Origin of the sequence: Moraxella sp. 179-F 1C4 NHS, from assembly GCF_045370505.1 — a bacterium.
Lineage (GTDB): Bacteria > Pseudomonadota > Gammaproteobacteria > Pseudomonadales > Moraxellaceae > Faucicola > Faucicola tetraodonis.
Map to the genome: position 1 here is coordinate 1 of NZ_JBIQEC010000002.1, position 57,671 is coordinate 57,671.

Below are 57,671 nucleotides of genomic sequence, written 5' to 3' on the forward strand. Positions count from 1 at the left end.
TGGCGACTTGATGATATCGATAAGCTATTCTTCTACTTTATGTGGATTTGTGGTAGTTTTTAATTTCTTTTACTATAAATGACAACTTTTGCACTTTCACCCACTGCCGTAGCAATGCAACAACCAGCTGCAGAGCCGTATGTTAAAGATCCTGTGTTACTCAAAAAAGCCGCCAAAGCCAGTTTTATTGGTAACTTTGTCGAGTGGTTTGATTACGCATCGTATGGCTATTTTGCCACTGTCATCGCTAGCGTATTTTTTGCTAAAACCGATCCAACCGTCGCATTGATGTCAACTTATGCAATTTTTGCGTTATCTTTTATTGTCCGTCCGTTTGGAGGTATTTTTTGGGGACATATTGGCGATAAATACGGTCGAAAAGCGGCTTTATCTTGGTCGATTTTGATTATGTCGGGTGCTACCTTCTTAATCGGATTGTTGCCAAGCTATGCCACCGTTGGTATCTTAGCGCCTGTGTTGTTGTTATTGTTACGCATGATTCAAGGTTTTTCAGCCTCAGGAGAGTATGCAGGGGCATCAGCATTTATGGCAGAGTATGCGCCGCCCGACAAAAAAGGGTTTTATACCAGTATCGTACCTGCCAGTACATCGGCAGGTCTATTACTGGGCTCACTGATTGCGGCAGCTATGACCGCCTTTATGGATGCTGACTTTGTACAAACTTGGGGCTGGCGTATTCCGTTTTTATTGGCTGCACCACTGGGTCTAGTGGGTCGATATATGCGCTTGAATCTTGAAAAAACCCCGGCTTTTAAGGCTTTTGAAGAAAGCACCATTGAAAAACCGGTGCCAATCAAAAATTTGTTTGCCAACCATAAAAAAACCTTGTGCATTGCGTTTATGTTATGTAGTTTGAATGCGGTGGCTTTTTACTTAATCCTAAGCTATATGCCGACTTATTTATCGACCCAAATGCACATCAATGAAACGCAGTCGCTGCTAGCTGCCTCTATTTCATTAGTCGCTTATATCGGTATGATTTTCACCATGGGTAAACTGTCAGACAAATACGGTCGGAAAACCATGCTGATCATCGCATCTGTGTTGTTTATCGCGTTGACAGTGCCGTTGTTTCATATGCTAAGCCTGGGTGGGTTTTTAACCATTGTGTTGATTCAACTGGTGTTCTCGCTGTTATTATCCGTCAATGACGGTACACTACCGGCATTTTTAAGTGAGATTTTCCCAGTCGAGGTGCGTTATTCAGGTTTTGCTTTCACCTTTAACTCAGCCAATGCCCTACTTGGTGGCACAACCCCCTTGATGGCAACTTGGTTAATGAGTAAAACAGGCAGTCAAATCGCGCCAGCTTGGTTATTGGTGATAGCAAGCGTAATTGCGCTGGCAGCAACGGTGATGTATAAAAAATCCGATAGTGTGTCTATTTTAGAAAAACGTTAGAAAAATAATCGATTAACCACGGTTATCAATAACCCCATCAAGTTTATTTAAGTTTTTTCCCAAAGTGGTTTTAGCCAACCTTGTTTGCTAGAATCACTTTTTTTATCCCCCATTTTTTAGGAATTGCCAGTGACTCGTAAACCCGCTTTCGCTACCAACCAATCCCCTAACACGCGCAATCATGCGACGATGGGTGGCTTGCAAGTCATTGTGGCGGCTATCTGTTGGGGCACGCTGGGTATCTTTACCACCTATCTACATCAACTGGGTTTTGATAGTGTGCAAATTGCCATTTTAAGAGTGGTGACCGCTGCTATGATGCTACTGATATTATTGCCATCGTTGTGGACGTCTATTAGGCGGTTATCGGTCGGCGAGATATTACAGTTGAGTTTGCAATCGTTGATTGGTGTGTTAGGCATGACGGTTTGCTATTTTATCGCGGTCAATTTTGTGGGGGCGGGCATTGCGGTATCGCTACTATATACGGCGCCGATTTTTAGTTTGGTACTGGCATTTTTTTTATTAAAAGAACCGATAACAAAAAAATCATTTACCTTAGCTTGCATCGCGGTATTGGGCGTGGCACTGACAACGCTCAGTGAGAACTTTACATTGAGTTGGGGGATTGTGTTTGGTCTATTGTCTGGGGTGTGCTATTCACTGTATGGCATTTTAGGCAAAAAAGCCTTACACAAACACTATCCGCCGACCTTGGTGTTTTTTAGCTCAGTGGTGATTAGTGCCATGGCTTTATTATTTCTACCGATGACCTATCAAACCTATGCCAAAGCATTCAGCATGCCTGTCATCACTTGGTTGTGGGTGATGGGGCTCAGCCTAGTGGGTACCGTGATTCCGTTTTTCTTGTATATGTCAGCCTTACATAAACTCCCTGCGACCAAAGCCTCGGTATTCACCGTGTTTGAGCCGTTTACCGCGATTGTATTGTCGATCGTATTACTGCACCAATCGCTTAATGGCATGCAGTACTCAGGGATGATATTAATCCTTTTAGCCACCCTCCTAAACTCTATTAAACTGCCCTTGCAGCGGCATCGGCAACTGACAGAAGTCGATACTCAAGTCTAATAACAGCCCAAACCGTGTAAACATCCCTGATTTGGGCTTCAGCATGTTGGTATCAATGTTATATCCATATTGGTATCAAAGCTCACTGCACCAATGTGGCACAGCCCTTGCATTCTATAAAACCATATATTTTTCATATAGTTAGATAGATATGGCTTGGCACTCAGTCCTTACTTTAGCTTTTGACGCCCAACATGCGGGTGAGCATGCGCGCACCAATTTGGTACAACGCCACCACCAAGGCGCCTTGCGGGTACAAAAAGCCTTGTATCCTGAAAGCGGTGAACAGCAAGGTATTTGTCATGTCATCATGCTGTATCCGCCTGCTGGCATCGCCTTAGGCGATAAACTCGATATTGACATTGGCGTAAAACATCACGCCCACGCTGTGATTACCACGCCCGGGGCAAATAAATGGTACGGCAATTTACCAAGTTACACCGCTAACAAGCAAACCGATGATAGCCCATCAGCCAAAAAAAACCAAGAAACCAAAAAAAACCAAGAAACCAAAAAAAACCAAGAAACCAAAAAAAACCAAGAAACTCAAGAAAATTCAAATGGTTATGCTGCGCAAAATGTCACGGTTTATCTGCAAGATGACAGCCGTTTTGAATGGCTACCGCAAGAAAACTGTTTTTATAACGCAAGTTTTGCCCATGCTACCAATCAGTTTTTTATCAGCCCAGCTGCCAGTATTATCGCTTGGGAAATTAACCTGTTAGGGCGAGAGCATCATGGCGAGCGCTATAGTGCAGGCGAGATGCGGTTATCAAACCTATTTTGGCGCGTGGATGAGCAGCCCAAATTGCTGCTTGCTGATACCTTACATCACTGTGCCGAACGCGATTGGTTTGGCTCACCCGTGGGTCTAAATAATCACAGTGTCTTTGCCAGCTTATGGGTTGTGCCAAGTGTTGATGCGCAAAAACAGCTGATTGACTGGGTCAAGCAATTACGATTATTTATCGACCACCACCATTTGCCTGTCTCTTGCACCCAAACAGGGGAGGTGATGATTATTCGCTATTTAGGGGATGACGTTCGCCAATGTTTTGACAGTTTTGGTGCAGTTCGTGGTGAAATTCGCACTTTAATGTGGCAACAAGTCAGTCATTTGCCCCGAATTTGGGCAACTTAGTGGCAGTGAAGGTCTAATTTTTAACACTAAAAAATAATTGGAGTAACCCATGCATTTAACCCCCGCCGAAAAAGATAAATTACTTATTTTTACCGCAGGATTGGTTGCCGAACGCCGCAAACAACGTGGCTTAAAACTTAACTATCCAGAAGCAATAGCCTATATCAGTATGTTGGTACTCGAAGGGGCAAGAGAGGGCAAAACAGTGGCACAGTTGATGGGCGAAGGCACCACGTGGCTTAGGGTTGAGGATGTGATGGATGGCATCGCTGAGATGATTGACGATGTGCAAGTGGAAGCAACCTTTCCAGATGGTACCAAACTGGTGACCATTCACCAACCGATTGTGTAATTTAAACAGTATAAGGGGTAAACCATGAAAGTTGGCGAATATAAGCTAAAAGACCAAGCCATTATCCTGAATGAAGGGCGCGCCGTCCAAACTATTTTGGTCAAAAACACCGGCGACAGACCGATTCAAATCGGCTCTCACTACCATTTTGCCGAAGCCAATGACGCACTGGCGTTTGACCGTGACAAGGCGCTCGGGTTTCGCTTAAATATCTTATCGGGTACGGCAGTGCGCTTTGAGCCCGGGCAAGCGCGGACAGTTGAACTGGTCGAGTTTGGTGGCAACAAGGCGATTTTTGGGTTTGCTGGGCGGGTGATGGGGCAAGCCACCGCATCTGTGGATACCGCAAGTTTGCCAAAATCACAAAAATCCGTACCTCGCCAAATGTATGCCGAGCATTTTGGCTTAACCGTGGGGGATAAACTGCGTCTTGCTGATACCGAGCTGTGGCTCGAAGTGGAAAAAGACTTTACCAGCTATGGTGAAGAGGTCAAATTTGGTGGTGGCAAAGTGATTCGTGATGGCATGGGGCAAGGGCAGCGCCCATTTGCTGAGGTGGCTGATACCGTGATTACCAACGCGCTTATTTTGGATTATACCGGGATTTATAAAGCCGATGTGGCAATAAAAGACAGCCGAATTTGGGCGATTGGCAAGGCGGGCAACCCCGATGTTCAATCCAATGTCACCATCGCCATTGGCGCAAGCACCGAGATTATTGCAGGTGAAGGCAAAATTTTGACCGCGGGCGGGATTGACACCCATATTCACTTTATCGCGCCACAGCAAGCGGAGGTTGCCTTGATGTCTGGGGTAACCACCATGATTGGCGGTGGTTCAGGGCCTGCCCAAGGCACGCTTGCCACCACATGCACCAACGGCAAATACCATATCGAAACCATGCTCAAAGCCCTTGATGATATGCCCATGAACATTGGGCTACTAGGCAAAGGCAATGTCAGCTTGCCGCAGCCGATTGTCGAGCAAATCGAAGCAGGCGTGGTCGGGCTAAAACTGCATGAAGACTGGGGCACCACGCCGCAAGCGATTGATAACTGCTTGAGCGTTGCCGAAGAGTATGATGTGCAAGTGGCGATTCATACCGATACGCTCAACGAAAGTGGCTATCTAGAAAGCACGCTAAACGCCTTTAAAGATCGCTGTATTCACACCTTTCACACCGAAGGCGCAGGCGGCGGGCACGCCCCTGATATTTTGCGGGCGATTGGCGAGCCGCATGTGTTGCCGTCTTCGACCAACCCCACACGTCCGTTTACTATCAACACCATTGATGAGCATCTCGACATGCTGATGGTGTGTCACCATTTGAGCCCTGCGATTGCCGAAGATATTGCCTTTGCTGAGAGCCGTATCCGCCAAGAAACCATCGCCGCTGAAGATATTTTGCACGATTTGGGGGCAATCTCGATGATGAGTAGCGACTCGCAAGCGATGGGACGGGTGGGCGAGGTGATTATCCGCACTTGGCAAACGGCGGATAAAATGAAACGCCAACGCGGATTTTTAGCACCCGATACAGTGAGCCAAAATGCGTTTAACATTCAGCTTCATGACATCGACCCAGTGACCGAAGATACAGTGACAGAAAATGACAATTTTCGCATCAAACGCTATATCGCCAAATATACCATTAATCCTGCCATTACCCACGGTATTGCCGAGGAAGTCGGTTCGGTGGAAGTCGGTAAATGGGCGGATTTGGTGCTATGGTCGCCCAAATTCTTTGGGGTCAAACCTGACACGATTTTAAAAGGTGGTAGCATCGCCGCTTACCCGATGGGCGATATCAATGCCTCCATCCCAACCCCGCAGCCGGTGCATTATCGTCCGATGTTCGCAAGCCTTGGCAAAGCCATCCACCAAACCAGTATCACCTTTGTATCCAAAATCGCCTTTGACAACAATATCCAACACAAGCTCGGCTTGCAAAAAGTGATTCGCCCTGTGCAGGGTATTCGTAACATTCGCAAAAAAGATATGCGGTTAAATAGCTATTGCCCTGAGATGTCGATCAACCCAGAAACCTATGAAGTGCGGGCGGATGGTCAGCTTCTCACTTGTGAGCCGTCGGCCGTACTACCAATGGCACAGCGGTATTTCTTATTTTAAATGGGATTTTAGCTATGAATGCCAATGTGATGGCTAGAACCGAACAATCTCATCTACTCTGTGATGAATGTGACAGTGAGTTTTTTAACAATGTATCGCCAATGAAAAATCTTTGCCCAAACTAATCGCATTTACTGTATGGGCTTAACAACTGTGAACATCAATTTAAAGAGGGTCGCTGTCAAAAATGCGGTTGTCATGGGCAAACTTCTAAGTAGGTAGAAAATTTAATAAAGGATAATAATGAAAATTTATAATCAGCGGGTGCAACTGTTAACTCACCAACAGCAAGCCGATTTGGTCAACCAACAAGCAAACGGGCAGTTTTTGCAGCTCGATTTTGACACACGCCAGCGGTCACGCTTTCGAGCAACCCTGCAAAATGGTGAAGCGGTCGGTATCGACCTGCCACGCACAGGTACGCTCAAAGATGGTGATGTGGTACAAAACGAGTCAGGCGACATCATACAAATTTTTGCCAAACCGCAAACCCTCACCAAAGTCACCGCCGACAATCCTTTTGAACTGATGCGCGGGGCGTACCATTTGGGCAATCGTCATGTACCACTGATGCTCGTTGAGCAGGGTCAAGCGCAGCATGCCTTATACTTTGAGCCCGATTATGTGCTTGCCGATATGCTGGTGAAATTAGGCTTGACGGTGAGCGAAGTGGCGCACGCTTTTGAACCCGAAACAGGGGCGTATGGGCATGGCGGGCATTCACATGGGCATGATAATCGGTTAAGCCATGCCGACACGCAAAGCACAATCGTCGGCGATTTAACCAAAGCCACGTTTTTTTTATGAAAACGATGACAACAACATCGCACCTCACACAGACGACACCGCCACAACAATTGCTTAAGCTGATGATGCTGGCGTCGAGCAATTTGCCGATTGGTAGTTATACCTATTCCCAAGGCGTGGAGTCTGCCATTGAGCAAGGCTTTATTCATGATGAAGCCAGTAGTTTGGCGTTTTTGCAGGCGTATCAACAAGAGGTCTTACTCAATTTTGAATTGCCGCTGATGGCAAGTATGATGCACTTGTCAGCGCAAACAACTCACGATAGCTTGGTGGATAGTTTAGCCAATTTTTATGGGGCAAGCCGTGATAGCCATGAGTTTTTATTAGAGAGTCAACAATTGGCACAGGCATTTTGTGCCTGGCTCGATGGTGTGCTCGACCTTGCGATGCCACAAGATTGGATAGCGCAAGGCTATTTACCCTTATTCGCTCGCTTGGCATACTTTTGGCAACTGCCGATAGCCGATAGCCTGACGACCTATGCGTTTGCTCAAATGGAAAATCTGACCTTGGCGATTGTCAAAACCTTACCGCTGGGACAAATGGCAGGTCAACGAATTATTTGGCAATTGGGGCAAGCGATGGATGAACCGATTGCCAAGCTTTGTCAAACGCAAGCCAGCAAAGTCAAAACGGCATTGACAGCCATTCAGCATCCGCAAACGGTTATGGCTAAGCTAAAAGACATTGCGCCACAATTTTTACAGGCACAGCAGCATGCCCAAACATTACTGATTTTAATCAACCACTTGCAACTATCAGCGTCTGTACCGTCGTTGGCAGAATTATCCTGTCATCATGAACAACAATATAGTCGTCTGTTTCGTTCCTAAAACCCCTGTCTTTAATATCATTCACAAGGAAACTCCATGACTGGCTTTACCCAAAAAACCCCAACCCAAGAGCCTCGCTTATCCCCGTTACGCCTTGGCATTGGCGGGCCTGTTGGCTCTGGCAAAACCGCTTTGACCTTGAGTCTGTGTCGCCGTCTCAAAGATGTGTACAACATGGCGGTGATTACCAACGATATTTATACCAAAGAAGATTCGGAGTTTTTGACCCGCCACGATGCCATGCCCGCTGAGCGGATTATTGGCGTGGAAACGGGCGGCTGTCCGCACACAGCGATTCGTGAAGATGCGTCGATTAATCTTAATGCCGTAGCTACCTTGCAAAATCGCTTTGACGGTCTTGAGCTGATTATCATTGAGTCGGGCGGTGATAACTTGGCGGCGACCTTTAGCCCAGAGTTGTCGGATTTGACCATTTATGTGATTGATGTGAGTGCAGGCGACAAAATCCCCCGCAAAGGTGGACCCGGGATTACCAAATCAGATTTACTGATTATCAATAAAACCGACCTTGCGCCACTCGTGGGCGCGGATTTGTCGATTATGGACAAAGACGCCAAAAAAATGCGCGGCGATAAGCCGTTTGTGTTTAGCAACATGAAAACTCAAGACGGTTTGGATGACATTATCAAATTTATCCAACAACAAGGCATGCTAAGAGCGCTAGAGATTCCGTCACAGCCTGTCCAACATTTGCCAAGCTCAAGCGAAAATATGTAAAAAATGCGATAAAATCAAGGAGACATAATGAAAACTTTAACCCAAAAAACGACCCAAAAAACGGCGTTGGCAACTGCGCTTTTTAGTCTTTCAAGTGTGGCAGTGGCGCATGTCGGTCATGGTTTACCCCATCATGCAAGTGCAAGTTCGGTAGATTTAATGGCTGCCGTCACCGCAGGACTTATGCACCCAATTTCAGGTCTTGACCACGTGGTGCTTGCAGTTGGCATGGGCATGGTGTTTGCGCGTCACAAAAAACTGGGTCTAGGCTTATTGGTGACAAGCTTACTGTCAGGCTTTGCTTTGGTGCAACTATCTCATGTGGCGATTGGCTCATCGATTATTGAAGGTGCGATTTTGCTATCGGTGGTGTTGACAGCGATCGCAGTTTTGGCGCAGCGCACCAAGATAGCACAAGCGAATCAAAAAAGCTTTTCGCTCATGATGGCGATCAGCTTATTTGGTTTGACACTATTTCATGGTATGGCGCATGCCGTGGAGATGCCAGTCAGTAGCGTGAGTCAAGGGTTTGGCTTAGGCATGATAACCGCGATGTCCGCCTTGTTTGCTGTGGGTGCAGGGGTGATGAATTGGGTAAAAGCACAAGCCCATGCGCATCCCAAGCTGTCTTGGCTACCTTCAATCATGGCGGCATTGGGCATGGCACTGGTCTTGGCTAACTAGCGATTAAATAGGGATTAACAACATTTTTGATAAAAAGTGCAAGCTGTCTGGCTTGCACTTTTTTTATGCAACAAATTGGGTACTGTCATAAAGACATTGGCGATAAAGCGTTATTTAGCGACAATTAATGCTAGGTCAATGCCATAGGAATGCTAGAGCAATGCCATAGGAACGCTAGATGAATGGTAATAGTGCAAAAAACCATTCCAGTTCATCAGATTGGTGAAATCGCTAAGGTCGCCAAAGTTTGCCCATTTTTTACCTAGTAGCAGCATTCATCCAATAGGCGATTGTTTGAGATAAATTTTTTTAATCTTATCAACTTAAAATTTTGATTTAATTGATAAAATTTTCAAAAATAGCTTTTAATATGCAGATTGGCACACTAATTGAATTGTCATTATAGTCAGTTAAGACAACCAGCAACCGATAGCCAAAGCCTATCCGTTACGCTCTACCTTAAAACGGCAATCCATCTATTTTAGGAGTGACACATGTTAGACAAAAAAACCACCGAGCTAACCACGACTGAGCGTCAATTAAGCCGTCGTGCATTTGGCAGATCCTTGGTTGCCCTAGCGGTAACGGGCAGTATGATGTTGACAGGTTGTTCAAAACCGCAATCATCAAGTGATGCCAAACCAGCCAGTGGCACGTCAACCACTGCTGCCACCGGTAGTGCACCTGCCCCTAGCAATGGTGATACCATCAAAGTGGGTATCTTGCATTCACTCTCAGGCACCATGGCAATTTCTGAAACATCGCTCAAAGACACCGCATTGATGGCGATTGATGAAATCAATGCCAAAGGTGGGGTGATGGGCAAAAAACTTGAGCCTGTGGTTGTCGACCCTGCCTCAGACTGGCCATTGTTCGCCGAAAAAACGCGCCAACTGCTGACACAAGACAAAGTCGCGGTTATCTTTGGTTGCTGGACATCGGTTTCTCGTAAATCCGTGTTGCCTGTGGTTGAAGAATTAAACGGCTTATTATTCTACCCTGTGCAGTATGAAGGACAAGAGCAGTCCAAAAATATCTTTTATACTGGCGCCGCGCCAAACCAACAAGCCATTCCTGCGGTTGAATACTTGATGTCACCAGAAGGCGGCGGTGCCAAACGCTTTGTGCTATTGGGTACTGACTATGTGTACCCCCGTACCACCAATAAGATTTTACGGGCGTTCTTAAAGTCTAAAGGCGTGGCAGATAGCGACATTATGGAAGAATATACCCCATTTGGCTTTAACAACTACCAAACCATCGTGGGTAATATCAAAAAATTCTCAGCAGGTAAAAAGACCGCAGTTATCTCCACCATCAATGGTGACTCGAACGTCCCCTTCTACCGTGAGCTTGGTAACCAAGGCATCAAAGCGGCGGATATTCCTGTGATGGCGTTCTCTGTGGGCGAAGAAGAACTTCGCGGTATCGACACCACCCCATTAGTTGGACACTTGGCAGCATGGAACTACTTTGAATCGGTCAAAAACCCTGTAAACATCAAGTTTGTGAATGCTTACAAAAAATACGCCATTGACCACAAACTGCCAAATGCCGATAAAGTAGTGACCAATGACCCAATGGAAGCCACCTATGTGGGTATCAATATGTGGAAACAAGCGGTTGAAAAAGCGGGCTCCACCGACGTGGATAAAGTCCGTGCTGCCATGGCAGGTCAAAGCTTTGCCGCGCCATCAGGCTACACGCTAACCATGGATGCCGAAAATCACCACTTACACAAACCTGTGATGATTGGGCAAATCCGTGCCGATGGTCAGTTTGACGTGGTTTACAAAACCAAAGATGCCATTAAAGCTGAACCTTGGAGTCCTTATATCCCCAAATAAGTATTCCGAAATAAGTATGACGAAATAAGCCTTTCCAATAAGCTTGAATGAAGTTAACACTCGATGTTGTGACAGCCATACCGCGCATCAATACCCCAGCTGGTATGGCTTATTTTTTTGCCAAAATTTTACGATTTCACCTTTTATTGATTTAAACATTGATTGATTTAAACATGGATCCGTCACCCCACCAAACAGATGGACTAATCATAAAGACTAATCATACAAACTAAGGAGCGACCATCATGCTCAATGGTAATCATTCTCTCGGGCAGTTTTTGCAAAAAAGTAAAAAAATTGTGCTCGGCATGTCGCTAGCGACCACGATGGGCATTGCGTTGCCAAGCGTGAGTAATGCACAGGCAAGTACCGCTTCGGCAACTACGATAACCAGTACAGTAACCACAGCAGCCCCAACTACCGCAGCCACAAGCACGGCAGCCAGCGCAGGCGATGATATTCAAAAATTCGTAGCCGCCGATTTTGCGGGGCGTCAAGCCATGCTCAACAACTGGACAGGCACCAGTCAATCCTATGACAAACTGGTCGAGCTGATTAACAAAGACGAGCTGTACCGTGATGATGCCGGCAATGTCTATACTTTAGAAAATACCGACCAACTCTACCGCTATCCTGCGCATACTTTGGTAAGTAATTGGCCAAGCGACCTAAACCAAGTCACACTCAATAACGCGCTGCGTTCGGCGTTGACCTTAGGGCAAACCAAAGCCAAACTCAAATCCGACGATGCCAGCGAGCGCCTTAAAGCGGTGGATATCCTAGCCGACAATATCGCCACGCTCGATAAAAAAACCGTTGCCGATATTTATGCCAATGAAAAAGACAGTACGGTAAAAGCAGCATTGGCGCAACTGCAAGCGCGTATGGATTTGCAATCGGGCGATGAGATGAACCAGATTGCGGCATTAAAAACCTTGGCGTCCAGTAACAGCCCCGATGTGTTAGCCGATATCGAAGGGATAGCAAAACAAACCAGCCATTCACCCGAGCTCAAACAAGCCTTACAAACAACCCAAGACAAAGTCAAATCGCGTATCAAAGCCAGTGAGTGGACAGGACACGTGTTTTCTGGCTTCAGCACCGCGAGTATTTTGTTGTTGGCGGCGTTGGGACTTGCCATTACTTACGGTCTATTGGGTGTCATTAACATGGCGCATGGTGAGCTCATTATGATTGGTGCCTATACCACCTATGTGGTGCAAAGTTTTTTTAAGAGCCATTTGGCAGGCTATGTCGATTGGTACATGCTTGCGGCGATTCCGCTGGCGTTTTTGGTGAGCGCAGTCATTGGCATGATTATCGAGCGGGTGGTGATACGTCCGCTATATGGCAGACAGCTAGAAACCTTGCTTGCCACGTTTGGGGTGAGTTTGATTCTGATGCAGTTAGTTCGCATGATTTTTGGGGCACAAAACGTCGAAGTCTCCAATATTTCATGGCTAAGCGGTGCTGTCGCCTTGACCCCAAGCTTGATGCTGCCATACAACCGTATTGCCATTATCGGTTTTACTATTATCGTATTATTATTACTGGTGTTTTTACTCAAATACACCCGTTTTGGTCTATTTGTACGTGCCGTGACCCAAAACCGGCAAATGGCGCGCGCGGTGGGTATCCGCTCGGCGCGTGTCGATATGATGGCGTTTGGGCTTGGCTCTGGCTTGGCAGGTTTGGCAGGCTGTGCTTTGGCGCAAGTGGGCAACGTCGGTCCTGATTTGGGGCAAAACTACATCATCGATGCTTTCTTGGTGGTGGTGGTCGGCGGTGTCGGTCAAATTTGGGGGGCAGTACTGGCAGCCTTGGGTCTAGGCGTGAGTGGCACCGTGCTTGAGATTGGCATGGGTGCGGTGATTGCCAAAATCATTTTGTTGGTGCTGGTGGTGCTATTTATCCAAAAACGCCCACAAGGTCTGTTTGCCCTGAAAGGTCGCTTTGTCGAGTAATCATTGGAGAGTGAAAGAATGCGTATTTTACAATTATTTGCAGATAAACCAGTGAGTCGCTTGGCAATTATGGGCTGTTTTGCGGTGTTGATGGTATTGCCTTGGTTGCACTTGCTACCTGCCGATTCGGCGCTGCATTTATCCGCTTATTGGGTCACGTTGATTGGCAAAATCATGTGTCTGGCGATGGTTGCTTTGGCACTGGATTTGGTATGGGGCTATGCGGGGATTTTGAGCCTTGGGCATGGCTTGTACTTTGCCCTTGGTGGATATGCGATGGGTATGTATTTGATGCGTCAAGCATCAGGCAACAGCTTGCCGGAGTTTATGCGGTTTTTGAGCTGGGATAAAATGCCTTGGTTTTGGGCAGGCACGGACAACTTTGCTTGGGCGGCGATATTGGTGGTGTTGGTGCCGGCATTGGTGGCTTTTATATTTGGGTTTTTTGCCTTTCGCTCAAAAATCAAAGACGTGTATTTCTCGATTATCACCCAAGCCATGGTGTTTGCCGCATCACTCTTATTTTTCCGTAACGAAACTGGGTTTGGCGGTAACAACGGTTTTACCGGGTTTAAAACCATCTTGGGCATGGACATCGCTGCTCCCATGACGCGCACCTTGCTATGTTTTGCCACAGCATTGGTGCTGATGCTTGCCTACCTTGGCCTACGTTATTTGATGCACAAGCCGTATGGCCGCGTACTGGGCGCCGTACGTGATAGCGAAAACCGTTTGCAATACCTGGGCTACCGTACCCTATGGTACAAGCTATCTGCGTGGGTGTTATCGGCGATTATCGCAGGGATTGCTGGCGCGTTGTATGTGCCACAAGTGGGCATTATCAATCCCAGTGAGATGAACCCTGTCAACTCGATTGAAATGGCGGTCTGGGTCGCCACAGGTGGACGCGGCACACTGATTGGGGCGATATTGGGCGCAGGTGTGGTCAATGCGGTGAAAACTTACTTTACCGTGGCATATCCCGAAGCTTGGCTATTGATTTTGGGCGGGTTGTTTGTGGTCGTCACCTTGTTTTTACCCAAAGGCATTATTGGTCTATTGGACAAAATCACGCATGGCAAAAAAACGGTCGAGCCAAGCGTAAAAAATATGGAAACAAACCAAGAAACAAACATAGAAGCAAAAAAAGAATCTTAGGCGGAAGGGGCTTTAGGGTCGGCAGCGGCGTTAGGCTGACCGCCTGCAACCCAGTAGTTATTTTGATTATACCCGATGACTAATACCCCATAAATACCCCATTAATAACACATCAAAGAGTCTGTTATGAATACAAACGATAATAATATTAATGACTTTGCTGAGAGCAACTACGGAAGGCTAAAGTCACAAGAAGCGGATTTTAGCAAAGGTATTGCCCTATATATGGAAGATGTCAGTGTGTGGTTTGATAAATTTCGCGCCTTAAACAACTTATCTTTGTACATCAAAGAAGGCGAGCTGCGTTGTATTATCGGACCTAACGGTGCGGGTAAAACCACGCTGATGGACGTGATTACCGGTAAAACTCGCCCCACGGAAGGGTCAGTGTATTTTGGACAAACCCACAATCTTGCCAGCATGACCACCGAGCAAATTGCCGAAGCTGGCATTGGGCGAAAATTTCAAAAACCCACGGTGTTTGAAAATTTTACCGTCATGGAAAACCTACTGCTTGCCGCACCCAAAGACAAGCGAGTCAAAAAAAGCCTGTTTAGCAAGCTTAACCCGGATGCCCAAAATGCCCTTGACCAGACTTTAGCGACGATTCGCTTGGGTGAGTTTGTCAATAAACCTGCAGGATTGTTGTCGCACGGGCAAAAACAATGGCTGGAGATTGGGATGCTATTGATGCAGCGTCCTAAGCTGATTTTGCTCGATGAGCCAGTGGCAGGCATGACCGATGCCGAAACTGAACGCACCGCCGAGCTATGTTTGGAGCTCAAAAAAGACCATACCTTGGTGGTGGTTGAACATGACATGAGCTTTATTGACACCATCAGTGAGCAAGTGACGGTATTGGCGCAAGGCGCAATTTTGGCAGAAGGCACGCTTGCTGAAGTACAAGCCAACGACGATGTCATCGAAAAATATCTAGGGCGATAGGGGATAGCGATGTTAGAAGTAAACACAATCAATCAATATTATGGCGGCAGTCATATTCTGCGCGATGTCAGTTTGACCGCGCCTGTGGGTGAGTGTTCTGTGGTACTCGGTCGCAATGGCGTGGGTAAAACCACACTGTTAAAGTGTCTGATGGGGGTTTTACCGATTAAATCGGGTCAAATTTTGCTCGATGGCAAAGACATCAGCAAATTGTCGCCTGAAAACCGCGTGCGCGCAGGCATGGCGTATGTGCCACAAGGGCGAGATATTTTTTCAACCTTAACCGTAGAAGAAAATATCTTGATTGGCATGGCAAAGTTTAAAGGCAGCAAAGCCAAAAAAGTCCCGAGCCATTTGTATGAGATTTTTCCTGTGCTCGATGAAATGAGCCAACGTCGGGGCGGTGACTTGTCAGGCGGTCAACAACAACAACTAGCGATAGCCAGAGCGCTGGCATCTGAGCCACGGGTGCTGATTTTGGACGAGCCGACCGAAGGAATTCAGCCATCGATTATCAAAGATATCGGGCGGGTGATTCGTCGCTTGGCTGACCAAGGCGATATGGCGATTATTTTGGTCGAGCAGTTTTATGACTTTGCCGAAGAACTTGCCGATAACTATACGGTTATGGCACGGGGGCAAGTCATTGCCCAAGGCATGGGCGGTGATATGCCAGAAAAAGGCATCAGGGAGCTAGTGGCGATTTAGTAAATAGCCAACGATACGTGAGTTAGCTTTTAGCCAGATGACAGTCATCTGGCTAAAAATTTGCTGATAAAAATTGATTGATTAAAGAGTGTGATTACGCTGCATTAACCTTCACATGACTTTGGACTAATCATTTTTGAATTAGTCACTTTCGATTAATCACTTTGGACTAGTCATGGCTTCAGGTTTGACCCATTCATCAAATTGGGCGTCAGTCAATAAACCGAGTTCAACGGCAACTTGTTTTAAGGTTTTATTTTCTTTATAAGCAGTTTTGGCAATTTTTGCTGCATTTTCATAGCCAACATGTCGATTGAGCGCGGTGACTAACATCAATGAGTTGTGTAGGAAATAATCAATTTTTTCTGTCACAGGCTCGATACCTACCGCGCAATGATCATTGAAGCTATCACAGGTATCGGCAAGTAAGCGAATCGATTGCAGCAGGTTGTAGCCAATGACTGGCATAAACACATTGAGTTCAAAATTACCCGACGCCCCCGCCATATTGATGGTGACATCGTTACCCATCACTTGCGCGACGACCATCGTCATGGCTTCAGACTGGGTCGGATTGACTTTACCTGGCATGATGGATGAGCCTGGCTCATTTTCAGGGATTTTAAGCTCACCAATCCCACATCTAGGACCTGAAGCCAACCAGCGCACATCATTGGCAATTTTATTGAGGCTCGCTGCCAAGGTTTTTAGGGCACCTGAGGCAAAAACTTCAGCGTCTCTGGCCGCTAACGCTTCAAATTTATTGGGCGCGGTGACAAAAGGCACACCGGTTAATGCAGCTAGGGTTTGCGCGACCTGCTCGGCATAGTCAGGATGCGCATTGAGTCCTGTACCGACTGCCGTACCGCCTAAAGGCAGTTCATACAGACCTTGTAGCGCGGCATCCAGACGAATGAGCGCATGATCTAACTGACTGACATAGCCGCTAAACTCTTGTCCTAGCGTCAAAGGGGTGGCATCTTGCAGATGGGTGCGTCCGATTTTTACAATGCCAGCAAACTGCTCAGATTTGCTTGCTAAGGTGTCACGCAGTTTTTGCACCGCCGGGATAAGCAGATAGACAATCTGACGCGCCGCCGCTACCCGAATCGCGGTGGGAAAGCTGTCATTGGTAGACTGGGCATGGTTGACATCGTCATTGGGATGAATTGGCTGATAACGACCTTTGCCTTGACCGGCAAGTTCATTGGCGCGGTTGGCAATCACTTCATTCATATTCATGTTTGACTGGGTGCCAGAGCCTGTCTGCCAAACCACCAAAGGAAATTGGTCACGCAGTGCCCCGTTGATGATTTCATCGGCGGCCTGCACGATAAGGTCACGTTTGTCATCACTAATACGCCCTAATTTGGCATTGGTGATGGCGGCGGCTTTTTTGACCAGTGCCATGGCTTCAATCAGCGGCTGTGGCAAGGTTTCGCCACCGATTTTAAAGTTATTGCGGCTACGCTCGGTTTGCGCGCCCCAGTAGGCATCTATAGGGACGTTGACAGCGCCCATGCTGTCTTTTTCGCTGCGAAATTGCTGGGTATCGGTTTGGTTGTCGGTTGTCATTATTGTTCTCTTTTTTAGTGAATTTTTTGATTTTCTCATTATCAAAGTGGCTGGTTATCGCCACTTATGCACCAAAGCACAGGGTAAAGTTTAACAGAGTTATCGACCATAAAAGTTTGACAATATGTGTCGTTTGTTATCTTTGTTAAAGTAAGCGGTAAAATGACGGGTGACAACGAAAGATAGTTAACATTTTATTGCGATATGTTGTTGAGCAATCGTTTACTATGAACGAAATTTTGCCAGCGTCAGTAGATTTTTGGCCTTTCGATACGCTTTGTTTTGCTATCTAACACTGTATAAAACTTACCTAGCAGGTCAGTAATAAAAAAATAATTAAAATAGCCATCGTTATCATTATCATCATTAAGCAATTATCATTAAGTAAATTTGACGGTATGAAAAAATCACAACAACTTCCAGATTTTAGTTCGGTCGGCACGCTATGGCGACCGTTTTTGTTTTTCTTGTTGCCTTTACTGCTGACCAACATCTTGCAATCGCTGTCAGGGACCATTAATACCATTTTTGTTGGGCAGATGCTAGGGGTACAGGCGATTGCCGCTGTATCGGTGTTTGCCCCAGTGCTGTTTTTTTTGATGGCATTTATCATCGGTATTGCTTCAGGTTCATCAATTTTGGTAGGGCAGGCTTGGGGTGCCAAAGAATTGGATTTGGTCAAACGAATTACCGGCAATAGCTTTGCAATTATTTTGATATTAGGGGTAATGATTGCGATTGCAGGTAGCTTGCTCAGTCAATTAATTATTGTGCAGATGGGCGTCCCTGCTGAGATTCAAGGCTTGGCAAACCGTTATGCCAAATTGATGTTGGCAGGAAGTCCGCTACTGTTTTTATTTATCGCTTATACTTCGTTATTGCGCGGGGTTGGCGATTCGGTGACGCCCCTGTTTGCCGTGGGTATTTCTATTGTGATTGGGATTGTGGTGACGCCTGCGCTCATTCAAGGTTGGTTTGGGTTACCCAAGCTAGATATCCAAGCCCCTGCGATTGCGACTTTATTGTCACAGTTGTTGGTATTGCTGTTTTTGTTTTTTTATACCCGTGCCAAAAATCACCCCTTACAAATTGATACTCAATTACTCAAATATATACGCATCCAACCCGACATCGCGCGTAAAGTGGTTCGGTTGGGTTTACCTACCGCGTTTCAGATGGTCACGGGCGCAATATCTGGCTTGGTGATTATTGGGCTGGTCAATGGCTTCGGTACCAATGCCACCGCAGCTTATGGCGCAGTCAACCAAGTGTTGAGCTATGTGCAATTTCCTGCCATGTCGATTGCGATAGCGGCATCAATTTATGCCTCGCAAGCGATTGGCGCAGGTAAAGCGAGTGCCTTAAACTGCGTCACTCGCACTGCCATGGTGACCAATCTTATTATTACTGGGGGGTTGATTGTTTTGGCATATCTTTTTTCCCGTTATTTGATGGCGATGTTTATCACGGTGGAAGGCGTGATTGTGCTGGCGCAGCAGTTATTGCACATTGTGTTATGGAGTTTGCTTTTCTTTAGCAGTGGCATGATTTTTAGTGGCATGATGCGTGCGACGGGCATGGTGTGGCAGCCCATGTTTATCAGTATCGGCACTATCTTATTGGTAGAGATTCCCAGTGCGATTTTACTCAGTCGTCATTTTGGACTGCAGGGCATTTGGTGGGCGTATGTGGCGAACTTTATAGTGATGAGCGTGTTACAAGGCTTGTACTACCAATTTGTTTGGAAGAAAAAAGCGGTCGAGCGATTGGTGTAAGTAGTATTTATTTCAATCTGGCAAAAGTAAGCCATCTAGATACCGACACCGACTATTGTCCAAAACCGCATACGCTAAGCTTAGATAATGATATAACGAGATTTTGCTGTATCATTATCTTGCGGCTGCAGCACTTGACATCCCAACCCCAACCGACCATCATGCCTATCTGACTTACCAGCTTGACGTCATCAAATGCGAGCATCGGTATTATTTGCTTGATTTAACCGCTTGATAAAGCCTTATATTTATTAACGGATTGCCGCAGTCAAGCCAAATTTGATAACTACCAAAAGTGATGGCTAAATGTGTTGACTACCTAATTCGTTAGCTAAGAGGCGCTTTTTTTCCAACCGGGTAAATGATAATTAAACGCCAGCGCGGCAATACGCAGCCCTGTGGTGGTGACGGTACTGATGAACATAATCACCCAAGCGGCAAGCGAGCTGTAAACCGCCAAAATCGCATACACCCAGCCGCCAACCAACGCACACATAGCATACGGACGATGGTCAAAAAACGCGGTGGGCATCTCACCACAGGCAATATCACGCATCACCCCGCCAAATACCCCAGTGATAATCCCCATAATGACTGATACCGCCATCGGCATACCGCTTGCCAGTGAGGCTTGTACCCCAGAGGCGACGAACAAGCCCAACCCTAACGCATCTGCCAATTGAATCGCTGCAGGTGTGATACGAAACGGGCGGCGGCTATTGACTAGCATTACCACAATACAAAGCGCAAACACCAGCCATAACATCAGCTCTTGGGACACCCAAAAAAACGGCCGCCGCTCTAGCAAAATATCACGCAGCGTACCACCCCCATACGCCGATAAGAATCCCAGCACCGCTACCCCAAACATATCCATACGTTTGCGCACGCCTGCCAAGATACCTGACAAGGCAAAAGCAATGGTGCCGATAACTTCTACGGCGATTCTGAGTGATTCACCCCAAGGTGCCAAATCAGTTAGCTGCATAGCATAAAAACCAAACAATCATAAAAAATCACATGATAGCATACCCACCAAAATTACCGCCTACCAAAAACCCAAGGTATTTGCATTATCTATGGCAAGGCAATTGAACTATGGCAATTCAATTGCATACGACAGGTCGATATAGATGGGAGCGCATTATGTCAAGAGCGGTATATGCCAGAAACGGTATAACCAAAAGCACGGTATAACCAAAAACGCGGTATAAATCGACAGGCGAGGACACAGTGAAGAACCTGCTAGATGGTTTGACGTATGGTTTATTTTTAACTGTGTGACAGTTGCTATTGCCAATAGCTCATCGGTGAGTCTTCAAGTTCATTCAGAATTTTTCTCAGCCCATCTGACCAATGTTGGCGGATGCTAGCAAAGTATTCATCGTTTTCATCAATGCGATACCCTTGTGGCATCTGTAGGCTGTCATTGTGATAGACCAACACATCAATGGGCATACCGACGGATAGGTTGGAGCGGATGGTTGAATCAAAAGAAATCAGAATGGCTCGCATCGCTGATTTGAGTGATGCGTCATAATTCATGGAGCGGTCTAAAATAGGTTTGCCGTATTTACTTTCCCCTAACTGGAAAAAAGGCGTATCGGTTGTTGCTCTGATGCAGTTGCCTTCAGGGTAGATAAAATAAATTTCCGGGGATTGTCCTTTGATTTGTCCACCCAAAATAAAACTGCTTCTAAACTTGGTATCGGTTTCTTGTGCGATGGTTTGGGCATGGATGGTGGTTTCTCGCAGGCACTCACCCACCAATTGCGCGGCATCATACAGGGTAGGGACGGTATGCAGATTACGCTCTTGCGCAAGTTTGATGGCGTTATCTAATTTGGTAAATACCGCTTGTGACGTCGCCAAGTTGCCGGCGGTTTGTAGCACCAAAAACCGCTCGCCTTCAATGCCGTATTGATACATTTTGCGAAACATCGATACTTGGTCGACGCCCGCGTTGGTGCGAGTATCACTGGCGAAAATCATCCCGTCTTTGAGTCGGATACCCACACAATAGGTCATGGTTGTTCCTTTTTAGCAAATACTGGTTTAGCAAATATTGGTGAATTAATAGTGGCAAATTACTGCTGCGCTGCAAACTGCGCGTTAAGCTGCGGTATGTACTGGGGGCTTGTAGATACCATGACTTGACTATACAGTCGCTCGTCACCGCCCCCTGTTCTCACCCCGCGCACTGGCGCCGCATCGGCATAGTCACGCCCAAAGGCGATGTAGACATGGGAGTTGGGGGTAAAATGTTGGTTAGAGATATCAAAGGTGTACCAATTACCCGCAAGCCAGACCTCTGCCCATGCATGGCTTGCCATATGCGCTTGGGTCGCTTCATAAATATAACCCGATACATAGCGCGCTGCAATGCCTTTATCCCGTAGCAGCGCCAAAAATACATGGGTATGGTCTTGGCACACCCCAGCCGCCATCGCAAACGCTTGCTCTGCTGTGGTGCCGACATGGGTCACGCTTTTGGTATAGGGCATTTTATTGAGCAAGTCTTTTGCCAATGATTTGAGGATAGCTAACTGCGCATCAATGTCCTCACTTTGCAAAAACTGCTCAAGCGCGTCATGGGCAAAGTCACGCATGGCTTCGGAGCATTGGGTCAGCTTGGTGGGTACGGCAAAAATCTGATACGGCACTTGCTGATTGTCAGGGATAAATAGGGTATCAGCGTTAATTTCTACTTCACCAAAGGCTTGAATTTGCAAGTTGTTGTGCGGTTCGTGACGGCTTAGGGTGAGCCATTGGTTGCCAAAGCCGTCCGTTTGCATTTGTGCGACTTTAGGCAGCATCACTTGCCAGTTATGGATAGTTTGGTGGGGTAGTGTCATCGGCGTCATGCGGATGTATTGCACACTGCGTAAGGCAAGTTGTTCATAAAAATAATTGGTTTGGTGGCTGATTATAAGTCTCATTGTACTCTCACTAACTGCTTATTTTTGTCAAAATGATGGTAGTCATCTAATAGATTTGGCTTATACACCTTGCTGTAAAATATTTGAAAACGCGCCCGATAGTGACTGAAAATCTTTGGGTTGATTAGACTTTAACAGTTGATTGACCAATCGATCCAGCTCACGCCAGCGGGTGTTTTCTGGCAAGGTATTAACAACTTCTTTAAGTTTTTGCACGCACTCACGGCAATCTTTTTTCATCAATATATGACAGTCCAGCGATTCAAAACATTGTCCGAGTTGCCAAAATGTGACCACAATCGGGTTTTCTTGTTGCATCGACGCATTGCAGGCATAGAGCTGTAGGCTAGCAGCGCGGTACGCTCCCGTATTGGCTAACCGTTTGATGAGGTTATAAAGTTCAGCCGTATCTTTGCCAATAACGCCTTTGACATCTTGGACATTTTGCTCGATAAAGCCAATGGTTTCTGGCACCTTGTTGTTGGCAAGATAGTCATATAGGGCATCAGCATCGGCTGAAATCGGCAAGCCAAGATTGTGCACGATTGCATCGACATCTGTTTGGCTGCACTGGTCATTTGACAGCCGTGTAATGATTTGTTCATAGTAGCGTAAGCGCTCACTGTATCGCCCTAGCCACACTAAGTAGCTCGCTGTTGATAACAGTAAAATTAAGCGATTATGGTTGATATTTTCATACGCCAATAAAGTCGATGATTGCGATTTTCGTTCATGGTTGGTTTGAATGGTGCCCAAATGAGCGCTGCCTTGTTTGCCGCTGAGTTTGCCATTGACGGTATCGACCACCCAAGTGTCTTTTACCCCGCCGCCTTGGGATGAGTTGACCACCAATGAGCCTTCGGTCATTGCCACTCGTGTCAATCCGCCTGGTACAATATCCACTGTGCCATCGCCATGTGACAATACAAAAGGACGCAAATCAATATGGCGCGGTGCGATGCCACTGGCAACCGCGGTTGGGTTGGTGGACAAGCTAATGGTCGGCTGGGCGATAAACCCTGCTGGGTTGTCTAGTAAACGTTTGCGGTAAGCGGCAATTTGTTCTTTGCTTGACGTCGGTCCTATCAACATCCCATAACCTCCCGAGCCCTGCGTTTCTTTAATCACCAACTCTGGCATATGGTCGAGCACATATGCCAACTCATCGGCATCACTGCATTGATAGGTTTGCACATTGGGTAAAATCGGTTTTTCACCCAAATAATACTCAATTATCTTGGGTACAAATGGATAAAGGCTTTTATCGTCAGCAATGCCTGTGCCTGGGGCGTTGGTTATCACCACATTGCCTGCGCGATACGCACTCATCAGCCCTGACACCCCCAAGATTGAATCGGGTAAAAACGCCAACGGATCCAAAAATGGGTCGTCAATACGGCGATAAATCACATCCACTTGTACCTTGCCGCGCACCCCTTGGATGTAGACATGGTTGTTTTCTACAATCAAATCATAGCCATGCACCAAGGGCACATTCATCTCACGCGCCAAAAACGCATGTTCGTAGTACGCACTGTTAAAACGTCCTGGGGTGAGTACCACGATTTGTGGGTCGTATTTGTTGGTGGTGCTCGATAGACACGCCTTTAACCGTTTTGGATAGTCCGCCACCGGTAACACCGATTGAGATTGGTAGAGCTTGCTTAGTAAGGTTTGCGACACATTGCGGCTCTCGAGCATATAAGAGACGCCAGAAGGGGTGCGTAAGTTGTCCTCAAGCACACAATATTGTCCGTGCTGGTCGCGAATCAAATCAATGCCGCTAATATGGGCATAGACGGGTTTATCCAAGTTGATACCCAGCATCCACGGCTCGTAGCCACTATTTTTAAACACAAACTCGCTTGGCACAATGCCTTCTTTGACAATCGTCTGTTCGTGATAGATATCATGGATAAATTGATTGAGCGCGCGGATACGTTGTTGGCAGCCTTGTTCCATCACTTGCCATTCTTGAATGTCAATGATGCGCGGGATGATATCAAAGGGTATCATGCGCTCAATGTTGCTGGCATCGCTATATACAGTGAAGGTCACACCGCGGCGATAAAAAATATCCGATGCTTGGTTATTCAAACTAATTAACGTGTCTGAATTCATCTCTTGAAGCCAAGCACCCACCTGTTGTGCCGAAGGTCTATATTGCCCATCGGCGAGTTGCAGTTCATCAAATGCTTTGGCAATTGGCATTATTGGCTCCTTATTCATGACGAAAGATGAAATAGTTTTTGCCTCACGATGGCAGACATTTTCTTGATAAATTATGCTATAGACAATTTATTAGATGATTTATCAATTAATTCATCAAGTTTCATGCCAAAAAAAACAAAGTAAAAAAAGTTAAATAGTTGAAAAATAGATTAAAAATCGCTCAATTTTGCACCAAAATTAATCGAATTATTGAAGTTGGTGCAGTGTAAAACAAAAAATCTATGCCATAGGGGCATAAAAAAATATGCAATGAACCAAACTGATGCAAGAGAAATAGTTTGGTGAAAAATTAAACCAATATTTTTCTACTAGGGCGTGTCCCTATTTGGATAATGAGACTAAAAATAGACTAAATCGCCAGCAAAACAAGGCAAATTGTGCAGATAATATTGGAATATTGTCAAACAATTTAACGCAGTTTTGCCAGATTTAGGCATTTTTAGGCCATTAAAAATACTTTGTTCCGAATTAGGGACACGCCCTAAATTGTTATATGAAAAAATTTTTTTATTAAAAATTATTGCAATACATCATCAGATAATGCGCATACTAATAGCAATAGTCAATATCTAACTTGTACAATGTGCGTTTTAACAGCCAACAGATTGAGCCGCAAGCCAAAAGCTTTAAATACTGGCTAATAGATCAGCTAAAAGCCAATGATAAAACGATGTTTGATTGGCAGACGCATAGCTTTGCTCGCCAAAATCACCCAACGCCTGAGCATTTATTGCCTGTATTTTTTGCCCGAGGGGCAGGGGATGTGATGTCGGTGGTGCATGAAAGCTTTGCTCACTACAATCTGGGTATGGATATTTATTGGTTTGATTAGTGGATAAAAAAGGCAAATTAACCGCAGTAAATTTGCCTTGTTATTTTTATCCCTCTCTTGAGGGAGGAAATCAACGTTACCATCAATCAATGAATTAATGCATACGATTTCAAATATTATGGCAGTAAGGTCACACCTGCTTTGGTAACCACGGATTTATGAGAGTAGTCTGCGCGGTTTGGTAGGGTTAATGTGCCTGTTTTTTTGATGTAATCAACCAAAGATTGGGTATAAAGTAGCTTAGTGTCTTCGACACGGTTTGCGTCGGCAAAGATAGGCGCAAGCGTCAAATAACCATCTTTACCGCTAGCGATATAATCATTGGTCACCATTACATAGGTTTTGGTAGGATCAATCGGCGACCAAACACCTGTATTGCGGTCACGCACTTCAACATTGACGACACGTTGCCCATAGTCTTGATTAAGACGTAAGTCCCAACGCAAGCCATCGGCATAAGGGTGCGCACCTGTTGATGGTGCTTGACCGTCAATACCAAAACTCGCATTTTTAACCGCGTCTTCTAGGGCAGCGACGACTTCGCGTCCTGTGATATTCAGATTCACTAAGGTATTGCTAAATGGCAAGATGGTATAAGCGGTTTGGTTGGTCACATCGCCTTTCATCAACGCCTCACGCACACCACCTGCGTTTTGTAATGAAAAATCAGCCCGTAAGCTGGCATTTAAGAAAGCTTTTGCTACCAGTTGTGCTGCATCACTACCTTTGGCGTATTTGGCGCTGTATTCACAGCCGACTTTGGTGGCTGAATTACTGGTACCTGGGACACGAACCAAACAGAAGGTATCATTGGCGACGCCAATTTTTTCTGCCAATTTGGTTGACAGTTGGGTTTTATAACCATTGATGATGTTTTGTGTCGTCGGATTCGGCGTGACTGGCAACAGTACATCTTGCTTTAACAAATATGCTTTATTATTTGCTAACTGAGCGACGACTGATTGGTTAGTGGCTTCTGCCATTGCTTCATATTTACCAGTGGCGGTATTAAGCTTTTGCAGGGTATTGCTGATTGGCAAGATGGTTGAGCCTGTACAGCTTGCGACACTGCCTTTGTCATTAAAACTAATGTTCATCAAGCCGACCGCTTTGCTGTATTCCCAGGCTTGCCCAATACAGACAGTTTCACCGTTTTTGTTGGTGGTGATGGTTGGGTATTTACCTTGCGAGCCAAAATTATTGGTCGCATATGAGTTATAACTACCCAATAAGGTATGCGAATCGCCACCGATAATGACATCCACGCCGGTGAGATTCTTGGCGATTTTGATATCGTTGTCATAGCCAAGATGACTCAATAACACAATATGTTCAATACCTTGATTTTTCAGCTCATCAATATATTTTTGGGCGGTTGCTTGTTCTTCTAGGATTTGGGTGGTGCTCAGTGGACGAGAAGAATTTTGGGTTTTACCTTTGATATTAACGCCAATAATCCCGATTTTAACGCCTTCTTTCGTCTGCTTGATGGTATAAGGCTTGAGGTAATCAGTCGATGTTTTTGGCGCAAGCGGTGTACCAACTTTTGCCACGACATTGGCAGCGAGTACAGGCGTCTGACAGCTGCCAGTATGTAGGCGATCGATAAAGCCTTTCAAAGTTGCATCACCATCATCAAATTCATGATTGCCCAATTCAAACGCATCAAAACAAATACTGTTCATGGCATCGGCATCGGCTGCGCCTTGATAAAAACTATAGTAGCTAGTACCCGTCAAAGCATCACCCGCATGCAGTTTTAGGAAGTTCTGGTTGACATATTGCTGTGCTAAATCTGCAAAAACTTGCGCGACTCGAGAGAAACCACCGAGTTCTGCTTGGTATGACTCGCCATTGAAATTAAAAGTTTGGCTGGTGTCTGCCTCTAAATGGGAATGATGGTCATTGATGTGAGCGATATTAATGGTAACAGGTGTATAAGTAACGTTGTCGGTTTCGCTATTACAGCCTGTAACACTCAATAACATACTCGTGGCTAATGCCGATAGTTTCAGAGATGTTTTCATGGGGAAGCCTAATTGAGTTAAAAAGAAAATTGAGTTAAAAGGATTCGTTGCAAAAAAGAAAGAAATCTTAATAATTTTTAACATATAGTTATGACATTTTGGTGAATCGGTGTATAGATTTTTAAGGTGATGGTTCAAACTTTTAACAGGGTTTCTTAGTCGATTGGTATCGATAGTCTGCGCGCAAAATGGATAAACTTTATCATCAATTTATCGTCAAAGCGTCATATAAATGTCATTTATGTTGCCTATGCTTTTAGCGTTTTTATCGAAACGCCTTATCTGTTTTGCGGTATTTTCATATTCAAAATCACAAATTTGAGACTTCGCCATGTCTAATGCCATCCCCGCTTTTACTTTAAAAAATCTAGGTAGCCTAAAAAATCTAGGTGGTATTGCCTGTATTACGATCATCAGTATGACTATCAGTGCTTGTAACAATGACAATGACAGTTCAAGTGCTGACCCTAAACCCACGATTCAGCAAAACACCAAGCTGACAGTAGCCCTACTTGAGACCACTGACTTACACACTAATTTGCTCAGCTATGATTATTTTAAGCTAGCTGAAGACAAATCAATCGGGCTTGAGCGTACTGCCACGCTGATTAATGATGCGCGTAAAGAATATCCAAACAATGTGCTACTCGATAACGGCGATACCATTCAAGGTACAGCCTTGGCGGATTATCAAGCGCAAATCAAACGCATTAGCTGTGACCAAACGCTTGCAACATATAAAGTGCTAAATCAATTAAAAGTGGATGCCGGTACCATTGGCAACCATGAATTCAATTATGGTCTAGATTTCTTGAATCAAGTGACGGGTAGTCAGCTCAAAGTGGATGGGGTAACGACAACCACGGCTTGTAAAGGTCCTAACTTCCCATTGGTGCTTGCCAACGTATTTAGTAACAAAACTAAAGAGCCGCTATTTAAGCCCTATCAAATCATCACCAAAACCTTTACCGCAACAGCGCCGGATGGTAAAACCGTACAAGTGCCTGTCAAAGTCGGCGTGATTGGCTTTACAACCCCTGGTATTATGAATTGGGATAAACGCTACCTTGACGGCAAAGTTTATACCCAAGGCGCCAAAGAAATGGCGGAAAAATACATCCCAGAAATGCGTAAAAACGGCGCCGATATCGTGGTCCTGCTATCACATGGGGGTCTAGATATCGCGCCCTATAGCCCAACGATGGAAAATGCCAGCTACTATCTGTCACAAGTTGCCGGTGTCGATGCCATGTTTATGGGTCATAGCCACCAAGTGTTCCCAGACGCTAAGAGCACAGCAGCAGCCTTTAATGCATCAGGCGTGGATAAAGTCAACGGCTTGGTCAACGGTGTACCGACTGCACAAGCAGGTTATTGGGGCAAAAACCTTGGCGTGATTAAATTGGATCTGACTTATGACGGCACCAAATGGGTCGTCAATAAAGCAGGTACCAAAGTTGAAAGCCGCAGCACCCAAAACGCCGATAAATCCTATGTAGTTGCCGATCCGACTATCGCCAGCTTGATTACCAAGGAACACGAAGCCACAATTGAATATGTCAAAACCCCGATTGGCACCTCAGATTTCAATTTGAGTACTTACTTTGCCGATGTGGGCGATGTGTCAGCGATTCAAGTGGTCAACCAAGCACAAGCCAGCTACGTGAGCGATTATGTCCAAGCCAATCTGCCACAGTACAAAGATATCCCTGTGCTATCAGTAAGTGCGCCATTTAAATCAGGTTTTGCAGGTGGCTCAGACTATACAGACGTGGCTAAAGGTCCTATCGCCATCAATAATGCGGCAGACTTATATTTGTATCCAAACACGGTGTATGCGGTCAAAGTGACAGGGAATGATATTAAAAAATGGTTAGAAAATGCCGCACAACGCTTTAACCAAATCGACCCAACCAAAACCACGCCCCAAGCATTAGTTAGCACTTTTGCAGGTTATAATTTTGATATGTTTTCCTCGCCAGATATCAAATATCAAATTGACGTAACCAAACCCGTCAACAATCGTATTCAGAATTTGACGTACAAAGGCGCGCCCATCAATCCCACGGCTGAATTTATCATCGCAACCAACAACTACCGTGCGGAAGGCCTACCAAAATATTACAATATTAATAGTACGCTGGTTTATGCATCTCCCGATGCCAACCGCGATGTTTTAATTGGCTATATCAAACAGGCAGCGAACTTGACACGCGCCAATAACGGCAGTTTCCGTAGCTGGCAATTTGTCAAAGTACCAACGGCAGGTCAAGTGACGTTTAAATCAGCGCCCAATAAACTCGCGCTGGCTCAAGAAGCGGGCATTACTAATATCACACAAATCAGTGCCGATGATGGCAGTAATAAAGGCTTGGCCTTGTATGCCATTGATTTGTCAAAATAACCACGCTGTTAGTTTAGCTTATTGTCACACAGCCATTAGTATCTGCTAATGGCTTTTTTATCGGTGCTAAATGGTGAATAAATGGTTTGATAAACATAGAATTACTTACTTAAAATTTGTTTGTTTGACTGTAAAGGATTGTAGCGAACCACTGCCAATGACAGTTTTTATACTCAATATCTGCTAAAATAACACAGATAATTTTAAACTACTGATAATCAATTATGGGTTTATTTCGTTTTTTTGAAAATCGTCTGGAAGTCTATCCAGAAGACAATTACAACCTACCGACGGATAATTTTCTGAAGTTTCTGTGGGCGTGTACTAAGGGTTTGCGGGGTTGGATTTTTGCCTTCATGTTCTTGACGGGCTTGATAGGCGTGTATGAGTCGCTACTGTACAAGTGGATTGGCGATATCGTCAACTGGCTGGGTGCTTATACGCCCGCTAATCTGTGGACAGAAAAAGGCGATAGTTTGCTAATGATGGCGGCCGTGTTGGTGGTCAGCCCGATTTTGGTTGGGTTAAGTTCGCTGATTCATTTTCAGACACTACAAGGCGTGTTCCCGATGCAGATGCGTTGGCGTTTTCATCGTCAAATGCTCGGTCAATCCATGCAGTTTTATCAAGACGAGTTTTCCGGTCGGGTGTCTGCCAAGGTAATGCAAACCGCGCTTGCGGTGCGCGATACCATTATGACCATTGCCGATATGCTGGTGTATGTATTGGTGTATTTTGTCAGTAGTGGCATTATTTTATTTCACCTTGATGGTTGGTTACTCATCCCATTTCTGTTATGGATGGTGATGTTCTTTGCCACTGTGGCGTATTTTATCCCCAAGCTTAAAAACTCTGCCAGTCGCCAAGCCGATGCCCGTGCCTTGATGACAGGGCGGATTACGGATGCGTATGCCAATATCACGACGGTAAAATTATTTAGCCACTCTCGCCGTGAGCTAACTTATGCCAAAGATGCGATGAGCCAGTTTTTGGATACGGTGCATGACCAAATGCGCTGGGTGTCCCGCCTTGAGCTGGTCAATCATTTGATTAATGTGGTATTGGTCGGTACTACGGTAGCGCTCGGTTTGTACCTGTGGTATTACAATGGCCTAAGCGTGGGGGCGATTGCGGCAGCGACTGCGATGGCGATGCGTCTTAACGGCTTGACCCATTGGATAATGTGGCAAACGGCGGCATTGTTTGAGAATATCGGTACCGTGCAGGACGGCATGAAAACCTTGTCAAAACCGCATACCGTGGTAGATAAGCCGAATGCTAGGGATTTACTCATCACGCAAGGCGAAATCAAATTTAGCCATGTCGATTTTAATTATGGTCGCAGTGGCAATAAAACCAATGACACTGATGCCAAGCAAAAACTACTCGATGATTTTAACCTTGAAATTAAAGCAGGTGAAAAAATTGGTCTAGTGGGGCGCTCTGGGGCAGGTAAATCAACCTTGGTGAATTTGCTACTGCGTTTTTATGATGTCGATGGGGGCGCGATTTTGATTGATAATCAAAACATTAGCGATGTCACCCAAGAGAGCTTACGCCAACAAATTGGCATGGTCACTCAAGATACCTCATTACTACACCGCACCGTGCGAGAAAATATTGCCTATGGTCGCCCAGATGCCACCGATGAGCAAATCATCAGCGCCGCCAAACAAGCGCATGCGTGGGAGTTTATCCAACATTTAAGCGACGCAAAAGGCAATGTCGGCTTGGATACCCAAGTCGGTGAACGAGGGGTCAAGCTCTCGGGCGGACAACGCCAGCGCATTGCCATCGCCCGTGTGATGCTCAAAAATGCCCCGATTCTGCTGCTCGATGAAGCGACCTCAGCACTCGATAGCGAAGTGGAATACGCCATCACTGACAGCCTTAACGATATGATGGCAGGCAAGACCGTGATTGCGATTGCTCACCGATTATCGACAATTGCGTCGATGGATAGATTGGTAGTGATGGATAGAGGGCAAATTGTCGAACAAGGCAGCCATGCCCAGCTTTTAGCTCAAAATGGTGTATATGCCAAATTATGGGCAAGACAAAGTGGCGGTTTTCTTGGCGAAGATGATTAAATAAAGGCAGTGCTAACTTACGCTAGATTTGATACCACCCAACGGCAAGCGTGAATGGCAAGTCACAAAAGGCTTAGTCATAACTTTTCACTGGGTCTTATAATCAAGTGACTAAGTGATTAATTAGGACAATTGGCATGGAAGAACAATGCATCAAGCTAAATGGCAAAAACGCCAAATACTATAACATCAAAAACCCCACCGCTAGCCAGACTGCCCATTTTTACGGCGGTAACGGCTTTGCTCTAGGCGTCTATGAGCCACTCTTGAGCGACTTAGCGCAACATCTTAACATCACCGCGCTAACCATGCGGGGTGAGTGGTACGATAAACCGACCGAAAACGCGCTGACGCGGGAACAAGATGCCGATGTCCTGATTGAGTTCTTGCAAGCCACCCTAGCAGAGCGAGACGGCAAGCCCGTCATCGGTATCGGGCATTCACAAGGGGCAACTGCTACCACTATCGCAGCCGCCAAACGCCCAGATTTGTTTAGCGCGCTTTACTTGCTTGAGCCTGTCACCTTTACCAACCAGCAAGGCAAGCTTTACAGCCTGGTGCCACGCATGGTGAAAATGACCCGAGAACCCTTTAAAAGTACCCAAGTCAAACAAGCCAACTGGGGCAGTGTGGATGCGTATTATCAGTTTCTTCGCCGTCATAAAGCGTACAAACGTATCACTGATGAACACCTTTTAACCTATGCCAAAAATAGTCTAGAGGCAGGTGAGCAGGCTGAATTCACGCTACGTTTTTCACCCAAGCAAGAACTCGCCAATTATTTTGGTACACCGCTGATTATGAAGCCATTACAACAGCTTATTGCCGACAACAAAGTGCCTGTGCAGTTAATCATCGGTAAGCCGTCGATGTTTATCAGTCAACAAGTGCGCCAAATGTGGGATACATTCGTGCCCAAGGAGCAAATGACGGTGCTCAATGACTATGGACATTTACTGCCACTTGAAGCACCAGAATTATGCGCCAAGCTCATTTTTCAAAAGCTAAAGTTGACAAGCTAACATGAGTTTATTTGCCGCCAATCCCAACGAGAATTTGTTGCCCTACGATGGCATTGTCAATGATTTTGGGCAGGTTTTTGACAGCCCTGCTTATGAGCCCAATGCCCTTTATCGGCATTTTTTAACGCAGTTACCTTGGCAGCATGACGTTGTCACAATTTTTGGCAAAACCCATGTCACCCACCGCCAAATCGTGTGGATGAGTGAAAACGATTATCACTATTCTGGACAACGTAAGACGGCAACGCCTTGGACAGCAGATGTTTTGGCATTAAAACAGCACATAGAACTGCTGCTGGCTGAGCAACAGATGAGCGCAAATTTTAACGCTTGTTTGTTTAATTATTACCCCACAGGCGATGATGGTATGGGCTACCATGCCGATAATGAAAGCGAACTGGGTAATGAGCCCATTATCGCGTCTGTCTCACTAGGGGCAACCCGTAAATTTGTATTCAAGCACCGCATCACCAAGGAAAAAGTCGAGATTCCCTTGCAAAATGGACAGCTGATTGTCATGCGCGGACAAACCCAGCGCCATTGGTTACACAGCCTGCCTAAAACCAAAAAAGTAACGGAAGGTAGAATTAATCTGACCTTCCGTCATATAGCGAATTAAAGATCATTTAGCTATCGAGAAGCGCCTGCGCCGCAGCAATGTCGAGAGTACCTTCATAAATAGCACGCCCTGTAATGATACCTTCAAGATAATCACTGTAGGGTTTTAGATTTTCGATGTCTTGTAAGTCCGTTACCCCACCTGAGGCAATCACCGGAATACCGCCTTCTTTTGCCAAGTTGACCGTTTGCTCGACATTGACGCCTTGCATCATGCCATCACGCGCAATATCGGTATAGACGATAGAAGATACGCCTGCATCGGCAAAGCGTTTTGCCAAATCCACCGCTTTAACGTCGGTCACATTTGCCCAGCCATGCGTCGCTACCATGCCGTCTTTGGCATCAATACCTACAATGATATGACCGGCAAATTCTTGACACGCTTGTTCAACAAATTCAGGTTGTTCGACTGCTTTGGTACCGATAATAATATAGGTCAAACCCGCTTCTAAATAATGACGGATGGTATCAAGGCTACGGATACCGCCACCGAGTTGAATGGGTAAATTTGGGTAGGCTTTGGCAATCGCGGTGACGACGTCTTTATGCACCGGCACACCATCGAAAGCACCGTTTAAATCCACTAAATGCAGGCGTCGAGCGCCTTCTTTTACCCAGCGGCTTGCCATTGCGACAGGGTCATCACTAAATACGGTATCGTCTTCCATACGCCCTTGTTTTAGGCGGACACATTTGCCGTCTTTAAGGTCAATGGCAGGGATAATTAAAGTTGGCGTAGTTGATAACGTCGTCATGGGGTTGTCCTGTTGTCGGTTGGCGCAAAGTTGAGCTAGGGTGGTCAAAATGTGTGTCGCTAGAATTTGGCGATAATTTTACCGTATAATGCCAACTAAGGTTAAGATATTTTGCATGTGGGTATTAGCATCACAGGGGGAGGGGTAATGTTATACGTGGTGATAGCAGGGATTTTTATATTAGGGTATATGGCGATTGCCTTTGAGCATAACATCCATGTCAACAAAGCTGCCAGCGCGCTACTGACTGCGATTGCGTTATGGGTACTGCTGAGCTTTGGTATCGATACGCTTGTTGCCAACCATTCGGTGACCGCCAGTCTTGCCAATCATCAAGATTCCTTGCATTTTGTCGGCGAGCAGTTACGTGAGCATTTGGCAGAAATCGCCGAGATTTTGTTCTTCTTGATGGGGGCGATGGCGATTGTTGAGCTGATTGATGCGCATGATGGCTTTCGAGTGATTACCGATAAAATCCATACCAAAAATGCCAGTAAATTACTCGCCATTATTACGATTATCACCTTTTTTCTCTCATCGTTACTCGATAACTTAACCACCACCATTGTAATGGTATCACTGGTGTCAAAAATCATCGATGACCAAAAAATGCGATGGTATTTTGCAGGTCTTATTGTGATTGCGGCCAATGCAGGCGGCGCTTGGTCACCTGTGGGTGATGTCACCACCACCATGCTATGGATTGGCGGGCAGATTACCGCAACGGGTATTATGGCAAATGTGTTTATCCCAAGTATCGTATGTACACTAATCCCCATGGGTTTGGTGATGATGCAGCTAAAGGGTCAAACCATGACTGCGCCTGTACTGCCAAGCGGACAAGAATCTGACAGTGAATTGGCTAGTATGCCTATAGAGCAGCGTATCGAAAGCCTACGTGCTACCATCAAATCAAATGCCCAAGACAGCATCAGTCAAAAAACGCGCATGACAGTGTTACTGCTGGGCTTGGGTGCATTGGCATTTGTGCCAATTTTTAAAACCATTACCCATTTGCCCCCTTATGTCGGCGTGTTGTTTGGCTTGGCAGTACTGTGGATGGTCACTGAAATCATGCACCGTCACCAAGATCATTATATCCGTGAGCGTATCGGGGTTGAAGGCGTATTAAGCCGTATTGATATTCCCAGTATTTTATTTTTCCTCGGTATTTTATTGGCGGTGGCAGCGCTTGCCACTGCGGGCATACTCGGTGATGTAGCAAAATGGCTGGATGCCACTTTTGGCAATGTATATGTCATCAATGTCATGATTGGCTTGTTATCCTCAATCGTGGACAACGTGCCTTTGGTAGCAGGGGCAATGAATATGTATCCGCTGACCACCGATGCCAGTATCGCGCAAGCGGCGGCATCTGAAGCGGCGCGCCTTGAGCTGTTTCGTCAAGATGGCATGTTTTGGGAGTTTTTGGCTTATTGTGCGGGGACAGGCGGTAGCTGTTTGATTATCGGCTCGGCGGCAGGCGTGGCAGCGATGGGCATGGAGAAAATTCCGTTTATGTGGTACATGAAAAAAATCACTTGGCTTGCACTGATTGGCTATCTGGTCGGGGCAGGGGTGTATGTGCTGATTGAAACGATGATAAGATAATACGATAATTGGCTATTCAAGCATAAAAAAGGCGCTCATTTGCGCCTTTTTTATGGACTGGTTTTATGGACTGGTGGGTGATGGCATAGCTTCAATGTGATTAAACTTGCGCTAAATATAAAAAGTCAAAATTTACCCCAAAAAGCTATTGATTTTGATAAAAATATGCTAAACTATTGCCCTTTTTGGTGTACCTAAACTTTGCTAAAACTGTATTTATGCCGTTTTTTCAATTGTTTGGGTCTTTTAGGCTCTAACCACTGAACTAGATTCAATTGATTGCATTCACAGAGAGAACATTATGGTAGTTATCCGTTTACAACGCGGTGGTGCGAAAAAACGCCCATTTTATCAAATCGTGGTAACCGACTCACGCAATGCCCGTGACGGTCGTTACATCGAAAACATCGGGTTCTTTAACCCACTAGCGCAAGGTCAAGAAGTGCCAGTACGTATCAACGCTGACGCTTACCAAGCATGGATTAACAAAGGTGCACAACCTTCTGACCGTGTTGCCGCTTTATTTAAAGCAGCTAGCAAAGCACAAGCAACTGCTTAATTTTTTATAAAAATTAGGTACAGCGGACTTTAATATGGCAAAACAACCGACAGACTTGCATACCAATGAGGCTAACGCATCGCTGTTTAAAATCGGCGAGCTAAAAAAGCCTTATGGCATTCATGGCTGGCTATGGGTATTTAGCCTTACTGAAGACCGTGAAGCGATATTTCATATGCAGCCTTGGGTCATCAATACTGCCATGGGTCAAAAGACCTTAACGGTAAAAAACTGGCGACAACAAGGTAAAGGCTACGTGGTACAACTTAACGAAGTACCCGACCGCAATATCGCAGAAACTATGTTTGGCGTGAGCCTTTGGGCAGAAAAAAACAATCTGTCTGAGCTTGCAGAAGACGAATATTATTGGTCAGATTTGATTGGTTTGACGGTGATTAGCCAGTCAGAAAATGTCATTTTAGGACGTGTAAAAGAGCTGTTTGAAACAGGGGCACATGCCATTATGGTAGTCGAGCCGACTGCCGATAGTGTGGATGGCGAAGAAAGACTGATTCCTTGGCACAAACAGACCATTGGCGAGGTAAATTTAGCCGAGCAAACCCTGATGGTCGATTGGGGCAGTGATTATTAAACGTTGATACCTTGCATTGATGATTAACATTTGCGTACTCATCCCTGACGGGCACTTAGCATTTATTCGATGAAAGTTTGTCAATCAACAAGGCGTTGTTAATGCCAAGCTAAAGTGAGTGTAGCGTATGTTTTTTGCGGTAATAACCATTTTGCCCGAAATGTTTGCTAGTATTACTGATTTTGGCATCACTGGGCGGGCGCTGGCTCGCAAGCAAGCGGAAATCTTGCTGATTAACCCAAGAGACTTTACCACAGACAATTATCGGCGTATCGATGAGCGTCCGTTTGGGGGTGGTCCTGGCATGGTGATGATGGCAGAGCCGTTACAAAAAGCCATCGACTACGCCAAAACGCAAGCCAATGCGCGCGGTAAAACCTGTCCTGTGGTGTATTTGTCGCCACAAGGCAAGACACTGAGCGAAAGCAGGGTGCTTGATTTTTGCCAATATGACGGCTTGATTTTGTTATGCGGTCGTTATGAAGGCATTGATGAAAGACTACTGAGTCAGTATGTCGATATTGAGTGCTCAATTGGTGATTACGTGCTGACAGGGGGCGAATTGCCTGCGATGGTGTTGATGGATAGTGTGATACGCCGATTGCCCAATGTGATGGGCGATGATTTATCGGCGCAGCAAGACTCCTTCGTGGATGGCTTGCTCGATTGTCCACAATATACTAAACCAACTGAATATCAAGGGATGAAAGTGCCTGACGTGCTGTTGTCAGGGCATCATGCCAACATCGCCAAGTGGCGATTTATTCAGCAGGCAACACGCACCCAGTTAAGACGTCCTGATTTGTGGCAAGCATTTGTGCCAACCAAACAGCAACAAAAATGGCTGACAGAAGCAGCGCAATCTGCTAAAGACAGCAACCCAGATTCATCCACTTGACGGATGCCCTAATCGTGTCGATTGCTATCAAGGCACATAAAATTAGCGGGGAGTATGCGCGTTTGCTGACGCCAACTAACTTTAGTCAGCTTAGCCTCTGTCCCCAGTGAGAGGAGAAAATCTCATGAGTAACAAACATCCTTTGGTTCAACAAATCGAAAACAGCCAGCTTAAGCAAGACGTACCAAGTTTTGGTCCTGGTGACACTGTTGTCGTACAAGTAAAAGTGCGTGAAGGCGACCGTGAGCGTCTACAAGCATTTGAAGGTGTTGTTATCGCTAAACGTAACCGCGGCTTAAACTCTGCGTTTACCGTACGTAAAATCTCTAGTGGTGTAGGTGTTGAGCGTGCGTTCCAAACCCATTCACCACAAATTGCAAAAATTGAAGTAAAACGTCGTGGTGATGTACGCCGTGCCAAACTTTACTACCTACGTGACCGTTCTGGTAAATCAGCACGTATCCGTGAAAAACTGTCAGTGCGTAAAGAAGAAGCGCAAGCTTAAGGCTTTAACTGCGTTATTTATTATCTGCCTAAATGGGTTAAACTTTGATTGTCATGGTTTAATCAACACCAAAAAAGCAAAAACCCCAAATTTTTTAGTTTGGGGTTTTTTTGTTAAGAAGGAATTTTTAAAAACTTGAAATTATTTTGCGAAAAAGTTTAAGTCTTAACATTTTTGTGACATAATTTCAAGTTAAGAAAAGATTAGCTATATTGGATAATTATAATAAGGTATCTTATGAATTTTGAGGTTCATATAAAGAATTTAGGCAAAGTAGGAAATGCTACAATTCCTATAACCCCTTTGACTATTATCACAGGAGCAAATGGTAGTGGTAAAAGTTTTTTTACTAAATCATTATATTCTATTTTAACAACTTTGAATAAAAATTTGTTTAGAGACAGTATTAATCAGGAAATTGCTGTTATAGATAGGCTTTTACAAATATTGACAGAAAATTTATCTCGAAAGAGCAAAACTGATATTGAAGAAATAGATTTACTTAGAGAAGCTACCAATGAGATTCAGCAAAGACTAGAAGAGTTAAATTTTCTGGATTTAGAGTCGTATCTTTTAACAATTAAAAGGCTTGAACCTAACACTAAGCGACTTAAAAGATTACTCCAAAATTTTGAAAAACGAATTAAAGGCACTAAAACGAAATTTGCTTCAATTGAACATCTTTTACAAGCATCTAATCAAAGACTGGTTTCAATTGAGAAAAAAATAACTAATAGTCCAAATTCTTACTATGAGTTTATAATCTCAAGAATCAATAATGAATTAAACAGCAACTTCCAAATTAAGTCATCAAATGAACTTATATCATTTAAAGAAGACTTTGCAACTATTTCAATAGACAGATTATTTGAATATCAAATAAATAGAGGTTCTAACAATGATATTGATTTAAAGTTAGATTTTTCGGAAAGTATACGAAGTTTAAACGAAATTGTCTTTTTTGAATCTCCAGCCTATTGGAAAGTTAGAGAAGCATTAATATATAGGCAGGATGTTGCAAGATTTGAAAATTATGAAAACCGCATACTTACAGGTGTTCCAAAATACTTTTATGACTTAGATAGATTATTTAATTTAAATTTGACAACTACTGGTAAAAACGAATTTGAACACTTAGCAAAAAAAATTGAAGAAATTTTGCAAGGCAGTTTTAAATTTGATAAAGGAACATTGACTTATATTGATAATATAACTTCAAGAGAAATTCCAAAAAATCTTATTTCCTTTGGTATGACTAATCTTGGAATGATTCATGCCTTACTTCAAAAAGAAATTATAACTAGAGGCTCATTTATTTTTATAGATGAACCAGAGTCAAACTTACATCCTGAATGGCAGATTTTGCTTGCAGAAATTTTGGTTGAACTAGCTAATAATGGTGTAAATGTTGTTATAGCTACTCATAGTTCAGATATGTTAAAAGCTTTAGAAGTAAATTTAAAAGAAAAGGATTTAGTTGAAGATAAATCTTTTATTTCAACAACATATTTTACAAACAATGGTGGCTTATTAGAATTAGATGGTGAACTCCCAATTGATAAACTGAACTCTGCAAGAGCAGAATTGTTAAAACCTTACCAAAGAATGAATATTAGAAAGCAAGGTTTCTTTGATGATTGATTCTGTTATAAATGAAGAATATATTGAGCATTCTGCTGATAAAAATGGTTATATTGAAAAGTCTAACAGAAAGGCTTTTTTGTTAGATGGGGATAAGGGGATTTTTCCATTATTAAAGTTTCAGAGTAAAGGTTGTTTAAAAATAGTTGATTATATTAGATATAAAAGCAATGACACCTCCCATATATATTTAATAGAACTCACTGATTTAAAAAATGATATTAAGGACTGTATAGAGTGTGAAGCATTATTAAGAGATACTTCTACTGATGTAAGAAATTTTGTAAAGAGTTTAGACCATGATGGGTTAAAACGAACACAAAAAAAATTATGGCTGGAAACTACTGAAGAAGTAAAAGGTAAATGGATGGGATCTATCGCTTGTTATGAAAGAATATTGCGAATAAGAAATGAAAACATTTATCCTAAATACCATTTAGTAATAGTTCTTAAGAATGATACTGACCCTAAAGAATTAGATTTGTTTAAAACTGAATTGAATAACAAACTTTCGGGGATGACTGGTAGAATTGAAGTTTTGACAACAGGAGAGCTATAAGAAAGAAGATTCATTTATCAGTTTTCAAACACATTTAACTCACGTTGACAAAGAAGATTTTATACATTGTCAACGTAAATTATAATAATTTATTAAAATTCTATGATTTCTTAGCCGTCCAGCCTTTTGGGCGTTCATAGTCTTCATTATCCAAAAATTTATTGCGCTGCTCGGTAATAAATTTTTTGGCTTTTGGGTCAATCATGCTTAAGTGATTTTCATTGATGAGCATGGTTTGGTGCTCTAGCCATTCGTTCCACGCTTTGGCAGATACGGTGTTTTGCAGTTCTTCACCAAGCTTGTTAGGAAACGGCGGTTTTGGCATTTTGGGTAGCTTTTGTTTGTATTTACGGCACATGACCATGTGGTCAGCGGGGTTATAAGTTTCCATTTGTTATCCTGTTAATAGTTGCTAGTCTAAGTTGCTAGTCTAAGTCGCTTGCATCGGCATAAATCCAAGCGGTAGCGCCACTGTCAAAGTGACCTTCCACTCGTGCGTAGGCATCGACTTCGTATTGGTCGGCTTGGGCAAGCTCATCATCGGTAATGTCAAAAATCACACCTGCCACTTTGTCGGTTGGGTTGTTGGTTTTAAGTAATATCGAATGAAAACGTTTGCCACTTTTGGCGAGCACATCTTCATCGGTGATTTCAATTTCACCCAACTGGTAGCCAATGAGTTGGTCTTTACTACCCACCAGTGTACGCCCAAAGATGGCAAGCTGTACATTTTCTTGTTGTAATGTGCCATACGAGAACAGTTTTGGCATATTAATGACCTAATTGTTCGATACGCTGACGACCACGTTCAATCGCCATTTTGACTTGATTAGGCGCTGTACCGCCAATGTGGTTACGGGCATTGAGCGAACCTTCAAGGGTCAGATATTCAAATACATCCTCACCAATTAAGTCGCTAAAGCCTTGAAGCTCATCGAGCGATAATTCACTCAAATCTACGCCTTTTTGCACACCTAACGCTACTGCTTTACCCACTACTTCATGCGCGTCGCGGAAGGCTAAGCCTTTACGTACTAGATAATCCGCCAAATCGGTGGCGGTCGCATACCCTTTCATGGTCGCGGCACGCATATTTTCTTTGTTTGGAATTAAGTTTGGCATCATATCAGCAAAGGCAAGTAGGGAGCCGGTTACAGTATCTACTACATCAAATAGCGGCTCTTTATCTTCTTGGTTGTCTTTGTTGTAAGCCAGCGGTTGGTTTTTCATCAAGGTCAATAGGGTAATCATATCGCCAAACACGCGTGCTGCTTTACCCCGTACCAGCTCGGGCACATCGGGATTTTTCTTTTGTGGCATAATCGATGAGCCCGTACAAAAACGATCGGGGACGACCACAAATCCAAATTGCGCTGACATCCACAAGATGATTTCTTCACTCATACGTGACAAATGCATCATCAACAGGCTTGCGCTACTGGCAAATTCAATGGCAAAATCACGGTCGGATACGGCATCTAATGAGTTTTGACAAATCCCTTCAAAGCCTAATAGCTCGGCAGTAAATTCCCGCTCAATCGGATAAGTCGTACCTGCCAGCGCTGCGGCGCCTAGAGGCATTTGGTTGATACGTTTTCGACCATCAATCAAGCGCTCGCTATCACGCATTAGCATCTCAAACCATGCCATCACATGATGACCAAAACTGACAGGCTGCGCGGTCTGCAGATGGGTAAAGCCTGGCATGATAGTGTCGGTATGCTGGCTTGCCAAATCAAGTAAGCCCGTTTGTAGGCGTTTTAACAATCCTAAAATAATATCGGTTTGGTCACGCAGATATAAACGGATATCGGTTGCAACTTGGTCATTACGGCTACGCCCTGTATGCAGTTTTTTGCCGACATCGCCAATGATAGCGGTCAGACGAGATTCCACATTCATGTGCACGTCTTCAAGCGCCACCGACCATACAAATTTGCCATCGGCAATTTCTTGTTTGATTTGGGTTAAACCACCAACGATTTGGTCTTTGTCCGCCTCGGTGATGATGCCCGCTTTGGCAAGCATGGTGGCATGAGCAATCGAGCCTGCGATGTCTTGATTGGCAAAACGTTGGTCAAATCCGACAGACGCGGTAAATTCAGCGACAAAACTGTCGGTGGCTTCGCTAAAACGTCCACCCCACATACTAGATGTGCTAGAATCAGCGGAAATTTGATTGCTCATAATACGTCCATTTTTTGTGTAAGTTTGAAAGGAATAAAGACAATGAGATTGCTGGAGCTGTTATTTCCCTCTGCAAAATCTAGGGCTAGTATAGCAAAAACTGAGGATGCCTCACAAATTTCACTCAAGCGGATTAAAGAGCCGCTCACCAGCACCTTTTTCCTGCCCAATCTGAGCGAAAAACAGACCATCAAACTGTGGGCAAGCTATATCGCGTTTTATTCACTGGTTTCGATTGTAACGCTGTTAACTTTTACCCATGATATCAGTTTGATTATCCGTCATAGCATTGAAACGGTGGTGATTACTAGCTTAGTTGTGACGGGTGAAATGGTTTTTGTGGCGAATTCTGCCAAAAAATTCAGAGAATTTAATTGGCGTTCAAAACAAATCACCGCCTATCTGCTATCGACCTCGTTTATTATCGTGCCGGTACTGAGTTTGCTAGGTCGGTTGCTGTTATTTTTCACACTGGGCTATGAAGTCAGTTTAAATACGCTGATACTAGAAACCCTGGTGAATACTTTATGTGCCTTTTTGATGATAGCGGTGCTGCTCACCTTTTTTGAGATACAGTACCAAAATATTCGCCGCGCTGAACTGCGTACCCAACAAAAACTCATTGAACAAAACGAGCAGTTAAAGGCGCGTATCACCCCGCATTTTTTCTTTAATCTACTCAATACTATGCAATATCTGATAGAAACCGATGCGTATGAAGCCGAGAGAATGATTTGTCATATCTCAAATCTGTATCGGGTGAGCTTTGATGAGACGCGTGAGATTGCGCTCCTTGATGAGATGGCGCTATGCGAAAGCTATTTGAGCATCGAAAAATACCGTTTTGATAAAAAGCTGAAGGTAACTTGGCATTTGCCCGATGAAGATTTGCTCTATGACATGGTGATTACCTCGTTATCGCTACAAATAGTGATTGAAAAACTGATCGTACTGATTGTTGAAAACAGCACCGACCCCATTCACATTATTATTAGTATCGATTGGCAAAACGATGTTGTCAAAATTGATATCGAAATTGAGCTGCCAGCCACGACATATCAGCTGATTTGTCACGATATTCACCAAAAACTGCAGTTTAATAGCCAAGTGGCAATTTTGCGTCAGTATTTTGGTCATGAAGCCAGCATTCACTTTGAATTATCTGGACATTTGTTAGTGACTCAAATTCGTTATCCCCTCAAAGATGTCGCAGCTTTTTAGCCCATTTATTTTGTTAGTCGGAATTGGCATAAAAAAGTCACCAATCTAACGCGGCATTTTACATTTTATTTAACAAACTATGATATATTAGCATCTACTTAATAAAATGCGTTTATTAGTTTATCTAATCAGTTAAGCGCTATTTTATAAGGGTTTGATTGCTCACAAAGAGGTTGTGTTGGATTTGGCATAAGATTTTGAAGTACGTAAGATTTGTAGGGTTAAAGGCATGTGTTTTTGACCTCAAAGGAGCAAAGGAGTAAACAGTGAGAATTGTGATCTGTGACGATGAGCCACTAGCCCGAGAGAGGTTGGCGCGTATCGTAAGAGAAGAGGGACATGAAGTAATTGCCCTGGCAGCCACAGGTATGGAGGCCATTGCAAAAGTCAAAGAACTCGCACCCGATGTAATTTTGTTAGACATTCGGATGCCAGGAATGGATGGTATCCGCTGCGCCCAAGAGCTCAATGAGCTTAATAATGCGCCCGCCATTATTTTTGTGACCGCGTATGACCATTACGCGATTGCCGCATTCAAAGCACACGCGGTTGGCTATTTGCTAAAGCCTGCCAACAAAGAAGAAGTGTTACAGGCGCTAGCGAGAGCATCAACGCTTAGTAATGCACAGCTCAATGAAATCAGTCGATTAGAAGATCCGCTAGCACAGTCCAATCGTCAGCATATTGCGGCGCGTACCCATCGTGGTGTGGAGCTGATTGCGCTGCAAGATATTTATTACTTTACGGCTGACCAAAAATACGTGCAAATCCGTCATAAAGGTGGCACGGTTTTAATTGATGAAACGCTCAAAGAGCTTGAACAAGAATTTGGTGATGCGTTCTTTCGTATCCATCGCAATGCATTAATCAATCTTAACTACCTAGAAATGCTTGAAGCGATTGACCAAGGCCAGTACCAAGTGTGTTTCAAAGGCTTGCCCGACAAGCTTGCCATCAGCCGCCGTCATTTACCATTACTACGGGATAAAATCCAATCAATGTAGCGTAGGCTTTCGTATGTTTGCGTCTACTTCAATGAGTCGTAAGAGTAATTAGCCTGACATTTTGCTATACTGTTGCCTAACTCGCTGAATTAATGACAGATACCCATCTGACAAATGCCTAGCTTAGAGAGTTAGGCATTTTTATCGAATGCTAAAAAAGATACTGCTATGACTACGTTAACCACTTTAAATATCGCCACTCGCCAAAGCCCGCTTGCATTGTGGCAAGCCGAACACATCCAAGCGCGGTTGCAAGCGCTGTACCCAAGCCTGACCGTCAATCTAGTACCGATGGTCACCCAAGGCGACAAAATCCTAGATACCCCGCTGGCCAAAATCGGCGGCAAAGGCTTATTTGTCAAAGAGCTTGAGCAAGCCTTATATGAAAAACGTGCCGATATCGCCGTGCATTCGCTCAAAGACGTACCCATGGTGCTCCCTGAAGGTCTGACGCTTGGCGCATATTGTGAGCGTGAGCAGCCAACCGATGCGTTTATATCAAATCACTATGAAAGTATAGATGCGTTGCCACAAGGCGCTAAACTTGGTACATCAAGTTTACGCCGTCAATGCCAAATTCAGCAATATCGTCCTGACTTAGAGATTATCAGCCTACGCGGCAATGTAGGCACGCGCTTATCCAAGCTAGATGCAGGTGAGTATGATGCCATTATTTTGGCAACCAGTGGCTTGACGCGTTTGGGGCTTACCGATCGTATCCGCCATGAACTCGATACGCATATCAGTCTGCCCGCGGTCGGACAAGGTGCGCTTGCCATTGAATGCCGAAGTGATGATGCCGATGTGCTGGCACTACTAGAACCGCTCAATGACGAGCCAAGCCGTCTATGCGTGATGGCAGAACGCGCCATGAATCGTCATTTACAGGGTGGTTGCCAAGTGCCGATTGCAGGCTTTGCTACCATTCAAGATGGACAAATTTATTTAAAGGGTCGGGTCGGCAGTGTAGATGGTAAAACCTTGTTAAAAGCAGAGCATCATAACGCGTTAGTTGATGACGCAAGGGAGTCTGAGCAAATTGCTGAAGCCATGGGCGTGGTGGTGGCTGAAGCGCTCATTGCACAAGGTGCGGACAAAATCTTGGCGCAGATTTATCAAGACCGCTGATATTGAACGATACGCATAGCCATGCAATTTATCAATACCAGACCTGATCAGAGAGCCAAGACGCTAAGCCTATTTTTGCGTCAGCATGGCGTTACAGTGATTGACCTGCCGCTGTTGACGTTGGTAGAAAAGCCGATGACAGTGGCAGAGCAGGCAGGTTTACAATCGATTGACCGTTATCAAGTGGTGGTGCTAGTCAGCGAAGCGGCAGTAAAGTATGGCTTAGCGAGGCTTGCTACCTTAGTCAAGCTAACGGAATTGTCCAAAAAGATTACATGGGTGGCGGTGGGTGACAAAACCGCAAATTACTTTAACCAAACCTGGCAGCAGCTCACAGAGTTGCCACCACCTACCATTATTTTTCCTGATGAAAAACGCGCGCAAAACAATGAAGGGCTATTGAATTTGCCGGTAATCCAAGCGCTTGGTAAAGGCGATTATTTGCAGGTATGGCGCGGCATCGGCGGACGAGAATTATTGGCAGATACATTGGCGGCAAAAGATGTGCAAGTACATTTGCTAAACTTGTACCAACGGGTTCTACCAAGCACAACCACCCAAACATTTGCGATTTGGCAACAAACGCAGAGCCACAACCAACCCATCATTGTACTCATCTCAAGTTTGACCGCCTGGCAAAACTGGCAACAACTAACAGCAGGTACTGAAATGGTTGCTAGTTGTTATTATTTGGTATTGCAGTCGCGTATTGCAGAGCAAATGTTATTACAGCACGCTAATCTTAACATAACTATCATCCCTGACTTAATGCCTGCGACGATTCTACAAGCATTAACTACTCACCAATAGCTGCATGGCTTTCGGTTTTGCCAAACTATTTATCTGCGTATTTTTCACCCAAGACAACGACTGCATCGCTTGTTGCAATTTTTTAGTCAATTTTTCACGTTGCTCGGCGTTCAACGAAATCGTTAAGGGAGTCAAAAACCAATGAAAATGGGTAAGGCTATGTTTGACAGTATCAGTACTATCTAAGTTAACCTGCTCGATATTTAGCAGCTGCTCGGCTTGTAAGAACGCAAAAATAATCTGCTCAGCCGTGTTGTATTCGGCTTCAAACGTCGCTTCTTGCTGCCAGGTTGCCAGTAGCGGCGCGACTGTATTTTTTGCCCCCTGTTGTTTTTTGACAAAGGCCAATGGTAAACACCACAGTCCACCCCAAATCCCAGTGTCAGGACGTTGTAGCCACAAGGTTTTGCCATCGCAAACCAGCTTTAACGCTAGCGAAAACTTAGACGGATTGGGCGATTTTTTACTTTTTACTGGATAAAAACTTTGCTTACCTTGGGCGTTTGCCACGCAGTCGGCTTGCACGGGACACAGTAGGCAGGCAGGTTTGGCTTTGGTGCATAGCGTCGCCCCCATATCCATCATCGCTTGCGCATAGTGCCCACTGTCACGGGTCGGTGTTAGGCGCTCGGCGAGTTGCCAAAGCGCTTTGGTGGTGGCAGTTTTGGTGATATCGCCGTCAATGCCAGCCCAGCGGGTCAGCACACGTTTGACATTACCATCGCAAATCACCCCCCTTTCACCGCCATATTGGTCAGCTCTGACACCCATCGCCACAATCGCGCCTGCCGTAGATTGACCCACGCCTGAAATCTGCTCCCAGTGAGCAACCGTTTGCGGAAATTTGCCAGTTTGCTCGATGATATCCACCAGCTGCTTGGCACCTTTATGCAGATTGCGCGCACGCGCATAGTAACCCAGTCCTGCCCAGTGCTCAGCGACTTGCTCCCAAGATGCGCTTGCCAAATCCTGCACGGTGGGAAAACTTACCATAAATCGCTCAAAATAAGGAATTACCGTCGCCACTTGGGTCTGCTGTAGCATGATTTCAGATAACCACACCGGGTAGGGGTCTGGCGTGTCAAGCTGATGCTGCTGCCACGGCAGATCATGACGCCCGCTATGGTCAAACCAGGTCAAAATACGCGGTGCAAAACTATCAAGCTCTATTTCGGTATGTGTTTCGGTATGCGCTTCGGTATGACTGTGGCTTAAGTGCTGATTAGGAATTTGCATCGTTGAGGGGTTTGTATTCGGATGTGCGTTCAAAATTCACCATCGGGTTAATATCGTGATAGCTATATAAGACTTTCTAGTTAGGATTCAATACTGACTGATAAGATGGCTAAAAATCTTGACTAAAACTAGGACATAGACATAAAAAAAGCAATATCATGAGGGATATTGCTTTTGGGGCTAACGATGCAGCGGCTGTATGTTATACAAGATTGTCTTGCATAAACGCAATCATTTCATCCCAGCTGGCTTTTGCGGCATCTGCATCATAGCCCAAATCCACGCCATTTTCTTCGGCGCGTTTGTCGGCATTAGGATTGGTAAAGCCGTGTTTGGCGCCTTCGTACACATCGACTGTGTATTCAACATCGGCGTTATCCAACTCTTTTTTCAGCCCTTCAATCGCATCCATCGACACCATGCTATCGGCTTCACCATGTGCGACCAATACTTTGGCGGTGAACTTGCCTTTTTGTGCCGGTTGTTTTGGGGCAGGGTTGCCGTGGAAAGTCGCCACTGCTTTGAGCGGGAAACCTTCACGCGCCATGTCTAGGGCGATTTTGCCGCCAAAGCAAAAACCAATTGCGCCAAGACGGTTTGTGTCAACAGCTTCAAGGTCAGTAAAGTCATCCATAATGAGTTTACAGCGCGCCATCAACATGTCTTGGTCGGCGAGCATTTGGCTCATCCATTCATTGGCTTGGGCGGCATCTGTGGTCAGTTTACCTTCGCCATACACATCCATGGCGACGGCAGCAAAACCCGCTTCGGCTAAACGCTCAGTGACTTTTTGTGGGTGCTCAACCACGCCCCACCATTCAGGCGCCACCAAAATCGCTGGGGCAGGATTGTCGTGGCTCGCTGATTCTGGTAGACAGACATAGCTTTTGAGCTCCACGCCATCGGTGGTGGTAGATTCGAGTTGTAAAATTTGAATTGGCATCATGGATCCTTATGTTATGGTAAATATATGATTGGTTGCTATTGTTATAAGACACTGGCGTTATAAAAACGCTGGATTCATACGCTAATGAGAGCGTGGCAAGTCAGTGCAACGGTTAATATAGGCACTACTGTATACTGAAATCATCGTATTTTCCGTTATAATACTGTCACTGTTTTATACAAGCCGAAAGTTGGAAACATAATGAGCCAATCTGTTACCTTACGCCCGCAATTTTGGGAGCGATTTTCGTTAGAACAATTGACCCAAGCTGAATGGGAAGCCTTGTGCGATGGCTGTGGGGCGTGTTGTTTGATTAAATTTAAAGACGATGACACCGATGAAGTTGAATACAGTGATGTCGCCTGTCGACTGCTTGATTGTACCACAGGGGCTTGCCAGCATTATCCAACAAGGCGCGACTATGTGCCCGACTGCATCAGCCTAACCATCGATAACGTTGGCGAGATGTATTGGCTACCGGCAAGCTGTGCCTACAAGCGCTTGTACTACGGGCAACCACTGCCAAGCTGGCATTTATTACTTACTCAAGATGCCGCCGTGACACAAACTATGATGCGGCAAAAAAATATCAGCGTGGCGGGACGCTGTCAGTCTGAAACAGAAGTTTCTGAGCTAGAGCAGGAAGAACGGGTGATTCATTGGATTCGCCAATAGTGCTTGGCTATTCGAGACTTTACTAGCACCGAGCAAGCTGATGAGTGAGTAAAATTAGCCAATTAATACAATAAAATTAAGAAAAATACCATTGCAATCATCATGGGCTTAAGGTAAGGTAAAAAAATCTTTCGCCATATGAGGGTCTCGTCGGCTATGTCAGACGACAATTCGAGTTCACACCTGTCAAACAAACAGCAAGGCAGTAGCTGGTCACGCGGTCTAAAACGCTGGCTATCCACCGCCCCTGAAACCCGTGATGAACTAGTCAAATTGGTACATGATTCGCGTCGATTTTTGGCGCCCGACACCGTCGATATGTTAGAGGGCGTGCTAGATTTACCCGCCATTCAAGTGCGAGAAATCATGACCCCTGTCAGCCACGTTGCAGGCATCACCCAGCACCAAAACTTGCAAGATATCATGTCGCTCTATATGGAAACCGCCCACTCGCGTTATCCTGTATTTATCGATGACAACAAAGACACAGTGATGGGTATCTTACTTGCCAAAGATTTGATTCCGTTTTTGGTCGCCAAGGCGCAAGGTCAAAACATTGACCATTTCAATCTTGAGGCAATTGTACGTCAGCCAATTTATATCAGTGAAACTGCGCGTTCTGACAACCTGCTGCGTCTATTTCAAAAAAATCAAATTCATATGGCAATCGTCATCGATGAGTTTGGGGTGGCATCAGGCGTGGTGACGATGGAAGACTTACTCGAGGAAATTGTCGGTGATATCATCGATGAGCATGACGATATCGAAGAAGATACCGATATCAATCATATAGTGCCTGTACCCAACCAGCTTGACACATGGATTGTGCAATCCATCACCTCAGTCTCAGACTGTAATGAACAGCTAGGTACCCATTTTGATAGTGAGGATGTCACTAGTATGGGCGGACTGGTCATGCAAGAGCTTGGCGAAGTCAATGAGGTGTTGGGTCAAACCGTCTTTATTGACGATTGTCGTTTGACGGTATTGTCAGCAGATGGTCGATTTATCCAAGAAATTGAACTGGTTAAAGGGTATAATCAGCTCGACGATTAGTCCAATTACTTATGTTTGCAAAACCGTTTAACCCTAAAGGCAATACCCGCCAATGCGTCTTACTACCCAGTCCCTAAAAAAGCAACTTTCTGTACAATCTCATCACGATAGTGCCAAATCTGCAAATACCAAACAGCCGCTGTTACCTAAACTGGTGCTGGCTTGGCTTGCGGGTGCAGCATTTATCTTTGCGTTAGCGCCTTACAATTTTTGGATAGTGGCACTGTTGTCGCCACTGGTGCTGTATTGGCTATTATTGCCCCCAATGTCAAATTGGCGGGCGTTTTGGCTCGGTGAAATGTATGGTATGGGATTGTGGAGCGTGGGCGCGTTTTGGTTGTTTACCTCCATTCATACCTATGGTGATACCCCTACCTTGTTAGCCTTGCTGATGATTGGTTTTGTTGGCTTAGGAATGGGATTGTTTCATGGTGCCTTGGCGGTCATTTTTAACCGCTTTGTGGCAAAACAGCCGCTAAGCTTTGCATCATTATGGGTGGTACAAGAGTGGTTAAAAACCTGGCTATTTACAGGTTTTCCTTGGCTATTTGTGGGCTATGCTTATACAGCGCAACCTTGGCTGACGAGCCTTGCCCCAATTTTTGGGGTGTTGGCGCTGAGCTTTGTATCAGTGTTCGCCTCAGCCAGTCTGGTGGAAGCGGCGCGAAAAAAATACCGTTTTTTAATTCCCTCATCTGTGATGTTACTGGCAAGCGTGGCGCTGTGGCTTATTGCCCCGCAATGGACGACCCCCAAAGGCACACCAAATCTGAAAGTCTCTTTAGTGCAAGGCAATATTCCGCAGGACTTAAAATGGCTGCAAGAATACCAAATCCAAACGCTGGGTATCTATGCAGGTTTAAGTAAAACGGAATGGGGTCAGGACATTATCTTATGGCCAGAGTCGTCAATTCCGATGTTTCAAACCGACGCCATGCCCTTTATCAGCCAAATTGCTGCCCAAGCCCGCGAAAGCAATAGCGCATGGCTCACCGGTATTCCGTATGTGGATGTCAATGAATACGACCCAAAAGTTGATAAGTACGAGCCATTTTACAACAGTGTGATTGCTTTGGGCGCCGATGCCAAAGGCTTATACAAGAAACAAAATTTGGTACCCGTGGGCGAATATATCCCGTTTGAAGGCATGTTAGATTGGGCATTACCAAACTTGATGGGCGGCACCATGAGTTTTCGCAGTGGGTCTGCGCACCAAGCGCCCTTGCAAGTCAAAAACCACCCAGTCGGGGTGGCGATTTGTTATGAAGTCGCCTATCCTGATACCACCCGCCGCAATGCCAAAAATACCGACTTTTTATTGACCGTATCCAATGATGCTTGGTTTGGCACATCGGCAGGTCCATTACAGCATCTACAAATGGTGCAAATGCGCTCGATTGAAACCGGTCGCTGGTTTATGCGCGCGACCAATACTGGCGTGACCGCCATTATCAATGATAAAGGCAATATTGTTGCCAAAGCGCCAGCCTTTGAACGCACAGTGCTACGGGGTGAGATCCAATCGCGCGTTGGTAATACGCCATTTATGCGCTGGGGTAGTTACCCTATCTTAGCACTGGCAGCGCTATTGCTACTGATTAGTTGGCTGGTTCGTAAAACACGTTAAAAACCTTAGATGCAGTAAGGTTTTGTCACCAATTGCAAAAATTTAGTATATAATGGTTACAAAGTTCCGTATAATAGTTATAAATTAGATTTGAATTCATTTAGATTCAACAACTCTTGCCCCAATGATTTACAGTGAGGTTTACGATGGCTCATCATGAAGTCGTGGAAAACAATGTCAAAAAAGAACTTAGTTATTCTTTAATTGGCGTTTTAGCGTTTCTAGGCGTGGTTTTATTAATCCTTATTTCAGCAATTGTTCGCCCCGCTGGTAACCATGTCGACGTTGCAAAACTCAATGCTGAAGTGGAAGCCAAAGCTGCTGCATCTGCTGCTGCCGCTGCCAAACCAGCAGGTTCGACGCCTGCGGCAACCTCACCTGCGGCGGGTGAAACCACCACCGCCACTGCCAATGCAGACACCGCAACAGGTCCAAATGCCACGGTTGCCAGCCCAGATAATGCCTCGATGACGCCATCTTCTGCACCAACGGCTACTGCAAAAACATCGACCATTGAAGCGCGTAATGCCTCAACGGCTGAAGCCAAAGCAGAGATTAAAGCCAAAACAGGTGAAACCCCAAATATCGCACCACCTGTTGCCTCAGCGGTCAAATCTCAAGAACAATCAAAATAAAACATCAATATCTAAATAAAAAACCACAGATACATAAAAAAACCACGTTAGATAACGTGGTTTTTTTGTGCGCTAAGTCGCCATTGTCAAGCTTAAGCTTTTTGGTAAGTGACAAACTGATAACTCAACCCGCTTTGCTCATCCGTGAATTTTTCACTTTCTGATGTTTTGACAAAATCACTGGTAATCTCTGGATAAAACGCCGCTGCATTGTCAATCACAGTATCGACATGGGTGATTTCTAAGCGATCACTAAACAGTAGGGCTTGTTGAAAAACTTTCTCGCCACCAATTACCCAAATCGTTTGCAAACCTTTACCATGCGCGAGCGATGAGGCTTGGGTCAGTGCGTCATCTAGGTTGTGCATCACAATGACGGCATCATCATCCACTTGGTAATCCAAATTGGTGGTAATCACAAAATTGGTACGGTTGGGCAAGGGTTTTGCGCCCATGGATTCAAAGGTCTTGCGACCCATAATCACGATACCGCCATTGGTATGTTTTTTAAAATGTTTCAAGTCCTCAGAGATGTGCCAAGGTAATTGATTGTCTTTGCCAATGGCGCGGTTTTGGCTCATCGCCACGATTTGGGCGACTTCCACATTAGAATAACTCATGATTTATCCTTATTGTTGTGAGTTTTGGTATTGGGCTGCAAGCTTATACAGAGACTTCAGCCTTAATTGTGGCATGGCTTTGATAATTTTTAATTTTTATATCGTTAAAATCAAAGGCAAAAATGTCAGTAATGTCAGGGTTGAGCCAAAGCTCGGGTAGGGCAAACGGCTCACGACTAAGCTGCTCATGCACTTGCTGTAAATGATTGTTATAGATATGACAATCGCCGCCCGTCCACACAAACTCACTGACGCCAAGCCCCGTCACATGGGCTATCATATGGGTTAGCAAGGCATAGCTGGCGATGTTAAAAGGTACACCCAAAAACAAATCCGCCGAGCGTTGGTACAACTGACAAGATAATTTGCCATCGGCGACAAAAAACTGAAACAGGGTATGACAAGGGGGCAAGGCCACTTCGTTGGCCTCCAAAGGATTCCAACCAGAGACAATCAAACGGCGCGAGTTTGGGTTGTTTTTGATTTCATTGACCACCCAGCTGATTTGGTCAAAACCGTCTGAATGGTAGCTGCCGTCCGCTTTTTTGCTTGCCCCGAAGTTGCGCCACTGGTGTCCGTATACCGCGCCAAGTTCGCCTTCAGGCTTGCCAAAGCGAGCTGTTTGCTCGGCGGTTGCCCATTCATTCCAAATGCGTACCCCATTGTCCTGCAAGTATTGGACATGGGTATCGCCTTTTAAAAACCAAAGCAGCTCATAAATCACGCTTTTGGTATGGATTTTTTTGGTGGTGAGTAGTGGAAAACCCTCATTCAAATCAAACCGCATCTGCGCGCCAAAATAGCTGATGGTACCCGTGCCCGTACGGTCGCCTTTTTGTATGCCGTTATCTAGCACCAGTTTAAGTAAATCCAAATAGGCTTGTTCATTTTTTGACGTAATCATGGGTGATGAGTTCCTTGGTTAGTTTTCTTTGTTAGTCCACATTCTTTTGATGGCCCCAATCATAGATTTGGTTTTTATACGCCCAAATCAATAAAACCAAACCACCGATAATCATCGGTAGGCTTAACATTTGCCCTTTTGTCATCCACCCTAATAAAATAAAACCTTGGTCAGCATCAGGTTGGCGGAAGAATTCGGTAATAAAACGTGCAATACCGTAGCCCATCACGAATAAGCCACTAACCGCCATACGCGGACGCGGCCGGCTGGCAAACCACCAAACCAACACAAACAGTACCACCCCTTCGGTAAAAGCTTGATACAGCTGTGAGGGATGGCGGGGGAGTAACAAATAATTGTTGCCATCAATCATAAAGGTTTGCGCAAGGCTTTGCAGGGCAGGGGTTTGTTTGAGCAGCTCATTGTCTTCATTAACCGCTTGCGGGAACAGCATCAGCCAGTTGTAACCACCGTCAGATACTCGACCCCACAATTCGCCATTGATAAAATTGCCAATACGCCCAAACAGCAGTCCGGTTGGCACGCAGGGAATAATAAAATCTAGCACATTCCAAATGTTCTTTTGATATTTGCGGGCAAAAAATAGCATTGCGATGGCGACACCCAAAAATCCCCCATGAAACGACATGCCGCCTTGGTTGATTTTGAACAAATACATCGGATTGGCTAAAAATTCGCTCAATTGATAAAACAGCACATAGCCGATACGACCGCCTAGAATCACGCCCATCGCCCCATAAAATACCAGGTCAGCGACCATGTCGGCATTCCAGTCTGGGCGTGACTTAGTGCGATACCAAGCCAACGCATAAGCGGCAGCAAAAGCCAGTAAATACATCAGCCCGTACCAGTGGGCTTGGATAGGTCCCAAATGCAGAGCGACAGGATCCCATTGCGGGTGAGTTAAAATTAGTGGAAACATGGCAATTTAGTCATTATCGAAAATGCCAATATCATAGCAGTTTTGGCTAGTTTGGGCTATTTTTTGCTGTGCCCTTTTAGTTATTACCAACGGCTATCGTTCTCACAAGGCTCGCCATTACAAGCGCATTTCAATGCCTTGCTGTGCCATAAACTGCTTGGCTTCCCCCACGGTATATTCGCCAAAATGGAAAATACTCGCCGCTAGTACCGCATCAACACCGCCTTGCAGCACCCCATCTGCCAAGTGTTGCAAATTACCGACGCCACCCGAGGCAATCACTGGCACATTTACGCTATCTGTAATGCGCTTCATCAGGGCGATATCATAGCCGTTTTTGGTACCATCTGAATCCATCGAGGTCACAAGCAGTTCACCGGCCCCAAACCCTGCCATTTTGACCGCCCATGCCACCGCATCAATACCAGTCGCTTTGCGTCCCCCATGGGTAAAGATTTCCCATTGATTGTCACCCACTTTTTTGGCATCAATCGCTACCACGATACACTGACTGCCAAAACGCGCTGCCGCTTCACCGACAAATTCAGGGTTAAAAATTGCCGCTGAATTAATCGATACTTTATCCGCGCCCGCGTTTAGCAAGTGACGAATGTCATCGACTTTGCGCACCCCGCCGCCCACGGTCAGCGGTACAAATACGGTCTCTGCCATGCGTTCAACCGTGTGATAGGTGGTATCGCGTCCATGATGGGTAGCGGTGATATCCAAAAAAGTGATTTCATCCGCGCCTTGTTCGTTGTAGCGCTGCGCCACTTCAACAGGGTCGCCCGCGTCTTTGATGTCGACAAATTGCACACCTTTGACCACCCGGCCATTGTCAACATCAAGGCAAGGGATAATTCGTTTTGCTAACATATTCGATTTCCTTCTATAATAGCCGTAAGTTTATCAAATTTACTTTGCCATTACCGCAGTTTTATCGGTGTGCTGCGCTTCAAGGATGCCTTATGTCTGTATATACCCAGTTGACTGACCAACAATTTAGTGATTTTTGCCAACAATTTGGCGTGGATTTTGCCAAAGCCATACCTATCACACAGGGTATCAAAAACAGTAATTGGTTTATTGAAACAACCACGGACAAAGCCGGCGAGCCGTCTTATGTGTTTACCTTGTTTGAAGAACGCAAACCGCATGAAATTCAAAAAATGGCGATTATCCTCAACCGATTAAAAGACCAGCTACCCGTAGCAGCACCGCTAGCCGCCAAAAACGGCGAGTTTTTGCTGTATTTTGACAACAAAGCCATTGTGGTGTCACCAAAACTCTCGGGCGGTCACCCGAAAGCAACCACGCCTGATATGTGCCGTCAAATGGGCGAGGCTTTAGCCGTTCTTCACCAAACCTTGCAAACCTTGACCCCTGCACAAAACTATGGCGTTGAGTTATATCCTTGGCATCTGGTGCGTGACCGTGAAACCAAGTTTATGCCAAGCGATGAAGCCAAACTGATGAATGATATTTGGCAAGCGTACGAAACCGTAGCGAGCAAAAATTTGCCAACAGGTTTATGTCATTTGGACATGTTTGCCGATAACACGCTGTGGGATTTTAGTGATGAAACCCAGCCAATACTCACAGGTTTGCTTGATTTTACCGAAGTCAGTGTTGAACATTTTGTGATGGATGTGGCGATTACCATTAATGATTTTTGCACCACTTGGGGTAACGCCAATGATGGCGAAGCGGTGAATTTTGATGACGCCAAAATGCAAGCGTTTTTACAAGGCTACGAGAGCAAACGCGCTTTGAGCGATGATGAGAAAAAGGCATTGCCAGTTATGCTTGCTATGGCGGGCGTGACGTTTTGGCTGCTGCGTTTGAATGTGATTTATTATAACCGTCAGCAAGGTCGCACGGGCGATAATATTATGGTGAAAAATCCTGATTTGATGAAACGCCTAGCCAGCTTTCATTGGGCGAGCGTGAAATAAGGATATTCAATGTTTCTTGTGTATGTGGATGAAAGCGGTGATACTGGCTTGGTAAATAGTCCATCGAATTATTTTTGTTTAAGTGCTATCGTAGTTCATGAAAGTCATTGGCAAACCACGTTAAATTCAGTGATTGGCTTTAGAAAAGAACTGAGAGCAAGCTATGGTTTTAAATTACGAGAAGAAATTCACTGTTCTCATTTTATTCACAAACCTGGTGATTTTCAGAGAATTCCTAAGTCTTTACGGCTCAGGCTGTTACGAGA

53 protein-coding genes and 1 pseudogene (1 of these 54 running past the window's edge) are annotated in these 57,671 nt (G+C 45.0%); 38 read left to right on the forward strand and 16 right to left on the reverse strand.

Annotation, left to right across the window (positions count from 1 at the left end; all coding sequences use genetic code 11):
- Positions 1-114: 114 nt before the first annotated feature.
- The 14 genes and pseudogenes from ACH0AB_RS01020 to urtE all read left to right on the forward strand — a co-directional run bounded on the left by ACH0AB_RS01020 (position 115) and on the right by urtE (position 15,821).
- Positions 115-1,422, forward strand: a complete 1,308-nt coding sequence (locus ACH0AB_RS01020) for an MFS transporter (protein WP_406876830.1) — start codon at positions 115-117, stop codon at positions 1,420-1,422.
- 129 nt (positions 1,423-1,551) lie between these two features.
- Complete coding sequence (locus ACH0AB_RS01025; protein WP_313100127.1) at positions 1,552-2,514, forward strand: DMT family transporter; 963 nt, start codon at positions 1,552-1,554, stop codon at positions 2,512-2,514.
- A 151-nt stretch (positions 2,515-2,665) separates the two neighbouring features.
- Entirely contained in the window at positions 2,666-3,655 is a 990-nt protein-coding gene (locus tag ACH0AB_RS01030) for an urease accessory protein UreD (protein ID WP_406876832.1), read from the forward strand.
- Positions 3,656-3,704: 49 nt separating this feature from the next.
- The gene (gene ureA / locus ACH0AB_RS01035; protein WP_060995978.1) at positions 3,705-4,007 is read left to right on the forward strand and encodes an urease subunit gamma; all 303 of its coding nucleotides are present in this window, start codon (positions 3,705-3,707) and stop codon (positions 4,005-4,007) included.
- A gap of 24 nt (positions 4,008-4,031) precedes the next feature.
- A complete protein-coding gene (ureC, locus tag ACH0AB_RS01040) occupies positions 4,032-6,137 on the forward strand; it encodes an urease subunit alpha (protein WP_406876833.1) in 2,106 nt (701 codons plus the stop codon).
- A 243-nt stretch (positions 6,138-6,380) separates the two neighbouring features.
- Entirely contained in the window at positions 6,381-6,944 is a 564-nt protein-coding gene (gene ureE, locus ACH0AB_RS01045; RefSeq protein ID WP_406876834.1) for an urease accessory protein UreE, read from the forward strand.
- Complete coding sequence (locus ACH0AB_RS01050) at positions 6,941-7,777, forward strand: urease accessory protein UreF (RefSeq protein WP_406876835.1); 837 nt, start codon at positions 6,941-6,943, stop codon at positions 7,775-7,777. The genes ureE and ACH0AB_RS01050 overlap by 4 nt, the downstream gene beginning before the upstream one ends.
- 36 nt (positions 7,778-7,813) lie before the next feature.
- Positions 7,814-8,515: an urease accessory protein UreG gene (ureG, locus tag ACH0AB_RS01055; protein WP_051500567.1), complete on the forward strand. Its 702-nt coding sequence runs from the start codon at positions 7,814-7,816 to the stop codon at positions 8,513-8,515.
- A 27-nt stretch (positions 8,516-8,542) separates the two neighbouring features.
- Positions 8,543-9,199, forward strand: a complete 657-nt coding sequence (locus tag ACH0AB_RS01060) for a HupE/UreJ family protein (protein WP_406876836.1) — start codon at positions 8,543-8,545, stop codon at positions 9,197-9,199.
- 593 nt (positions 9,200-9,792) lie between these two features.
- The gene (gene urtA / locus ACH0AB_RS01065; protein WP_060996033.1) at positions 9,793-11,046 is read left to right on the forward strand and encodes an urea ABC transporter substrate-binding protein; all 1,254 of its coding nucleotides are present in this window, start codon (positions 9,793-9,795) and stop codon (positions 11,044-11,046) included.
- Between the two features lie 326 nt (positions 11,047-11,372).
- Positions 11,373-13,010 carry an urea ABC transporter permease subunit UrtB gene (urtB, locus tag ACH0AB_RS01070; protein ID WP_406876937.1) on the forward strand — a complete coding sequence of 546 codons (1,638 nt, stop codon included), beginning with the start codon at positions 11,373-11,375 and terminating at the stop codon, positions 13,008-13,010.
- An 18-nt stretch (positions 13,011-13,028) separates the two neighbouring features.
- A pseudogene (gene urtC / locus ACH0AB_RS01075) lies at positions 13,029-14,078 on the forward strand (urea ABC transporter permease subunit UrtC); the annotation flags it as partial.
- A 216-nt stretch (positions 14,079-14,294) separates the two neighbouring features.
- Positions 14,295-15,113, forward strand: a complete 819-nt coding sequence (gene urtD, locus ACH0AB_RS01080) for an urea ABC transporter ATP-binding protein UrtD (protein WP_138018347.1) — start codon at positions 14,295-14,297, stop codon at positions 15,111-15,113.
- A 9-nt stretch (positions 15,114-15,122) separates the two neighbouring features.
- Positions 15,123-15,821: an urea ABC transporter ATP-binding subunit UrtE gene (urtE, locus tag ACH0AB_RS01085; RefSeq protein ID WP_007116004.1), complete on the forward strand. Its 699-nt coding sequence runs from the start codon at positions 15,123-15,125 to the stop codon at positions 15,819-15,821.
- Between the two features lie 159 nt (positions 15,822-15,980).
- Here urtE and fumC read toward each other — a convergent pair whose 3' ends face one another.
- Positions 15,981-17,396: a class II fumarate hydratase gene (gene fumC, locus ACH0AB_RS01090; protein ID WP_406876837.1), complete on the reverse strand. Its 1,416-nt coding sequence runs from the start codon at positions 17,394-17,396 to the stop codon at positions 15,981-15,983.
- Between the two features lie 398 nt (positions 17,397-17,794).
- Here fumC and ACH0AB_RS01095 point away from each other — a divergent pair, with 398 nt between their 5' ends.
- Both ACH0AB_RS01095 and ACH0AB_RS01100 read left to right on the forward strand, forming a co-directional pair.
- Positions 17,795-19,171 carry an MATE family efflux transporter gene (locus ACH0AB_RS01095; RefSeq protein WP_406876838.1) on the forward strand — a complete coding sequence of 459 codons (1,377 nt, stop codon included), beginning with the start codon at positions 17,795-17,797 and terminating at the stop codon, positions 19,169-19,171.
- A gap of 103 nt (positions 19,172-19,274) precedes the next feature.
- The gene (locus ACH0AB_RS01100; RefSeq protein WP_406876839.1) at positions 19,275-19,406 is read left to right on the forward strand and encodes a hypothetical protein; all 132 of its coding nucleotides are present in this window, start codon (positions 19,275-19,277) and stop codon (positions 19,404-19,406) included.
- Positions 19,407-19,502: 96 nt separating this feature from the next.
- Here the strand turns inward: ACH0AB_RS01100 and ACH0AB_RS01105 are convergent, their stop codons facing one another.
- The 4 genes from ACH0AB_RS01105 to ACH0AB_RS01120 form a co-directional block, all read right to left on the reverse strand.
- Entirely contained in the window at positions 19,503-20,159 is a 657-nt protein-coding gene (locus ACH0AB_RS01105; protein WP_062333426.1) for a trimeric intracellular cation channel family protein, read from the reverse strand.
- A gap of 302 nt (positions 20,160-20,461) precedes the next feature.
- On the reverse strand, positions 20,462-21,199 hold the full coding sequence (locus ACH0AB_RS01110) for a proteasome-type protease (protein ID WP_282841646.1): 738 nt from the start codon (positions 21,197-21,199) through the stop codon (positions 20,462-20,464).
- A gap of 59 nt (positions 21,200-21,258) precedes the next feature.
- Entirely contained in the window at positions 21,259-22,110 is an 852-nt protein-coding gene (locus tag ACH0AB_RS01115; RefSeq protein WP_406876840.1) for a transglutaminase family protein, read from the reverse strand.
- A 60-nt stretch (positions 22,111-22,170) separates the two neighbouring features.
- Positions 22,171-24,321 carry a circularly permuted type 2 ATP-grasp protein gene (locus ACH0AB_RS01120; RefSeq protein WP_472797689.1) on the reverse strand — a complete coding sequence of 717 codons (2,151 nt, stop codon included), beginning with the start codon at positions 24,319-24,321 and terminating at the stop codon, positions 22,171-22,173.
- A gap of 604 nt (positions 24,322-24,925) precedes the next feature.
- Here ACH0AB_RS01120 and ACH0AB_RS01125 point away from each other — a divergent pair.
- On the forward strand, positions 24,926-25,174 hold the full coding sequence (locus ACH0AB_RS01125) for a class III extradiol ring-cleavage dioxygenase family protein (RefSeq protein ID WP_177343763.1): 249 nt from the start codon (positions 24,926-24,928) through the stop codon (positions 25,172-25,174).
- A 116-nt stretch (positions 25,175-25,290) separates the two neighbouring features.
- On the opposite strand, the gene ACH0AB_RS01130 is transcribed toward ACH0AB_RS01125, so the two are convergent.
- Positions 25,291-27,201, reverse strand: coding sequence for a bifunctional metallophosphatase/5'-nucleotidase (locus ACH0AB_RS01130; protein WP_406876841.1), 1,911 nt, complete (start codon positions 27,199-27,201; stop codon positions 25,291-25,293).
- A gap of 331 nt (positions 27,202-27,532) precedes the next feature.
- Between ACH0AB_RS01130 and ACH0AB_RS01135 the strand changes: the two genes are divergently transcribed.
- The 4 genes from ACH0AB_RS01135 to ACH0AB_RS01150 all read left to right on the forward strand — a co-directional run bounded on the left by ACH0AB_RS01135 (position 27,533) and on the right by ACH0AB_RS01150 (position 33,336).
- A complete protein-coding gene (locus ACH0AB_RS01135) occupies positions 27,533-29,605 on the forward strand; it encodes a bifunctional 2',3'-cyclic-nucleotide 2'-phosphodiesterase/3'-nucleotidase (RefSeq protein ID WP_406876842.1) in 2,073 nt (690 codons plus the stop codon).
- Positions 29,606-29,829: 224 nt separating this feature from the next.
- Positions 29,830-31,695, forward strand: a complete 1,866-nt coding sequence (locus tag ACH0AB_RS01140) for an ABC transporter ATP-binding protein (protein ID WP_406876843.1) — start codon at positions 29,830-29,832, stop codon at positions 31,693-31,695.
- Positions 31,696-31,832: 137 nt separating this feature from the next.
- The gene (locus ACH0AB_RS01145) at positions 31,833-32,717 is read left to right on the forward strand and encodes an alpha/beta fold hydrolase (RefSeq protein WP_406876844.1); all 885 of its coding nucleotides are present in this window, start codon (positions 31,833-31,835) and stop codon (positions 32,715-32,717) included.
- A gap of 1 nt (position 32,718) precedes the next feature.
- A complete protein-coding gene (locus ACH0AB_RS01150; protein WP_203172476.1) occupies positions 32,719-33,336 on the forward strand; it encodes an alpha-ketoglutarate-dependent dioxygenase AlkB family protein in 618 nt (205 codons plus the stop codon).
- A 7-nt stretch (positions 33,337-33,343) separates the two neighbouring features.
- Here ACH0AB_RS01150 and hisA read toward each other — a convergent pair whose 3' ends face one another.
- Entirely contained in the window at positions 33,344-34,093 is a 750-nt protein-coding gene (gene hisA, locus ACH0AB_RS01155; protein ID WP_050325620.1) for a 1-(5-phosphoribosyl)-5-[(5-phosphoribosylamino)methylideneamino]imidazole-4-carboxamide isomerase, read from the reverse strand.
- A 147-nt stretch (positions 34,094-34,240) separates the two neighbouring features.
- Here hisA and nhaD point away from each other — a divergent pair, with 147 nt between their 5' ends.
- The 7 genes from nhaD to ACH0AB_RS01190 all read left to right on the forward strand — a co-directional run bounded on the left by nhaD (position 34,241) and on the right by ACH0AB_RS01190 (position 40,458).
- Positions 34,241-35,704: a sodium:proton antiporter NhaD gene (gene nhaD, locus ACH0AB_RS01160; protein WP_406876845.1), complete on the forward strand. Its 1,464-nt coding sequence runs from the start codon at positions 34,241-34,243 to the stop codon at positions 35,702-35,704.
- Between the two features lie 301 nt (positions 35,705-36,005).
- Positions 36,006-36,263 (forward strand): 30S ribosomal protein S16, encoded by a 258-nt coding sequence (gene rpsP, locus ACH0AB_RS01165; RefSeq protein WP_128681602.1) that lies wholly within the window; start codon positions 36,006-36,008, stop codon positions 36,261-36,263.
- 34 nt (positions 36,264-36,297) lie between these two features.
- The gene (rimM, locus tag ACH0AB_RS01170) at positions 36,298-36,855 is read left to right on the forward strand and encodes a ribosome maturation factor RimM (protein ID WP_406876846.1); all 558 of its coding nucleotides are present in this window, start codon (positions 36,298-36,300) and stop codon (positions 36,853-36,855) included.
- A gap of 127 nt (positions 36,856-36,982) precedes the next feature.
- Positions 36,983-37,753 carry a tRNA (guanosine(37)-N1)-methyltransferase TrmD gene (trmD, locus tag ACH0AB_RS01175; RefSeq protein ID WP_224054647.1) on the forward strand — a complete coding sequence of 257 codons (771 nt, stop codon included), beginning with the start codon at positions 36,983-36,985 and terminating at the stop codon, positions 37,751-37,753.
- Positions 37,754-37,877: 124 nt separating this feature from the next.
- Positions 37,878-38,258: a 50S ribosomal protein L19 gene (rplS, locus tag ACH0AB_RS01180; RefSeq protein WP_007115984.1), complete on the forward strand. Its 381-nt coding sequence runs from the start codon at positions 37,878-37,880 to the stop codon at positions 38,256-38,258.
- Positions 38,259-38,495: 237 nt separating this feature from the next.
- Positions 38,496-39,899 carry an AAA family ATPase gene (locus ACH0AB_RS01185; RefSeq protein ID WP_406876847.1) on the forward strand — a complete coding sequence of 468 codons (1,404 nt, stop codon included), beginning with the start codon at positions 38,496-38,498 and terminating at the stop codon, positions 39,897-39,899.
- The gene (locus ACH0AB_RS01190) at positions 39,892-40,458 is read left to right on the forward strand and encodes a hypothetical protein (protein ID WP_159375460.1); all 567 of its coding nucleotides are present in this window, start codon (positions 39,892-39,894) and stop codon (positions 40,456-40,458) included. The genes ACH0AB_RS01185 and ACH0AB_RS01190 overlap by 8 nt, the downstream gene beginning before the upstream one ends.
- A 100-nt stretch (positions 40,459-40,558) precedes the next feature.
- On the opposite strand, the gene ACH0AB_RS01195 is transcribed toward ACH0AB_RS01190, so the two are convergent.
- From ACH0AB_RS01195 to argH, 3 genes are read right to left on the reverse strand one after another with little or no spacing between them, the layout of a single operon-like run.
- Positions 40,559-40,849: an oxidative damage protection protein gene (locus ACH0AB_RS01195; protein ID WP_406876848.1), complete on the reverse strand. Its 291-nt coding sequence runs from the start codon at positions 40,847-40,849 to the stop codon at positions 40,559-40,561.
- 34 nt (positions 40,850-40,883) lie between these two features.
- A complete protein-coding gene (locus ACH0AB_RS01200) occupies positions 40,884-41,228 on the reverse strand; it encodes a gamma-glutamylcyclotransferase family protein (RefSeq protein ID WP_406876849.1) in 345 nt (114 codons plus the stop codon).
- A 1-nt stretch (position 41,229) separates the two neighbouring features.
- Positions 41,230-42,606: an argininosuccinate lyase gene (argH, locus tag ACH0AB_RS01205; protein ID WP_406876938.1), complete on the reverse strand. Its 1,377-nt coding sequence runs from the start codon at positions 42,604-42,606 to the stop codon at positions 41,230-41,232.
- Positions 42,607-42,687: 81 nt separating this feature from the next.
- On the opposite strand from argH, the gene ACH0AB_RS01210 reads away from it, so the two are divergent.
- From ACH0AB_RS01210 to ACH0AB_RS01225, 4 genes are all read left to right on the forward strand, one after another.
- On the forward strand, positions 42,688-43,866 hold the full coding sequence (locus tag ACH0AB_RS01210; RefSeq protein ID WP_406876850.1) for a histidine kinase: 1,179 nt from the start codon (positions 42,688-42,690) through the stop codon (positions 43,864-43,866).
- Positions 43,867-44,132: 266 nt separating this feature from the next.
- Positions 44,133-44,870, forward strand: a complete 738-nt coding sequence (locus ACH0AB_RS01215) for a LytR/AlgR family response regulator transcription factor (RefSeq protein ID WP_007115157.1) — start codon at positions 44,133-44,135, stop codon at positions 44,868-44,870.
- A 168-nt stretch (positions 44,871-45,038) separates the two neighbouring features.
- Complete coding sequence (gene hemC / locus ACH0AB_RS01220; protein WP_406876851.1) at positions 45,039-45,998, forward strand: hydroxymethylbilane synthase; 960 nt, start codon at positions 45,039-45,041, stop codon at positions 45,996-45,998.
- Positions 45,999-46,019: 21 nt separating this feature from the next.
- Positions 46,020-46,808, forward strand: a complete 789-nt coding sequence (locus tag ACH0AB_RS01225) for a uroporphyrinogen-III synthase (protein ID WP_406876852.1) — start codon at positions 46,020-46,022, stop codon at positions 46,806-46,808.
- On the opposite strand, the gene mutY is transcribed toward ACH0AB_RS01225, so the two are convergent.
- Together mutY and ACH0AB_RS01235 are read right to left on the reverse strand one after the other, a co-directional pair.
- Complete coding sequence (gene mutY / locus ACH0AB_RS01230) at positions 46,791-48,044, reverse strand: A/G-specific adenine glycosylase (protein ID WP_406876939.1); 1,254 nt, start codon at positions 48,042-48,044, stop codon at positions 46,791-46,793. The genes ACH0AB_RS01225 and mutY overlap by 18 nt on opposite strands.
- A 202-nt stretch (positions 48,045-48,246) precedes the next feature.
- Positions 48,247-48,987, reverse strand: coding sequence for a dienelactone hydrolase family protein (locus tag ACH0AB_RS01235; RefSeq protein WP_406876853.1), 741 nt, complete (start codon positions 48,985-48,987; stop codon positions 48,247-48,249).
- A 204-nt stretch (positions 48,988-49,191) separates the two neighbouring features.
- Here ACH0AB_RS01235 and ACH0AB_RS01240 point away from each other — a divergent pair, with 204 nt between their 5' ends.
- The 4 genes from ACH0AB_RS01240 (at position 49,192) to ACH0AB_RS01255 (ending at position 52,983) form a co-directional block, all read left to right on the forward strand.
- Positions 49,192-49,665, forward strand: a complete 474-nt coding sequence (locus tag ACH0AB_RS01240) for a YcgN family cysteine cluster protein (RefSeq protein ID WP_144918428.1) — start codon at positions 49,192-49,194, stop codon at positions 49,663-49,665.
- 156 nt (positions 49,666-49,821) lie between these two features.
- Positions 49,822-50,721, forward strand: coding sequence for a CBS domain-containing protein (locus tag ACH0AB_RS01245; protein ID WP_007115151.1), 900 nt, complete (start codon positions 49,822-49,824; stop codon positions 50,719-50,721).
- Between the two features lie 52 nt (positions 50,722-50,773).
- Positions 50,774-52,348 (forward strand): apolipoprotein N-acyltransferase, encoded by a 1,575-nt coding sequence (gene lnt, locus ACH0AB_RS01250; RefSeq protein WP_406876855.1) that lies wholly within the window; start codon positions 50,774-50,776, stop codon positions 52,346-52,348.
- A 146-nt stretch (positions 52,349-52,494) separates the two neighbouring features.
- Positions 52,495-52,983 carry a hypothetical protein gene (locus tag ACH0AB_RS01255; protein WP_159676776.1) on the forward strand — a complete coding sequence of 163 codons (489 nt, stop codon included), beginning with the start codon at positions 52,495-52,497 and terminating at the stop codon, positions 52,981-52,983.
- 92 nt (positions 52,984-53,075) lie between these two features.
- On the opposite strand, the gene ACH0AB_RS01260 is transcribed toward ACH0AB_RS01255, so the two are convergent.
- From ACH0AB_RS01260 to hisF, 4 genes are all read right to left on the reverse strand, one after another.
- On the reverse strand, positions 53,076-53,603 hold the full coding sequence (locus tag ACH0AB_RS01260) for a dihydrofolate reductase (RefSeq protein WP_406876857.1): 528 nt from the start codon (positions 53,601-53,603) through the stop codon (positions 53,076-53,078).
- A 43-nt stretch (positions 53,604-53,646) separates the two neighbouring features.
- Positions 53,647-54,507 (reverse strand): thymidylate synthase, encoded by an 861-nt coding sequence (locus tag ACH0AB_RS01265; RefSeq protein ID WP_406876858.1) that lies wholly within the window; start codon positions 54,505-54,507, stop codon positions 53,647-53,649.
- Between the two features lie 31 nt (positions 54,508-54,538).
- On the reverse strand, positions 54,539-55,438 hold the full coding sequence (lgt, locus tag ACH0AB_RS01270; RefSeq protein WP_159375765.1) for a prolipoprotein diacylglyceryl transferase: 900 nt from the start codon (positions 55,436-55,438) through the stop codon (positions 54,539-54,541).
- 129 nt (positions 55,439-55,567) lie between these two features.
- Positions 55,568-56,326 carry an imidazole glycerol phosphate synthase subunit HisF gene (gene hisF, locus ACH0AB_RS01275; RefSeq protein WP_036600629.1) on the reverse strand — a complete coding sequence of 253 codons (759 nt, stop codon included), beginning with the start codon at positions 56,324-56,326 and terminating at the stop codon, positions 55,568-55,570.
- Positions 56,327-56,418: 92 nt separating this feature from the next.
- On the opposite strand from hisF, the gene ACH0AB_RS01280 reads away from it, so the two are divergent.
- Both ACH0AB_RS01280 and ACH0AB_RS01285 read left to right on the forward strand, forming a co-directional pair.
- On the forward strand, positions 56,419-57,405 hold the full coding sequence (locus tag ACH0AB_RS01280; protein ID WP_406876859.1) for a homoserine kinase: 987 nt from the start codon (positions 56,419-56,421) through the stop codon (positions 57,403-57,405).
- Between the two features lie 9 nt (positions 57,406-57,414).
- Positions 57,415-57,671, forward strand: partial view of a DUF3800 domain-containing protein gene (locus ACH0AB_RS01285; RefSeq protein WP_062333511.1) — the 5' end (the start) only. The gene runs 511 nt beyond the window's last position; 257 of the gene's 768 nt are visible here — the first part of the coding sequence; its start codon is at positions 57,415-57,417; its stop codon lies beyond the right edge, outside the window.

Bases quoted from the DNA above. Each gene is read 5' to 3' on its own strand.
- ACH0AB_RS01030 (WP_406876832.1), top strand. From the start codon at position 2,666: ATGGCTTGGCACTCAGTCCTTACTTTAGCTTTTGACGCCCAACATGCG.
- ACH0AB_RS01260 (WP_406876857.1), bottom strand. From the start codon at position 53,603: ATGAGTTATTCTAATGTGGAAGTCGCCCAAATCGTGGCGATGAGCCAA.
- ACH0AB_RS01200 (WP_406876849.1), bottom strand. From the start codon at position 41,228: ATGCCAAAACTGTTCTCGTATGGCACATTACAACAAGAAAATGTACAG.
- hemC (WP_406876851.1), top strand. From the start codon at position 45,039: ATGACTACGTTAACCACTTTAAATATCGCCACTCGCCAAAGCCCGCTT.
- ACH0AB_RS01105 (WP_062333426.1), bottom strand. From the start codon at position 20,159: ATGCAGCTAACTGATTTGGCACCTTGGGGTGAATCACTCAGAATCGCC.
- ACH0AB_RS01185 (WP_406876847.1), top strand. From the start codon at position 38,496: ATGAATTTTGAGGTTCATATAAAGAATTTAGGCAAAGTAGGAAATGCT.
- ACH0AB_RS01135 (WP_406876842.1), top strand. From the start codon at position 27,533: ATGTCTAATGCCATCCCCGCTTTTACTTTAAAAAATCTAGGTAGCCTA.
- ACH0AB_RS01190 (WP_159375460.1), top strand. From the start codon at position 39,892: ATGATTGATTCTGTTATAAATGAAGAATATATTGAGCATTCTGCTGAT.
- ACH0AB_RS01120 (WP_472797689.1), bottom strand. From the start codon at position 24,321: ATGCCAATTGCCAAAGCATTTGATGAACTGCAACTCGCCGATGGGCAA.
- ACH0AB_RS01235 (WP_406876853.1), bottom strand. From the start codon at position 48,987: ATGCCAATTCAAATTTTACAACTCGAATCTACCACCACCGATGGCGTG.
- nhaD (WP_406876845.1), top strand. From the start codon at position 34,241: ATGTTATACGTGGTGATAGCAGGGATTTTTATATTAGGGTATATGGCG.
- hisF (WP_036600629.1), bottom strand. From the start codon at position 56,326: ATGTTAGCAAAACGAATTATCCCTTGCCTTGATGTTGACAATGGCCGG.
- ACH0AB_RS01140 (WP_406876843.1), top strand. From the start codon at position 29,830: ATGGGTTTATTTCGTTTTTTTGAAAATCGTCTGGAAGTCTATCCAGAA.
- rimM (WP_406876846.1), top strand. From the start codon at position 36,298: ATGGCAAAACAACCGACAGACTTGCATACCAATGAGGCTAACGCATCG.
- ACH0AB_RS01050 (WP_406876835.1), top strand. From the start codon at position 6,941: ATGAAAACGATGACAACAACATCGCACCTCACACAGACGACACCGCCA.
- ACH0AB_RS01115 (WP_406876840.1), bottom strand. From the start codon at position 22,110: ATGAGACTTATAATCAGCCACCAAACCAATTATTTTTATGAACAACTT.
- ACH0AB_RS01225 (WP_406876852.1), top strand. From the start codon at position 46,020: ATGCAATTTATCAATACCAGACCTGATCAGAGAGCCAAGACGCTAAGC.
- ureA (WP_060995978.1), top strand. From the start codon at position 3,705: ATGCATTTAACCCCCGCCGAAAAAGATAAATTACTTATTTTTACCGCA.
- ACH0AB_RS01145 (WP_406876844.1), top strand. From the start codon at position 31,833: ATGGAAGAACAATGCATCAAGCTAAATGGCAAAAACGCCAAATACTAT.
- rpsP (WP_128681602.1), top strand. From the start codon at position 36,006: ATGGTAGTTATCCGTTTACAACGCGGTGGTGCGAAAAAACGCCCATTT.
- hisA (WP_050325620.1), bottom strand. From the start codon at position 34,093: ATGACGACGTTATCAACTACGCCAACTTTAATTATCCCTGCCATTGAC.
- ACH0AB_RS01060 (WP_406876836.1), top strand. From the start codon at position 8,543: ATGAAAACTTTAACCCAAAAAACGACCCAAAAAACGGCGTTGGCAACT.
- ACH0AB_RS01255 (WP_159676776.1), top strand. From the start codon at position 52,495: ATGGCTCATCATGAAGTCGTGGAAAACAATGTCAAAAAAGAACTTAGT.
- mutY (WP_406876939.1), bottom strand. From the start codon at position 48,044: ATGCAAATTCCTAATCAGCACTTAAGCCACAGTCATACCGAAGCGCAT.
- ACH0AB_RS01150 (WP_203172476.1), top strand. From the start codon at position 32,719: ATGAGTTTATTTGCCGCCAATCCCAACGAGAATTTGTTGCCCTACGAT.
- ACH0AB_RS01280 (WP_406876859.1), top strand. From the start codon at position 56,419: ATGTCTGTATATACCCAGTTGACTGACCAACAATTTAGTGATTTTTGC.
- ACH0AB_RS01020 (WP_406876830.1), top strand. From the start codon at position 115: ATGCAACAACCAGCTGCAGAGCCGTATGTTAAAGATCCTGTGTTACTC.
- rplS (WP_007115984.1), top strand. From the start codon at position 37,878: ATGAGTAACAAACATCCTTTGGTTCAACAAATCGAAAACAGCCAGCTT.
- ACH0AB_RS01240 (WP_144918428.1), top strand. From the start codon at position 49,192: ATGAGCCAATCTGTTACCTTACGCCCGCAATTTTGGGAGCGATTTTCG.
- ACH0AB_RS01110 (WP_282841646.1), bottom strand. From the start codon at position 21,199: ATGACCTATTGTGTGGGTATCCGACTCAAAGACGGGATGATTTTCGCC.
- trmD (WP_224054647.1), top strand. From the start codon at position 36,983: ATGTTTTTTGCGGTAATAACCATTTTGCCCGAAATGTTTGCTAGTATT.
- urtA (WP_060996033.1), top strand. From the start codon at position 9,793: ATGATGTTGACAGGTTGTTCAAAACCGCAATCATCAAGTGATGCCAAA.
- argH (WP_406876938.1), bottom strand. From the start codon at position 42,606: ATGTGGGGTGGACGTTTTAGCGAAGCCACCGACAGTTTTGTCGCTGAA.
- ureC (WP_406876833.1), top strand. From the start codon at position 4,032: ATGAAAGTTGGCGAATATAAGCTAAAAGACCAAGCCATTATCCTGAAT.
- ACH0AB_RS01245 (WP_007115151.1), top strand. From the start codon at position 49,822: ATGTCAGACGACAATTCGAGTTCACACCTGTCAAACAAACAGCAAGGC.
- urtB (WP_406876937.1), top strand. From the start codon at position 11,373: ATGGGCATTGCGTTGCCAAGCGTGAGTAATGCACAGGCAAGTACCGCT.
- ureG (WP_051500567.1), top strand. From the start codon at position 7,814: ATGACTGGCTTTACCCAAAAAACCCCAACCCAAGAGCCTCGCTTATCC.
- ACH0AB_RS01195 (WP_406876848.1), bottom strand. From the start codon at position 40,849: ATGGAAACTTATAACCCCGCTGACCACATGGTCATGTGCCGTAAATAC.
- ACH0AB_RS01130 (WP_406876841.1), bottom strand. From the start codon at position 27,201: ATGAAAACATCTCTGAAACTATCGGCATTAGCCACGAGTATGTTATTG.
- ureE (WP_406876834.1), top strand. From the start codon at position 6,381: ATGAAAATTTATAATCAGCGGGTGCAACTGTTAACTCACCAACAGCAA.
- ACH0AB_RS01210 (WP_406876850.1), top strand. From the start codon at position 42,688: ATGAGATTGCTGGAGCTGTTATTTCCCTCTGCAAAATCTAGGGCTAGT.
- lnt (WP_406876855.1), top strand. From the start codon at position 50,774: ATGCGTCTTACTACCCAGTCCCTAAAAAAGCAACTTTCTGTACAATCT.
- ACH0AB_RS01265 (WP_406876858.1), bottom strand. From the start codon at position 54,507: ATGATTACGTCAAAAAATGAACAAGCCTATTTGGATTTACTTAAACTG.
- ACH0AB_RS01095 (WP_406876838.1), top strand. From the start codon at position 17,795: ATGAAAAAATCACAACAACTTCCAGATTTTAGTTCGGTCGGCACGCTA.
- urtD (WP_138018347.1), top strand. From the start codon at position 14,295: ATGAATACAAACGATAATAATATTAATGACTTTGCTGAGAGCAACTAC.
- urtE (WP_007116004.1), top strand. From the start codon at position 15,123: ATGTTAGAAGTAAACACAATCAATCAATATTATGGCGGCAGTCATATT.
- fumC (WP_406876837.1), bottom strand. From the start codon at position 17,396: ATGACAACCGACAACCAAACCGATACCCAGCAATTTCGCAGCGAAAAA.